Origin of the sequence: Pseudomonas sp. GM_Psu_1, from assembly GCF_026544185.1 — a bacterium.
Lineage (GTDB): Bacteria > Pseudomonadota > Gammaproteobacteria > Pseudomonadales > Pseudomonadaceae > Chryseomonas > Chryseomonas oryzihabitans.
Genome location: NZ_JALNUX010000001.1, coordinates 167988 through 221545, shown reverse-complemented (window position 1 = coordinate 221545; position 53558 = coordinate 167988). Strand labels below are relative to the sequence as shown.

60 protein-coding genes (2 of these 60 cut by a window edge) are annotated in these 53558 nt (G+C 67.7%); 32 read left to right on the top strand and 28 right to left on the bottom strand.

What is annotated here, in order from left to right:
* From OXS31_RS01070 to OXS31_RS01055, 4 genes are all read left to right on the top strand, one after another.
* Positions 1-466 carry the 3' portion of a CsgG/HfaB family protein gene (locus OXS31_RS01070; protein WP_017641598.1) on the top strand. It extends 374 nt beyond the left edge of the window, so the window shows 466 of its 840 coding nt (coding positions 375-840); its start codon lies off the left edge, out of view; the stop codon is at positions 464-466.
* 108 nt (positions 467-574) lie between these two features.
* Complete coding sequence (locus OXS31_RS01065; protein WP_144954597.1) at positions 575-1021, top strand: curli fiber surface-exposed nucleator CsgB; 447 nt, start codon at positions 575-577, stop codon at positions 1019-1021.
* A 23-nt stretch (positions 1022-1044) separates the two neighbouring features.
* Positions 1045-1965, top strand: a complete 921-nt coding sequence (locus OXS31_RS01060; protein WP_223855395.1) for a hypothetical protein — start codon at positions 1045-1047, stop codon at positions 1963-1965.
* Positions 1962-2294: a hypothetical protein gene (locus tag OXS31_RS01055; protein WP_267397238.1), complete on the top strand. Its 333-nt coding sequence runs from the start codon at positions 1962-1964 to the stop codon at positions 2292-2294. The genes OXS31_RS01060 and OXS31_RS01055 overlap by 4 nt, the downstream gene beginning before the upstream one ends.
* 32 nt (positions 2295-2326) lie before the next feature.
* On the opposite strand, the gene OXS31_RS01050 is transcribed toward OXS31_RS01055, so the two are convergent.
* Together OXS31_RS01050 and OXS31_RS01045 are read right to left on the bottom strand one after the other, a co-directional pair.
* On the bottom strand, positions 2327-3280 hold the full coding sequence (locus tag OXS31_RS01050; protein WP_144945364.1) for a homoserine kinase: 954 nt from the start codon (positions 3278-3280) through the stop codon (positions 2327-2329).
* A 62-nt stretch (positions 3281-3342) separates the two neighbouring features.
* Positions 3343-3633 (bottom strand): DUF2782 domain-containing protein, encoded by a 291-nt coding sequence (locus OXS31_RS01045; protein ID WP_027597317.1) that lies wholly within the window; start codon positions 3631-3633, stop codon positions 3343-3345.
* Between the two features lie 111 nt (positions 3634-3744).
* Here OXS31_RS01045 and polA point away from each other — a divergent pair, with 111 nt between their 5' ends.
* Positions 3745-6492 (top strand): DNA polymerase I, encoded by a 2748-nt coding sequence (gene polA / locus OXS31_RS01040; RefSeq protein ID WP_267397230.1) that lies wholly within the window; start codon positions 3745-3747, stop codon positions 6490-6492.
* Positions 6493-6942: 450 nt separating this feature from the next.
* On the opposite strand, the gene OXS31_RS01035 is transcribed toward polA, so the two are convergent.
* The 7 genes from OXS31_RS01035 to OXS31_RS01005 all read right to left on the bottom strand — a co-directional run bounded on the left by OXS31_RS01035 (position 6943) and on the right by OXS31_RS01005 (position 16349).
* A complete protein-coding gene (locus tag OXS31_RS01035; RefSeq protein ID WP_169742421.1) occupies positions 6943-7716 on the bottom strand; it encodes an electron transfer flavoprotein subunit beta in 774 nt (257 codons plus the stop codon).
* A gap of 16 nt (positions 7717-7732) precedes the next feature.
* Positions 7733-8977 carry an electron transfer flavoprotein subunit alpha/FixB family protein gene (locus OXS31_RS01030; protein ID WP_267397228.1) on the bottom strand — a complete coding sequence of 415 codons (1245 nt, stop codon included), beginning with the start codon at positions 8975-8977 and terminating at the stop codon, positions 7733-7735.
* A gap of 217 nt (positions 8978-9194) precedes the next feature.
* A complete protein-coding gene (gene dgcB / locus OXS31_RS01025; RefSeq protein WP_108582255.1) occupies positions 9195-11186 on the bottom strand; it encodes a dimethylglycine demethylation protein DgcB in 1992 nt (663 codons plus the stop codon).
* 183 nt (positions 11187-11369) lie between these two features.
* Entirely contained in the window at positions 11370-13430 is a 2061-nt protein-coding gene (gene dgcA / locus OXS31_RS01020) for a dimethylglycine demethylation protein DgcA (protein ID WP_027597312.1), read from the bottom strand.
* A gap of 104 nt (positions 13431-13534) precedes the next feature.
* Positions 13535-14065 (bottom strand): DUF5943 domain-containing protein, encoded by a 531-nt coding sequence (locus OXS31_RS01015; RefSeq protein ID WP_027597311.1) that lies wholly within the window; start codon positions 14063-14065, stop codon positions 13535-13537.
* A gap of 188 nt (positions 14066-14253) precedes the next feature.
* Positions 14254-15231: a dipeptidase gene (locus OXS31_RS01010; RefSeq protein ID WP_027597310.1), complete on the bottom strand. Its 978-nt coding sequence runs from the start codon at positions 15229-15231 to the stop codon at positions 14254-14256.
* Positions 15232-15362: 131 nt separating this feature from the next.
* Positions 15363-16349: a GlxA family transcriptional regulator gene (locus tag OXS31_RS01005; protein WP_042135111.1), complete on the bottom strand. Its 987-nt coding sequence runs from the start codon at positions 16347-16349 to the stop codon at positions 15363-15365.
* Between the two features lie 155 nt (positions 16350-16504).
* On the opposite strand from OXS31_RS01005, the gene choX reads away from it, so the two are divergent.
* The 7 genes from choX to OXS31_RS00970 all read left to right on the top strand — a co-directional run bounded on the left by choX (position 16505) and on the right by OXS31_RS00970 (position 22462).
* Positions 16505-17437, top strand: coding sequence for a choline ABC transporter substrate-binding protein (choX, locus tag OXS31_RS01000; protein ID WP_144945374.1), 933 nt, complete (start codon positions 16505-16507; stop codon positions 17435-17437).
* Between the two features lie 19 nt (positions 17438-17456).
* A complete protein-coding gene (locus OXS31_RS00995; protein ID WP_144954609.1) occupies positions 17457-18344 on the top strand; it encodes a 3-keto-5-aminohexanoate cleavage protein in 888 nt (295 codons plus the stop codon).
* Positions 18341-19285 (top strand): L-carnitine dehydrogenase, encoded by a 945-nt coding sequence (locus tag OXS31_RS00990; RefSeq protein ID WP_027597307.1) that lies wholly within the window; start codon positions 18341-18343, stop codon positions 19283-19285. Before OXS31_RS00995 ends, OXS31_RS00990 begins: the two co-directional genes overlap by 4 nt.
* A gap of 10 nt (positions 19286-19295) precedes the next feature.
* Positions 19296-19766, top strand: a complete 471-nt coding sequence (locus tag OXS31_RS00985; RefSeq protein ID WP_144954611.1) for a thioesterase family protein — start codon at positions 19296-19298, stop codon at positions 19764-19766.
* A 36-nt stretch (positions 19767-19802) separates the two neighbouring features.
* A complete protein-coding gene (locus OXS31_RS00980) occupies positions 19803-20957 on the top strand; it encodes a gamma-butyrobetaine dioxygenase (protein ID WP_267397204.1) in 1155 nt (384 codons plus the stop codon).
* Positions 20954-21943 (top strand): alpha/beta hydrolase, encoded by a 990-nt coding sequence (locus OXS31_RS00975; protein ID WP_260984937.1) that lies wholly within the window; start codon positions 20954-20956, stop codon positions 21941-21943. The genes OXS31_RS00980 and OXS31_RS00975 overlap by 4 nt, the downstream gene beginning before the upstream one ends.
* A 267-nt stretch (positions 21944-22210) precedes the next feature.
* Positions 22211-22462, top strand: a complete 252-nt coding sequence (locus tag OXS31_RS00970) for a hypothetical protein (RefSeq protein ID WP_007160239.1) — start codon at positions 22211-22213, stop codon at positions 22460-22462.
* A gap of 6 nt (positions 22463-22468) precedes the next feature.
* Here the strand turns inward: OXS31_RS00970 and OXS31_RS00965 are convergent, their stop codons facing one another.
* From OXS31_RS00965 to OXS31_RS00955, 3 genes are all read right to left on the bottom strand, one after another.
* Positions 22469-23260: a phosphatase PAP2 family protein gene (locus OXS31_RS00965; protein WP_042135101.1), complete on the bottom strand. Its 792-nt coding sequence runs from the start codon at positions 23258-23260 to the stop codon at positions 22469-22471.
* Positions 23261-23364: 104 nt separating this feature from the next.
* Positions 23365-24243 carry an alpha/beta hydrolase gene (locus OXS31_RS00960; protein WP_027597302.1) on the bottom strand — a complete coding sequence of 293 codons (879 nt, stop codon included), beginning with the start codon at positions 24241-24243 and terminating at the stop codon, positions 23365-23367.
* Position 24244: 1 nt separating this feature from the next.
* Entirely contained in the window at positions 24245-25330 is a 1086-nt protein-coding gene (locus OXS31_RS00955) for a tartrate dehydrogenase (RefSeq protein ID WP_144954617.1), read from the bottom strand.
* A 105-nt stretch (positions 25331-25435) separates the two neighbouring features.
* On the opposite strand from OXS31_RS00955, the gene OXS31_RS00950 reads away from it, so the two are divergent.
* From OXS31_RS00950 to OXS31_RS00940, 3 genes are all read left to right on the top strand, one after another.
* Entirely contained in the window at positions 25436-26332 is an 897-nt protein-coding gene (locus OXS31_RS00950; RefSeq protein ID WP_074583259.1) for a LysR family transcriptional regulator, read from the top strand.
* Between the two features lie 74 nt (positions 26333-26406).
* Positions 26407-27246 (top strand): AraC family transcriptional regulator, encoded by an 840-nt coding sequence (locus tag OXS31_RS00945; protein ID WP_027600567.1) that lies wholly within the window; start codon positions 26407-26409, stop codon positions 27244-27246.
* Positions 27247-27293: 47 nt separating this feature from the next.
* Positions 27294-27878 carry a LysE family translocator gene (locus tag OXS31_RS00940; RefSeq protein WP_027597298.1) on the top strand — a complete coding sequence of 195 codons (585 nt, stop codon included), beginning with the start codon at positions 27294-27296 and terminating at the stop codon, positions 27876-27878.
* Here OXS31_RS00940 and OXS31_RS00935 read toward each other — a convergent pair.
* The 3 genes from OXS31_RS00935 to OXS31_RS00925 form a co-directional block, all read right to left on the bottom strand.
* Entirely contained in the window at positions 27875-28210 is a 336-nt protein-coding gene (locus tag OXS31_RS00935) for a type II toxin-antitoxin system RelE/ParE family toxin (RefSeq protein ID WP_108582247.1), read from the bottom strand. The genes OXS31_RS00940 and OXS31_RS00935 overlap by 4 nt on opposite strands.
* Positions 28211-28459 (bottom strand): type II toxin-antitoxin system Phd/YefM family antitoxin, encoded by a 249-nt coding sequence (locus OXS31_RS00930; protein ID WP_027597296.1) that lies wholly within the window; start codon positions 28457-28459, stop codon positions 28211-28213.
* Between the two features lie 133 nt (positions 28460-28592).
* On the bottom strand, positions 28593-29501 hold the full coding sequence (locus OXS31_RS00925) for a LysR substrate-binding domain-containing protein (protein ID WP_074583265.1): 909 nt from the start codon (positions 29499-29501) through the stop codon (positions 28593-28595).
* Between the two features lie 111 nt (positions 29502-29612).
* On the opposite strand from OXS31_RS00925, the gene OXS31_RS00920 reads away from it, so the two are divergent.
* On the top strand, positions 29613-30215 hold the full coding sequence (locus OXS31_RS00920) for an NAD(P)H-dependent oxidoreductase (protein ID WP_181084783.1): 603 nt from the start codon (positions 29613-29615) through the stop codon (positions 30213-30215).
* Positions 30216-30477: 262 nt separating this feature from the next.
* Here OXS31_RS00920 and OXS31_RS00915 read toward each other — a convergent pair whose 3' ends face one another.
* Positions 30478-31458 carry an aldo/keto reductase gene (locus tag OXS31_RS00915; RefSeq protein ID WP_007160230.1) on the bottom strand — a complete coding sequence of 327 codons (981 nt, stop codon included), beginning with the start codon at positions 31456-31458 and terminating at the stop codon, positions 30478-30480.
* A 118-nt stretch (positions 31459-31576) separates the two neighbouring features.
* Between OXS31_RS00915 and OXS31_RS00910 the strand changes: the two genes are divergently transcribed.
* Together OXS31_RS00910 and OXS31_RS00905 are read left to right on the top strand one after the other, a co-directional pair.
* Positions 31577-32005 (top strand): OsmC family protein, encoded by a 429-nt coding sequence (locus OXS31_RS00910; protein ID WP_007160229.1) that lies wholly within the window; start codon positions 31577-31579, stop codon positions 32003-32005.
* Positions 32006-32119: 114 nt separating this feature from the next.
* On the top strand, positions 32120-32248 hold the full coding sequence (locus OXS31_RS00905; protein WP_007160228.1) for a hypothetical protein: 129 nt from the start codon (positions 32120-32122) through the stop codon (positions 32246-32248).
* Here OXS31_RS00905 and OXS31_RS00900 read toward each other — a convergent pair.
* The 3 genes from OXS31_RS00900 to OXS31_RS00890 all read right to left on the bottom strand — a co-directional run bounded on the left by OXS31_RS00900 (position 32245) and on the right by OXS31_RS00890 (position 33397).
* Positions 32245-32517 carry a hypothetical protein gene (locus tag OXS31_RS00900; RefSeq protein WP_027597293.1) on the bottom strand — a complete coding sequence of 91 codons (273 nt, stop codon included), beginning with the start codon at positions 32515-32517 and terminating at the stop codon, positions 32245-32247. The genes OXS31_RS00905 and OXS31_RS00900 overlap by 4 nt on opposite strands.
* 164 nt (positions 32518-32681) lie before the next feature.
* Positions 32682-32915 (bottom strand): hypothetical protein, encoded by a 234-nt coding sequence (locus tag OXS31_RS00895; protein ID WP_037007495.1) that lies wholly within the window; start codon positions 32913-32915, stop codon positions 32682-32684.
* 65 nt (positions 32916-32980) lie between these two features.
* On the bottom strand, positions 32981-33397 hold the full coding sequence (locus OXS31_RS00890; protein WP_027597291.1) for a MarR family transcriptional regulator: 417 nt from the start codon (positions 33395-33397) through the stop codon (positions 32981-32983).
* 54 nt (positions 33398-33451) lie between these two features.
* Between OXS31_RS00890 and OXS31_RS00885 the strand changes: the two genes are divergently transcribed.
* Entirely contained in the window at positions 33452-34246 is a 795-nt protein-coding gene (locus OXS31_RS00885) for a siderophore-interacting protein (protein ID WP_144945405.1), read from the top strand.
* Positions 34243-35589 (top strand): MFS transporter, encoded by a 1347-nt coding sequence (locus OXS31_RS00880; RefSeq protein ID WP_144954626.1) that lies wholly within the window; start codon positions 34243-34245, stop codon positions 35587-35589. Before OXS31_RS00885 ends, OXS31_RS00880 begins: the two co-directional genes overlap by 4 nt.
* Here the strand turns inward: OXS31_RS00880 and OXS31_RS00875 are convergent.
* The gene (locus tag OXS31_RS00875; RefSeq protein ID WP_144954629.1) at positions 35586-36710 is read right to left on the bottom strand and encodes an aminopeptidase; all 1125 of its coding nucleotides are present in this window, start codon (positions 36708-36710) and stop codon (positions 35586-35588) included. The two genes, OXS31_RS00880 and OXS31_RS00875, sit on opposite strands and share 4 nt — an antisense overlap.
* On the opposite strand from OXS31_RS00875, the gene OXS31_RS00870 reads away from it, so the two are divergent.
* Both OXS31_RS00870 and OXS31_RS00865 read left to right on the top strand, forming a co-directional pair.
* The gene (locus OXS31_RS00870; RefSeq protein WP_007160221.1) at positions 36709-37131 is read left to right on the top strand and encodes a hypothetical protein; all 423 of its coding nucleotides are present in this window, start codon (positions 36709-36711) and stop codon (positions 37129-37131) included. The two genes, OXS31_RS00875 and OXS31_RS00870, sit on opposite strands and share 2 nt — an antisense overlap.
* 34 nt (positions 37132-37165) lie before the next feature.
* Complete coding sequence (locus OXS31_RS00865) at positions 37166-37600, top strand: hypothetical protein (RefSeq protein ID WP_007160220.1); 435 nt, start codon at positions 37166-37168, stop codon at positions 37598-37600.
* Positions 37601-37642: 42 nt separating this feature from the next.
* Here OXS31_RS00865 and OXS31_RS00860 read toward each other — a convergent pair whose 3' ends face one another.
* The gene (locus tag OXS31_RS00860; protein WP_007160219.1) at positions 37643-37819 is read right to left on the bottom strand and encodes a hypothetical protein; all 177 of its coding nucleotides are present in this window, start codon (positions 37817-37819) and stop codon (positions 37643-37645) included.
* 104 nt (positions 37820-37923) lie between these two features.
* Positions 37924-38154, bottom strand: coding sequence for a DUF1161 domain-containing protein (locus tag OXS31_RS00855; RefSeq protein WP_027597286.1), 231 nt, complete (start codon positions 38152-38154; stop codon positions 37924-37926).
* Between the two features lie 147 nt (positions 38155-38301).
* Here OXS31_RS00855 and OXS31_RS00850 point away from each other — a divergent pair, with 147 nt between their 5' ends.
* Positions 38302-38970, top strand: coding sequence for a hypothetical protein (locus tag OXS31_RS00850; protein ID WP_007160217.1), 669 nt, complete (start codon positions 38302-38304; stop codon positions 38968-38970).
* On the opposite strand, the gene OXS31_RS00845 is transcribed toward OXS31_RS00850, so the two are convergent.
* Entirely contained in the window at positions 38952-40181 is a 1230-nt protein-coding gene (locus OXS31_RS00845; RefSeq protein ID WP_007160216.1) for a spore maturation protein, read from the bottom strand. The genes OXS31_RS00850 and OXS31_RS00845 overlap by 19 nt on opposite strands.
* 127 nt (positions 40182-40308) lie before the next feature.
* On the opposite strand from OXS31_RS00845, the gene OXS31_RS00840 reads away from it, so the two are divergent.
* From OXS31_RS00840 to ubiA, 3 genes are read left to right on the top strand one after another with little or no spacing between them, the layout of a single operon-like run.
* Entirely contained in the window at positions 40309-40878 is a 570-nt protein-coding gene (locus OXS31_RS00840) for a DUF2780 domain-containing protein (RefSeq protein ID WP_267397145.1), read from the top strand.
* Positions 40862-41464: a chorismate lyase gene (locus OXS31_RS00835; protein ID WP_027597284.1), complete on the top strand. Its 603-nt coding sequence runs from the start codon at positions 40862-40864 to the stop codon at positions 41462-41464. The genes OXS31_RS00840 and OXS31_RS00835 overlap by 17 nt, the downstream gene beginning before the upstream one ends.
* Positions 41465-41494: 30 nt before the next feature.
* On the top strand, positions 41495-42442 hold the full coding sequence (gene ubiA, locus OXS31_RS00830) for a 4-hydroxybenzoate octaprenyltransferase (protein WP_267397126.1): 948 nt from the start codon (positions 41495-41497) through the stop codon (positions 42440-42442).
* Here ubiA and OXS31_RS00825 read toward each other — a convergent pair.
* Positions 42427-43416 carry a DMT family transporter gene (locus OXS31_RS00825; protein ID WP_027597282.1) on the bottom strand — a complete coding sequence of 330 codons (990 nt, stop codon included), beginning with the start codon at positions 43414-43416 and terminating at the stop codon, positions 42427-42429. The genes ubiA and OXS31_RS00825 overlap by 16 nt on opposite strands.
* A 386-nt stretch (positions 43417-43802) precedes the next feature.
* Positions 43803-44756, bottom strand: coding sequence for a LysR family transcriptional regulator (locus tag OXS31_RS00820; RefSeq protein ID WP_027597281.1), 954 nt, complete (start codon positions 44754-44756; stop codon positions 43803-43805).
* Between the two features lie 255 nt (positions 44757-45011).
* On the opposite strand from OXS31_RS00820, the gene OXS31_RS00815 reads away from it, so the two are divergent.
* Genes OXS31_RS00815 through OXS31_RS00800 form a run of 4 tightly spaced genes read left to right on the top strand, consistent with a single transcriptional unit; the run spans position 45012 to position 49767 of the window.
* Positions 45012-46514: an efflux transporter outer membrane subunit gene (locus tag OXS31_RS00815; protein ID WP_244898745.1), complete on the top strand. Its 1503-nt coding sequence runs from the start codon at positions 45012-45014 to the stop codon at positions 46512-46514.
* Entirely contained in the window at positions 46511-48667 is a 2157-nt protein-coding gene (locus tag OXS31_RS00810) for an FUSC family protein (RefSeq protein WP_267397106.1), read from the top strand. Before OXS31_RS00815 ends, OXS31_RS00810 begins: the two co-directional genes overlap by 4 nt.
* The gene (locus OXS31_RS00805) at positions 48657-48857 is read left to right on the top strand and encodes a DUF1656 domain-containing protein (RefSeq protein ID WP_007160208.1); all 201 of its coding nucleotides are present in this window, start codon (positions 48657-48659) and stop codon (positions 48855-48857) included. The genes OXS31_RS00810 and OXS31_RS00805 overlap by 11 nt, the downstream gene beginning before the upstream one ends.
* A 10-nt stretch (positions 48858-48867) precedes the next feature.
* The gene (locus OXS31_RS00800) at positions 48868-49767 is read left to right on the top strand and encodes an HlyD family secretion protein (protein ID WP_267397101.1); all 900 of its coding nucleotides are present in this window, start codon (positions 48868-48870) and stop codon (positions 49765-49767) included.
* Positions 49768-50083: 316 nt separating this feature from the next.
* On the opposite strand, the gene OXS31_RS00795 is transcribed toward OXS31_RS00800, so the two are convergent.
* From OXS31_RS00795 to OXS31_RS00785, 3 genes are read right to left on the bottom strand one after another with little or no spacing between them, the layout of a single operon-like run.
* Positions 50084-50245, bottom strand: a complete 162-nt coding sequence (locus tag OXS31_RS00795; RefSeq protein ID WP_007160206.1) for a DUF1328 domain-containing protein — start codon at positions 50243-50245, stop codon at positions 50084-50086.
* 29 nt (positions 50246-50274) lie between these two features.
* Complete coding sequence (locus OXS31_RS00790; protein WP_186381122.1) at positions 50275-50496, bottom strand: hypothetical protein; 222 nt, start codon at positions 50494-50496, stop codon at positions 50275-50277.
* 10 nt (positions 50497-50506) lie between these two features.
* Positions 50507-50761, bottom strand: a complete 255-nt coding sequence (locus OXS31_RS00785) for a hypothetical protein (protein WP_144954638.1) — start codon at positions 50759-50761, stop codon at positions 50507-50509.
* A gap of 443 nt (positions 50762-51204) precedes the next feature.
* Between OXS31_RS00785 and algB the strand changes: the two genes are divergently transcribed.
* Together algB and OXS31_RS00775 are read left to right on the top strand one after the other, a co-directional pair.
* On the top strand, positions 51205-52554 hold the full coding sequence (gene algB, locus OXS31_RS00780; protein WP_027597276.1) for a sigma-54-dependent response regulator transcription factor AlgB: 1350 nt from the start codon (positions 51205-51207) through the stop codon (positions 52552-52554).
* Positions 52551-53558: the 5' portion of an ATP-binding protein gene (locus OXS31_RS00775; protein WP_144954641.1), read on the top strand. It continues 783 nt past the right edge of the window; only the first 1008 of its 1791 coding nucleotides appear in the window; it begins with the start codon at positions 52551-52553; its stop codon lies off the right edge, out of view. The genes algB and OXS31_RS00775 overlap by 4 nt, the downstream gene beginning before the upstream one ends.

The following is a 53558-nucleotide window of genomic DNA, read 5'->3' as shown; positions in this document are numbered from 1 at the left end:
GCCGGAAAATCTGCAGCAGGCGCTGCCCTCGCTGCAGGCGGCCAACCTGCTGCTGGAAGGCGGCGTGGTGGCCTACGACACCAACGTGCGCAGCGGCGGCGAAGGGGCGCGCTATCTGGGCATCGGCCTGTCCGAGGAGTACCGGGTGGATCAGGTGACGGTCAATCTGCGCGCCATCGACACCCGCAGCGGCCGGGTGCTGGCCAATGTGATGACCTCCAAGACCATCTATTCCATCGGCCGCCAGGCCGGGGTCTTCAAGTTCATCGAATTCAAGAAGCTGCTCGAAGCCGAGTCCGGCTACACCACCAATGAGCCGGCGCAGCTGTGCGTGCTCTCGGCCATCGAGGCGGCGGTCGCCCATCTGGTCGCCCAGGGCGTGGAGCGGCGGCTGTGGCTGGTGGCCGACGGTCGCGATCCGCGGGATCCGGCGCTGACCAAGTACCTGGAGCCGACCCGGCGCTAGGGATTAAGCCGCCAGCCCCGCGGGATTCGCTCCCTGGAGCGATAGCGATGGGCCAGGCGGCTCCGGACAATGCCAGGCGGAGAATCCAAGGCAACGATGGTGACAGAGATGCGCAGCCCAACCCGTGGCCTGATCGTGGTCCTTGCCCTGGTACTCGGCCTGGACGCCCTGGCGTCGGCCGCCGATCTCATGGAGACCGGCGACCTGGGGCAGGCGCCCGCAGCCGGGCGCGAAGCCGCCATCCGCCAGGTCGGCGTAGGCAACCAGGCGCTCATCGACCAGCGTGGCACCGCGCTGCGCGCCCAGATCGCCCAGAGCGGCGCCGCCCAGGAAGCCCGCATCCTGCAGGATGGCACGGAACTGAGCGCGGTCATCCTCCAGGGCGGCTACGGCAACGTCGCGCGCATCGAGCAGGTCGGCAGCGGCAACCAGGCCGACATCCTGCAACTCGGCGTCCAGGGCAACGCCCGCATCGAACAGCACGGCTCGGGCCTGTCCAGCCGCATCGTCCAGTACGGAAGCAACCAGAACACGGTGGTACGTCAGTACCGCTGATGGCACTCATGGAGATCAGACAGATGTTTCTACTCAGGCCCCTGGCCGCCCTGACGCTGGCCCTCGTGGCGGCCAACGCCCTCGCCCAGAACAGCACCGCCACCGTCCAGCAGGATGGCAACAGCGGCACCATCACCCTGGACCAGAGCGGCCCCGGCAACAGCGCGTCGCTCTATCAGCTGCAGGGCGAAGGCAACACGATCAGCGTGGTCCAGACCGGCGCCAGCAGCGCCACCATCACCCAGGGCGGCGATGTCTACGGCTACGCCCAGGGCAACGTGGCGAACCTGCGCCAGGAAGGCGGCAGCAACGTCCATACCCTGGCCCAGGACGGCTTCGGCAACCAGGCCAGCATCACCTCCGTAGGCAGCAACAGCGGCGCCCTGGTCCAGTCCGCCTCCAGCGCCCAGCTGACCCTGGAGCAGAATGGCGACAACAACCAGGTGCGGGTCGACCAGAGCGGCGATGCCGTGACGGCCACCCTCAGTCAGACCGGCACCGACAACCGCATCGACCTGACCCAGCAGGGCTACTCGGTCGACACCGTGGAGCTGACCCAGCGCGGCCAGGCCAACGTCGCCACGGTGCTCTCCTCCGGCAAGTTCAACGAACTGAGCTTTACCCAGGACGGCAATCGCAACACCCTGAACGTCAACCAGGCCGGTCGCGGCAATCGCTTCAGCGGCAGCTCCACCGGCGACGACAACCTGGCCAGCGTCACGGTCCAGGGTGACAGCAACCAGACCAGCATCGTCCAGACCGGCAACGGCAACGAAGCGCGTCTCGACGTCACCAGTGCCATCAGCACGGCCAGCGTCAGCCAGGTCGGCGACAGCAACCGCGCGAGCATCCTGCAGACCTCGGCCAACTTCAACGGCTTCAACGACAGCGCGCAGATCTCGCAGAGCGGCTTCGGCAACAGCGCCACCATCAACCAGCGGTGAAACCCGTCGCCTGGCTAATCGCGGCCCTCCTGCCCCTGGCGGGCGGCGCCGCGGCCAGCGCCCGTCTGGAGCTGCAGCCGCAACCGGCGGGCGCTCAGGTGGAGCTGTGCTTCGCCGGCGAAGACACGCCCCTGCGCTACGAACTCATCGTCGAATTGCACGGCCCGGGGGGCGTCGCCCGCACGCGCCAGGCCGGCGAGGCCAGAGGTGACGGCTGCCCGGTGATCACGCGCCTGGGCGCGGCGCCAGGCAGCCTGATCGAGGCCAGGCTTAGTTGGCAGCGGCAGGGCCAGGCGCAGCCCGCCATCGAGCGACGCCTGCAGCTGTAGCTCGGCACAGAGGTTTCACGTGGAACCCCGGGCTACAGGGTCAGCGGCAATTCCAGCGGGGTCTGCTGCCGCGCCGCCAGGCGCTGCTGGAATTCGGCCGGATCATGGATCAGCACGTCTTGACCGGCAAAGGCCTGGGCAGCGATCAGGCGTGACAGCCAGAAGCGTACGCAGGCGACCCGCAGCAGCACCGGCCACAATTCGGCTTCGCGCGGCGTGAAGTGGCGGTCGGCGGCATAGGCCGCCAGCAGCGCCCGGGCGCGTGGCAGGTCCAGCGCGCCGCTCTCGGTGGAGCACCAGTCGTTCACCGTGATGGCGAGGTCATAGAGCATCCAGCCGGAACTGGCGTTGTAGAAGTCGATGACGCCCGACAGCCGGGGGCCGTCGAACATCACGTTGTCGCGGAACAGGTCGCCGTGCAGATTGGCCTCGGGCAGCGGCGGCTGCTCGCTCAGCAACTCGCGGATCTCCGCCAGGGTGCGCTCCAGCAATGGCCGGGCGGTCGCGTCCAGGGTCGGCGCCAAGCGCTCGCCTTCGGTCAGCATCCAGGCCAGGCCGCGATCACTGGCGCGTTCGATGCGTTTTTCACCCGCAGTAGCTCGGTGCAGATGGCCCAGCAGGTGGCCGACTTCGCTGCAGTGATGGGGATTGGGCACACGCTCGTGGCGACCGGCCAGGCGCGGTTGCAGCAGCGCCGGCTTGCCGGCCAGTTCGCGCAGGGCCTGGCCATCCTGGGTGCGCACCGCATAGGGCACCGGCAGGTCGGCGTCGTGGAGGACGTCGAGCAGTTCGATGAAGAACGGCATCTCCGCCACCGGGCCGCGCTCCACCAGGGTCAGGACGAATTCGCCGCCTTCCAGGCTGATGAAGTAGTTGGTGTTTTCCGAGCCCTCGGCGATGCCCCGGAAATCCCGCAGCCGGCCCAGGCCATAGGGCGCGAGAAAGGCTTCGAGGGTGGGACGATCGAGGGGCGTGAAAACGGACATGACGGGGCCTGGCGGAGGAATGTGCGAGCGGCGCGCAGTTTACCGGTCCAGGCGCCTTGCGCCTACCAGCTGAACAGGCGCCAGCTGGGGACGTGCAGGGTCGGCTTGTCGTTGGCGGCGGTGCTGCTGCCATCGGCGGGCACCAGTTCGTAGGGCGCACCATGCTTGGGGATGACCCGGGTGGACTGCAGCACGCCGCGGATGCGCGTCTCCTCGATGGTCTGGTCGCCGGCCTGATAGCGGATCACCTTGATCTCGTCAGGCAGGGGCTTTTCGCCCGGTGGCAGCGGTTCCGCGGCCTGGACCAGCGGCGCCAGCAGCAACGCGGCGAAGAGGAAGCGACGAGCACCCATGGTAACCTTTGACCTTTTGAACGGAGCGAGTGGTCGATTCTAGAACCCGGCCTTGCAGTCGTCGAGACTGGCCGGACAGACGCCGCACACGCCACGACAAAGGTCTAGACCATGAGCCACGCCCCTCTCGTCCTGGTGGACGGTTCCTCCTATCTCTATCGCGCCTTCCACGCCCTGCCGCCGCTGATGACCTCCACCGGCAAGCCGACCGGCGCGGTGAAGGGCGTGCTCAACATGTTGCTCTCGCTGCGCCGCCAGTATCCGGACAGCCTCTTCGCGGTGGTCTTCGACGCCAAGGGCCCGACCTTCCGCGACGAACTCTTCGCCGACTACAAGGCCCAGCGACCGGCCATGCCCGATGACCTGCGCGGCCAGGTCGAGCCGCTGCACGCCTGCATCCGTGCCCTGGGCCTGCCGCTGCTGGCCGTCGAAGGGGTGGAAGCCGATGACGTCATCGGCACCCTCGCCCGCCACTGCGCCAGCGCCGAGCGCCCGGTGGTGATCTCCACCGGCGACAAGGACATGGCCCAGCTAGTCTGCCCCTACGTCACCCTGGTCAACACCATGAGCGGCAGCGTGCTGGACGTGGAAGGGGTCAGGACCAAGTTCGGCGTGGGTCCGGAGCTGATCATCGACTACCTGGCGCTGATGGGCGACAAGATCGACAACATCCCCGGGGTGCCCGGGGTGGGCGAGAAGACCGCCGCCGGACTGCTCAATGGCATCGGCGGTGGCCTGGATACCCTCTACGCCAACCTCGACGCGGTGGCCGCCCTGCCCCTGCGAGGCGCCAAGTCGCTGGCCGCCAAGCTGGACCAGCATCGCGAGCAGGCCTATCTGTCCTACCAGCTGGCGACCATCAAGCTGGACGTGCCGCTGGACCTCACCTTCGAGGAGCTCACCGTCGGCGAGCCCCATGTGGAAGCCCTGATGGCGCTCTACCAGGAGCTGGAATTCAAGTCCTGGCTGGATGAGCTGATCCGCGACACCAAGCGCCAGGGCGCGCCCCTGCCGCTGGCCGAGGATGCCGCCACCACCCAGGTGGAAACCCATTATGACACCGTGCTGGAGCAGGCCGACTTCGACGCCTGGCTGGCGCGGCTGCAGGCCGCCGACTGCTTCGCCTTCGACACCGAGACCACCAGCATCGATGCCCAGCGCGCCGAGCTGGTGGGCCTGTCCTTCGCCGTGGCGCCGGGCCAGGCCGCCTATGCGCCCCTGGCCCACAGCTACATGGGCGCGCCGACCCAGCTCGGTCTGGAGCCGGTATTGGCGGCGCTCAAGCCGCTGCTGGAAGACCCGGCCAAGCTCAAGGTCATGCAGCACGGCAAGTACGACCTCAATGTGCTGACCCGCTACGGCATCACGATCCAGGGCATCGCCTTCGACACCATGCTCGAATCCTATGTGCTGGACGCCACCGGCACCCGTCACGACATGGACAGCCTGGCGCTCAAGTACCTGGGCCACAGCACCATCCGTTTCGAGGACATCGCCGGCAAGGGCGCCAAGCAGCTGACCTTCGACCAGATCGCCATCGAGCAGGCCGGGCCCTATGCCGCCGAGGATGCCGACGTCACCCTGCGCCTGCACGAGACCCTCTGGCCCAGGCTGGAGGCCGTGCCAGGCCTGGCCGCGGTGCTGCGCGACATCGAGATGCCGCTGGTGCCGGCGCTGGCGCGCATCGAGCGCAACGGCGCCCTGGTGGATTCGGCGCTGCTCGGGGTGCAGAGCCGCGAGCTGGGCGAGAAGATGATCGCCCTGGAAAAGGAGGCCTATGAGCTGGCCGGCCAGGAATTCAACCTGGGGTCGCCCAAGCAGCTGGGCGAGATCCTCTTCGTCAAGCTGGGCCTGCCGGTAGTCAGCAAGACCGCCTCCGGCCAGCCCTCCACCGCCGAGGCGGTGCTGCAGGAACTGGCCGACCAGGACTTCCCGCTGCCCAAGGTGCTGATGCAGTACCGGCAGATGAGCAAGCTCAAGAGCACCTACACCGACAAGCTGCCGCAGCAGATCAATCCGCGCACCGGGCGCATCCACACCAGCTACCACCAGGCGGTGACGGCGACCGGCCGGCTGTCGTCCAGCGACCCGAATCTGCAGAACATTCCGATCCGCACCGCCGAGGGCCGGCGCATCCGCCAGGCCTTCGTCGCGCCCCAGGGCTATCGCCTGCTGGCGGCGGACTATTCGCAGATCGAATTGCGCATCATGGCCCACCTGGCCCAGGACGAAGGCCTGCTGCACGCCTTCCAGAACGATCTGGACGTGCACCGCGCCACCGCCGCCGAGGTGATGGGCGTGCCCCTGGAAGAGGTCAGCAACGAGGACCGTCGCCGCGCCAAGGCCATCAACTTCGGCCTGATCTACGGCATGAGCGCCTTCGGCCTGGCCAAGCAGATCGGCGTCGGCCGCGCCGAGGCCCAGGCCTACATCGATCGCTATTTCCAGCGCTATCCGGGCGTGCTGGCCTACATGGAGCGCACCCGCGCCCAGGTGGTGGACCAGGGCTACGTGGAGACCCTCTATGGCCGCCGGCTGTACCTGCCGGACATCCACTCCAAGAACCAGGGCCTGCGTCGCGCGGCCGAACGGGCGGCGATCAACGCGCCCATGCAGGGCACCGCGGCGGACATCATCAAGCGCGCCATGATCGCCGTGGACGGCTGGCTGCAATCGACCACGGAGCTGGATGCCCGGGTGATCCTGCAGGTGCACGACGAACTGGTGCTGGAGGTGCGCGAGGACCAAGTGGAGCAACTGCGCGAAGGCCTGCTGCCGCTGATGAGCGGCGCCGGCGAGCTGGACGTGCCGCTGCTGGTGGAGTCGGGGGTGGGTGGTAATTGGGATGAGGCGCACTGATAGATGCGCCTGCCTGGGTTTGATCGCGGCCATGGCGGTCCGCCGATGCGGCCGCTCCTACAGGTTTAGATCTCACTGTAGGAGCGGCCCATGGCCGCGATTCAGACACCGTAGCTTGGAAACGGAACAGCCATTTCCATCTGAGGCCTGGGTGCCGCGCCTCCCCTCACCCCAGCCCTCTCCCAGAGGGAGAGGGGGTGATTCGGAGCGCGGCCTCGACACCGTGGCTCTGTAGCGTGGAAAACGGCGTAGCCTTTTCCACCTGAAACTCAGGTGCCAAGGGCGCCCTCACCCCAGCCCTCTCCCAAGAGGAGAGGGGGCGGTTTGGAGCGTGGCTTCGACACCGTGGCACCGTAGCGTGGAAAGCGGCGCAGCCTTTTCCACTTGAGGCTCAGGTGCCAAGGGTGCCCTCACCCCGGCCCTCTCCCTGAGGGAGAGGGGGTTACAACTTCAGCGTACTACCCCTTCCTCGCGCAATACCTTGAAGATGGCGGCCGCGGCCGCTTCCGGGGTCAGGTCCTTGAGGACCTGGCCGCCGTCGCCGGAAGCCTTGGCCGTGGCGGCCTTGAAGCGGTCGGCGGCGGTCTTGGCCTTGATCACCTTGAGGCGCTTGGGGCGGGCCTTGGCGGGCTGCAATTCGCCGCTGTCGAACAGACTGTCCTGCACGATCTCGGTGGTCTCCACCTGCAACTCGCCCCGCCGGGCCGGGCCAAAGGCGCTTTGTCGCGGCGCCGGGGCGGCGCTGTCGACGCTGGCGACGAAGGGCAGCCGTACCCGCAGCCGACGGCGCTGACCACGCGGCAGGGCCTGGAGTACGGTCGCCTGGCCACCTTCCACGACTTCCACCGCGGCGAGGCCGACCACCAGCGGCCAGCCAAGGGTCTCGGCCAGCAGATAGGGCAGCAGGCCCGAGCCCTCGCCGGTTTCCGCCTGGCTGCCGGTCAGCACCAGGCCGGCGCCAACGTCGCGCAGGGTATCGCCGAGGGCTGGCAGGGCATCGGCGCCTGGCGGTTGTTCCAGTACGTGCAGGGCCGGCACGCCCATGCCCAGATAGCCGCGCAGGGCCTCTTCGGCGGGATCGCCGGCGTGCAGCACGCGCAGCTTGTCGCCCACCAGGCGCAGGCCGAGTTCTACCGCGCGGGCATCCTGTTCCGCCCGCCGGGCCCGCCCGGAGGTGGGGTGGGCGCCAACGGAGACCAGGGCCACGACCTTGACGCCGTCCAGCGACGGCAGCTTCTGCTCAGGCGACATCCTGCAACTCCCCTGCCCGCTGTTGTTCGACCAGCCGCGCCAGGGCGGCCAGGATGGCGTCACCATTGCCGATCACCGAAAGATCGGCGCGCTTGACCATGTCGCAACCCGGATTGGTATTGATGGCGATGACCTTGTCGCAACTGGCGATGCCCTGCAGATGCTGCACGGCGCCGGAGATGCCCACGGCCAGATAGACCCGGGCGGTGACCCAGGTCCCGGTCGCACCAACCTGACGATTGCGCGGCATATGGCCGTCGTCCACCGCCACCCGCGAGGCGCCTTCGGTGGCACCGAGGATGGCGGCGGTGCTGTGGAACAGACTCCAGTCGCGGATACCGTTGCCGCCGGAGAGGATGAATTCCGCTTCGCCCAGGGGAATCTGCATGGGATCGACCGCCACTGGGCCGAGGTCCTCGATGCGTGGCAGGTGGCGGGCGATGTTGCCGCCGAGGGTGACCGGCAGGACCTCGTGACGGGTCTCGCCGACCGGCTCCGCGCACTCCGGCAGGGCCAGCACCAGGCGCGGCAGCGGCTGCTGCAGATCCTGGCGACCGGCACCGGCGCGGCCGGTGGCCAGACCGTCCTTGACCTGCCAGACGCGGGTCGCAGGGCGCTCGTGCAGGGCCGCGCCCAGGCGCCGACCCAGTTCGCCGCCACCGCTGCGGCTGTCGGGCAGCAGCCAGTGACGCGGCTGCAGTTCATTGTCTACCGCGCGCAGCGCCAGCACCCGCTGCTCGGGGGCATAGCCCTGGAATTGCTCGCCGTCCAGATGCAGCAGGCGATCCACGCCGGCGGTATCGAAGGCGGTTTCCTTGACCTCGCCGAAGACCACCGCCAGCACGGCGCCCTCGGCGCCGGCCAGTTGCCGGGCCAGGCCCAGCAGGTCGCGGTCATGGGCGGTCAGGCGACCGCTGACCAGGTCCGGAACCACGGCGATGTGGAAGGCCGGTTCGGCGATCCGGTGCAGCGGCAGCTGTTCTTCCACCGCCTGAGCGGCGCCACGGCGGCCGCCGCCCTGCTGGGCGCCGCTGCGATCGATCCGCTTGACGCCCTGGGGGCCGACGAAACCGGCCGCCGCGGCATGGGGATTCTTGCGGACCAGGCCATTGGGGCCCATCCAGCGGACTTCGGCCTCGGCGCTGCTGGCGATACTGGCGATACTGGCGTGCAGCGGATGCAGACGGTTGCGCGCGATCCACTCGCGGCGCGGATCGCGACGGATGATGCTCATGCTGGGCGCTCCGTTTGGAAATGGCCGGTGAGGTGCGCGGTGGGCCCCTCACCCCAGCCCTCTCCCCTGAGGGGAGCGGGGGTAAAAGAAAAAAGCGGCAGGCCTGCCAGATGGCTTTTCCCGGTGCTACAGGCGAACGCCAGAACTGGCCGGACACCGGTAGCCATCCCCTCTCCCCTCGGGGAGAGGGCCAGGGTGAGGGGGCTACCAAACCCACTCACGACAGCGCCTCCGCCACCGGCCGCCGCGCAGCCGCAGGCTTGCTGTCCACCGGCGCCTCGACGATGGCCTCGGCCACCAGTTCGGCGATGTCCTTGATCTCCGGACGCGGGGCGACCACGCCTTCCAGCATCAGGGTGCACTGGGGGCAGCCCACGGCCACCAGCTCGGCGCCGGTTTCCTTGATGTCGGCCATGCGCATGTCGGGGATCCGCTGCTTGCCGGGGATGTCGGTGATGGGGGCGCCACCGCCACCGCCGCAGCAGCGCGAACGGAAGCCGGAACGTTCCATCTCCTTGACCGCGATGCCCAGCGCCTTGAGCACCGCGCGCGGCGCCTCGTACTCGCCGTTGTAGCGGCCCAGATAGCAGGGATCGTGATAGGTGATGGTGGCGCCCTGCTCGGCCAGGGCGTGCTGCCCGAGGTGCAGGGTGCCGCGGCTGAGCAGGGTCTCGATGAAGGTGCTGTGGTGCTGCACCTGGTAGTTGCCGCCCAGGGCGCCGTATTCGTTCTTGAGCACATGGAAGCTGTGCGGATCGCAGGAGACGATGGTCTGGAAGCGATACTTGCCCAGGGTCTCGATGTTGCGTCTGGCCAGTTGCTGGAAGGTCGCCTCGTCGCCCAGGCGACGGGCCACGTCGCCGCTGTCGCGCTCTTCCAGCCCGAGCACGGCGAAGTCCACCTTGGCTGCCTTGAGCACCTTGACGAAGGCGCGCAAGGTGCGCTGGTTGCGCATGTCGAAGGCACCGTCGCCGACCCAGAACAGCACCTCGGCCTGGCCCTTGTCCTTCATCAGCGGCAGGTCCAGGTCGGCGGCCCAGTTCAGGCGGCCACCGGGGGCGAAGCCGCCGGGGTTGTCGGTGGCGATGAGGTTTTCCAGCACCTCGGCGCCCTTGTTCGGCGTCTCGCCGCGTTCCAGGGTCAGGTGCCGGCGCATGTCGACGATGGCATCGACGTGCTCGATCATCATCGGGCATTCCTCGACGCAGGCGCGGCAGGTGGTGCAGGACCAGAGGGTCTCGGCATCCACCAGGGCCTTGCCCTGGCGCGCCACGATCGGCAGGTGCGGACCGCCGGCGTGCTCGCCGACCGGCTTGCCGGGATAGGGCGAGCCGAAGTAGCGGGCATCGCTGCCGCCCTTGAGGCCGACGACCATGTCCTGGATCAACTTCTTGGGATTGAGCGGCTGGCCGGCGGCGAAGGCCGGGCACATGGCTTCGCAGCGACCGCACTGGACGCAGGCGTCGAAGCCGAGCAGCTGGTTCCAGGTGAAGTCGGCGGGTTTTTCCACCCCCAGCGGCGCCTTGGGATCGTGCAGGTCCAGCGCCTTGAGACCGCTGGAGCGGGCGGCGCTGGCGTTGTGCGGGGTGCTGAAGCGCTCGGCGCGACGGTGCCAGGCCAGGTGCAGGGCACCGGCGAAGGCGTGCTTGATGGGACCGCCCCAGGTCATGCCGAGGAACAGTTCGGACACGCCCCAGGCCACGCCCACCGCCAGCACCGCGGCCAGCAGCCAGCCGCCGAAGTCCGGCGGCAGGATGCCGGCGACCGGCAGGGTGGCGATGAAGAAGCTCGCGGCAAAGGCCAGCAGACTCTTCGGCAGGCGCATCCAGGGGCCCTTGGACAGCCGCGCCGGCGGATTGCGGCGGCGCTTGGCGACGAACAGGGCGCCGGTGAACATGCAGGCGGTGGCCGCCAGCAGCGCCCAGCCGAGGATGCGGCTGTGCAGGCCGAAGCCATGCACCAGGATGGCCAAGAGCGCCGCCAGGACGAAGCCGCCGGCGGTGGCCACGTGGGTCTTGGAGATGTACTTGTCGCGGTCGACCACGTGGTGCAGATCTACCAGGTAGCGCCGCGGCATCTTCAGCAGCCCGCCCAGCCAGTCGACCTCGGCCGGACGCCCCTGTCGCCAGAGACTGAAGCGGCGCACGGCACCGATCACGGTGAGGGCCAGGGCGGCGAAGAGCAGGATGGGGAGGATGGTACTGAGCATTGCGGGTCTCCCTACGGGACCTCGGGTGGCGGCGGATCACCTCCTCTCCCTGGGGAGAAAGCCGAGATGGAGAGCCCGCTTTGACGCCAAGGCGTCAGCTGGGCCCCTCACCCCCGCCCTCTCCCTCAGGGAGAGGAGGCTGTCCGTGCCGACCGGACGTTGCGAACCCTCACGGGGCGTGTCTTAGAAGTCCTTGCACAGGCGCAGGGCGTCGTAGATGGCGGCGTGGGTGTTGCGCTGGGCCACGCAGTCGCCGATCCGGTAGAGCAGGTAACCGTTGCCGGTCTCGCCCAGCGCCGGCTGCGGCTCGATGGCGAACAGCGCCTCGATGTCCATCTGGCCCTTGTTGCGCGAGTCTTCCTTGAGGGCGTAGTAGAGCCCCTCGTCCGGGCGCACGCCGTTCTCGATGACGATCTGGTCGACCACGCGCTCTTCGCGGGCGCCGGTGTATTCGTTCTCCAGCACCGCGACCTTCTTGTCGCCCTCGGCATAGACCTTTTCCAGCATCAGGTCGCCGGTCATGATCACTTCCTTGGGATAGAGGCTGCGGTAGTAGGTCGGGAAGGTGGTCCCGCCGATGGCCACGCCCGGCTTGATGTCGTCGGTGACGATCTCGACCTGGGCGCCCTTGTCGGCCAGGTAGTCGGCCACCGACATGCCGGTGAATTCACAGATGGTGTCGTACACCAGCACGTTCTTGCCCGGTTCGACCTTGCCCGAAAGGATGTCCCAGCTGCTGACGACCAGGCCGTCGGCGGCGTGCCAGTGATCGACCTGTTCCAGGAAGGGATGGCCACCGTTGGCAAGGATGACGATGTCCGGGCGCAGGTCGAGGATGGTCGCCGGATCGGCGGCGGTGCCCAGGCGCAGGTCGATGCCCAGGCGCGCCAGTTCCAGCTGGTACCAGCGGGTGATGCCGGCGATCTGGTCGCGCTGCGGGGCACGGGATGCCAGGGTGATCTGGCCGCCGAGTTGCTCCTGCTTCTCGAACAGGGTGACGTCATGGCCGCGCTCGGCCGAGACGCGCGCGGCCTCCATGCCGGCCGGGCCGCCGCCGACGATGACCACCTTGCGCTTGGGCCCGGTGGACTTCTCGATGATGTGCGGCAGGCCCATGTATTCGCGGCTGGTGGCGGCGTTCTGGATGCACAGCACGTCCAGGCCGTTGTACTGGCGGTCGATGCAGTAGTTGGCGCCGACGCACTGACGGATCTGGTCGATCTGTCCCATCTTGATCTTGGTGATCAGGTGCGGATCGGCGATGTGGGCGCGGGTCATGCCGACCATGTCGACATAGCCGCCCTCGAGAATACGGGTGGCCTGGTTCGGGTCCTTGATGTTCTGGGCGTGCAGCACCGGTACGTTGACCACTTCCTTGATGCCCGCCGCCAGGTGCAGGAAGGGCTCCGGCGGATAGGTCATGTTGGGGATGACGTTGGCCAGGGTGTTGTGGGTGTCGCACCCCGAGCCGACCACGCCGATGAAGTCGAGCATGCCGGTGTCGCTGTAGTACTTGGCGATCTGCTTCATGTCGTCGTGGGACAGACCGTCCGGGTGGAATTCGTCGCCGGTGATGCGCATGCCGACGCAGAAGTCGTCACCGACCTCGGCACGCACGGCCTTGAGCACCTCCATGCCGAATCTCATGCGGTTCTCGAAGCTGCCGCCCCATTCGTCGGTGCGCTTGTTGACCCGCGGCGACCAGAACTGGTCGATCATGTGCTGGTGCACGGCGGACAGCTCGACGCCGTCCAGGCCGCCGGCCTTGGCGCGGCGGGCCGCCTGGGCGAAGTTGCCGATTACCCGCCAGATCTCTTCCGGCTCGATGGTCTTGCAGGTGGCGCGGTGTACGGGCTCGCGGATGCCCGACGGCGACATCAGGGTCGGCCAGTGGCCGCCGTCCCAGCGCGAACGGCGCCCCATGTGGGTGATCTGGATCATGATCTTGGCGCCGTGCTTGTGCATGGCGTCGGCCAGATTCTGGAAGTGCGGAATGATGCGGTCGGTGGACAGGTTGACCGAACTCCACCAGTGCTGCGGGCTGTCGATGGCGACCACCGAGGAGCCCCCGCAGATGGCCAGGCCGATGCCGCCCTTGGCCTTCTCTTCGTAATACTTGACGTAGCGCTCGGTGGTCATGCCGCCGTCGGTGGCATAGACCTCGGCGTGGGCCGTGGAGAGTACGCGGTTGCGGATGGTGAGCTTGCCGATCTGGATCGGCTGGAACATTGCTTCGAAGGCCATGACCTTCTCCTCGATCGGCTGGTGCGCGGTCTTGAGCCGCGCTCTTGCTCTGGGGTGTCGCTGGGTGGCGGCAAGCGGGTCGGCGGCCACCCGGGGGCGGGACGTTACTTCGGCCGGGTGACGAACAGGCCGTCGTCATGGCCTTCTTCGGAACCGCTGTATTCCTGGACGGTGACGGTGCGGATGGCACTGCCCTTGGCGGCCAGGATCTGGTCGATGGCGCCGGAGAACCAGCCGGTGAACATGTAGTCGACCTTGCGATTGACCTTGCCGTAGACGTAGACGAAGGCGGAGTGCTTGAGCTTGACCTCGGCATGGCCGGTGTCCAGGTCCAGCTTCTGAGTCTCGAACAGGCCCCAGCCGCGCTGCGACAGGCGCTTCATGTAGTGCTCGAACACCGCGGCGCCGTGGATGCCATGGCACTCGGCTTCCTTCTCGCACCAGTGCCAGGCGGACTTGTAGCCGGCCTTGTAGAGGATCTCGGCGTATTTGTCGGCGCCCAGGACTTCTTCGATGCCCATGTGGTTGTTGACGAAGAAGTGCCGGGGTACGTACAGCATCGGCAAGGCGTCGGTGGTCCAGACGCCGGTTTCGTCGTCGACCTGGATGGGCATTTCGGGGGCGTGGCTGGCCATGTGTGGAGCTCCGATTCGCTAATACGTATCTAAAAAAAGGTGTGGGTGAATGCCTGTGGAGCCGTAGCGAGCGCGCCGCTGGCAAGGAGTCCCGCAGCGCCAGGTGAGAGCAGTACCGAGGTACGGCGAACCTGGCGCGAGGACGCGACGCCGCTAGCGGTGTGCGCAGTAGGCTCCAGAGGTATTCACTACTCGCCCCAGACTTCGCCGAGGATGCGCATCCAGTTCTCGCCCATGACCTTGCGCACGGTGCGCTCGGGCATGCCGCGCTTGAGCAGGGTCTCGGTCAGGTTGGGGAATTCGCCCACGGTGCGGATGCCCAGCGGGTTGACGATCTTGCCGAAGTTGGTCAGGCGACGGGCGTAGCCCTTGTCATGGGTCAGCCACTCGAAGAAGTCATGGCCGTGGCCCTGGGTGAAGTCGGTACCGATGCCGATGGAGTCTTCACCCACCAGGTTCATCACGTACTCGATGGCCTCGGCGTAGTCGTCGATGGTCGAGTCGATGCCCTTGGCCAGGAAGGGGGCGAACATGGTCACGCCGACGAAGCCGCCGTGGTCGGCGATGAACTTGAGTTCCGCGTCCGACTTGTTGCGCGGATGCTCCTTCAGGCCGGACGGCAGGCAGTGGGAGTAGCAGACCGGCTTCTTGGATTCGAGGATGACTTCCTCGCTGGTCTTGGAGCCGACGTGGGAGAGGTCGCACATGATGCCGACGCGGTTCATCTCGGCGACGATCTCGCGACCGAAGCCGGACAGGCCGCCGTCACGCTCGTAGCAGCCGGTGCCCACCAGGTTCTGGGTGTTGTAGCACATCTGCACGATGCCCACGCCGAGCTGCTTGAAGATCTCGACGTAGCCGATCTGGTCTTCGAAGGCATGGGCGTTCTGGAAGCCGAACAGGATGCCGGTCTTGCCCTGGGCCTTGGCCTGGCGGATCTCGGCGGTGGTGCGCACCTGGACCACCAGGTCGCTGCACTCGCGGATCAGCTTCTGGCTCGCGGCGATGTTGTTGACCGTGGCCTGGAAGCCCTCCCATACCGAGACGGTGCAGTTGGCGGCGGTCAGGCCACCCTTGCGCATGTCTTCGAAGAGTTCGCGGTTCCACTTGGCGATGATCAGCCCGTCGATGACGATGCTGTCGGCGTGGAGTTCGGTGGCATTCATGACGGGCTCCGGCGTTGGTCTCGCGCCGGAACGGGTGCCGGCGATTCGAGGCCAGCATAGCCCCGGGGTCCTGGCCGACCGGATGCAAAAACGACAGGGGTATCACCAGAAGCGTCAGTGAGCGGGTCGGCCTACCCCGGCGGCAGGCCGGCAGCCGCCGCCGCAAGCTCCGGCGCCGACGACCGGTGCGGTCGGTCTTCCCGCGGACTCAGGCCGAAGCGCTGGCGGTAGCAGCGGGAGAAATAGGACGCGGACTCGAAGCCGCAGGCCAGGGCGACGTCCAGCACGCTGGCCTCCCCCTGCTGCAGCAGCTGGCGGGCCCGGTCCAGGCGCAACTGCAGATAGAAGGTGGAGGGGGTCGTCTGCAGGTGGAGGCGGAACAGCCGCTCCAGCTGGCGGCGGGTCACCTGGATGCCGGCGGCCAGTTCCAGGGTGCCCAGGGGCGTCTCGGTGTGGCGCTCCATGCGCTCCACCACGCGGATCAGCTTGCGATTGGCGATACCGTAGCGCTGCGCCACCTGCAGCCGCTGGTGCTCGCGCGGCGGGCGAATGCGCCCGAGCACGAATTGCTCGGAGACCTGCACCGCCAGTTCGCTGCCGTGGCTGCGGCCGATCAGTTCCAGCAGCAGGTCGAGGCTGGCCGTGCCGCCGGCGCAGGTGATGCGGCCGCGGTCGATCTCGAACAGCTCGCCGGTCACCTCGAGCTGCGGCCAGGCTTCGCGAAAGGCCGCCACCGCCTCCCAGTGCAGGGTGATCCTATGGCCGTCCAGCAGCCCGGCACGCGCCAGCACCAGGGCACCCGTGTCGATCCCGCCCAGGGGATGGCCGTGGCGGGCGACCTGGCGCAGCCAGCTGGCGAGGCCGTCGTCGTAATGGGCCAGGGGCTCAAAACCGGCCACCACGAACAGGGTGGTGCCCGCTTCCAGGGCATCGAGGCCACTGTCGACATTGACCGACATGCCGTTGCTGGCGGTCACCGCCGCGCCCTCGCGACCGAGGATGCGCCAGCGGTAGCTGCCCGGGCGAAAGCGGTTGGCCACCCGCAGGGGTTCCAGGGTGGCGATGAAGCCCAGGGCGGAAAAGCCGGGCAGCAGGAGAAAGGCAAAGGACTGCGGCATGGGTGGGGCGTCCTCGGTAACGGTTGGCTTGGGCAAGCAAGAAGGTCGCCAGGGTGCAAATTCCGGTCGTCGGGCTGCACATGGCGGCGGGGCGAGGCGCCTAGGGTAGAAGGCAACCGGCAGTCATCCCCGCCCGCCGCCCCAGGGAGTTCGTCATGCCCAACAAGACCCTCAGTGCCACCCTCCTCGCCTGCGGCCTGCTGGCCGCCACCCTTGGCAGCGCCCGCGCCGCCGATCCCGACAGCTGCCAGACGGTACGGATGGGCATCGTCGGCTGGACCGACGTGGTCGCCACCAGCGCCCTGGCCGAGGTCATGCTCGAAGGCCTCGGCTACGGCGTGAAGCCGACCACCGCCTCCCAGCAGATCATCATGGCGGCCATGGGCGACAAGAATCTCGATGTGTTCCTCGGCTACTGGCAACCGACCATGCAGCCGGTGGTGCAGCCCTTCGTCGACAAGGGCCAGGTCAAGGTGCTGAATCCGCCGCTGCTGGCCGATGCCCAGTCCACCTATGCGGTGCCCGAGTACGTCTACGAGGGGGGCCTGAAGACCTTTGCCGACATCGCCCGCTTCAAGGACAAGCTCGGCGGCAAGATCTACGGCATCGAGCCAGGCAGCGGCGCCAACCGCGGCACCGCCGAGATGATCAAGACCGACCGTTTCGGCCTCAAGGACTTCCAGCTGGTGGAGTCCAGCGAGGCGGGCATGCTCACCGCCGTGCGCCGCGCCGAGAAGCGCAAGGAATGGATCGTCTTCTTCGGCTGGAAGCCGCATCCGATGAACCTGCAGATCAAGATGCGCTACCTGACCGGCAGCGAAGACGTCTTCGGCCCCAACGAAGGCCAGGCCACGGTCTCGGTGGTGACCACCGCCGACTATCCGCAGCGCTGCGCCAACGTCCAGCGCCTGCTCAGCAATCTGCACATGGACAGTGCCGAGGTCAGTGCCGTGATGGCGCCCATCCTGGAGCGCACCGCGCCCAAGGACGCCGCCCGCGCCTGGCTCAAGGACAACCCGCAACGCCTCGACGCCTTTCTCCAGGGCGTGACCACCCGTACCGGCCAGCCCGCCGCTCTCAAGCTCTGATCGCCCAAGGACAGACCCCATGAACACCGATGTCATCGTCACCTGCGCCCTGACCGGCGCCGGTGATACCGTAGGCCGCAATCCCCATGTCCCCGTTACCCCGGCGCAGATCGCCGCCGCCGCCCTGGAGGCGGCCCGCGCCGGCGCCACCGTGGTGCACGCCCATGTGCGCGATCCCGCCACCGGCAAGCCGAGTCGCGACGTGGCGCTCTATCGCGAGGTGGTCGAGCGCATCCGCGAGGCGGACACCGAGATCGTCATCAACCTCACCGCCGGCATGGGCGGCGACCTGGAGATCGGCCCGGGCGAGACGCCCACCGACTTCGGCCCCGGCTCGGACCTGGTCGGTCCCCTCACCCGCCTGCTGCACGTCGAGGAATTGCGTCCGGACATCTGCACCCTGGATTGCGGCACCCTCAACTTCGGCGATGGCGACTTCATCTATGTCTCCACCCCCGCGCAACTGCGCGCCGGGGCCAGGCGCATCACCGAACTGGGGGTGAAGGCCGAGCTGGAGATCTTCGACACCGGCCACCTCTGGTTCGCCAAGCAGTTGCTCAAGGAGGGCCTGCTGAAGGATCCGCTGTTCCAGCTGTGCCTGGGCATTCCCTGGGGCGCCCCGGCCGACACCACCACCATGAAGGCCATGGTCGACAACCTGCCGGCGGGCGCCTGCTGGGCCGGCTTCGGCATCGGCCGGATGCAGATGCCCATGGCCACCCAGGCCATGCTGCTGGGCGGCAACGTCCGCGTCGGCCTGGAGGACAATCTCTGGCTGGACCGGGGCGTCCACGCCACCAACGGCAGCCTGGTGGAGCGGGTCATCCAGATCATCGAACGGCTGGGCGGACGCGCTCTGAGCCCGGCCGAAGGGCGTGACCGCATGCAGCTGGGAGGTGCCCGATGAGCGCCGTCTTCGCCGCCCTGGGCACCGGCGTGATCGGCGCCGGCTGGATCGCCCGGGCCCTGGCCCGCGGCCTGGACGTCCGCGCCTGGGACCCGGCGCCCGGCGCCGAGGCCGCCCTGCGCACCCGCCTGGCCAATGCCTGGCCGGCCCTGGAAGCCCAGGGCCTGGCGCCCGGCGCCAGCCTGGAGCGCCTGAGCTTCCATACCGACCTGGAAGCCGCGGTGGCCACTGCCGACGTCATCCAGGAAAGTGCACCCGAGCGTCTGGAGCTCAAGCGCGACCTCCATGCCCGGGTCAGCCGGGCAGCGCGGCCCGACGCCCTGATCTGCTCCAGCACCTCGGGTCTGCTGCCCAGTGACTTCTATGCCGACGCCCAGCACCCCGAGCGCTGCCTGGTGGGCCATCCCTTCAACCCCGTCTACCTGCTGCCGCTGGTGGAGGTGGTGGGTGGCAGCCAGACCTCGACGGCCAACCTGGAGCGCGCCGAGGCCTTCTATCGCGAGCTGGGCATGCGGCCGCTGCGGGTGCGCAAGGAGGTGCCCGGCTTCATTGCCGACCGCCTGCTCGAAGCCCTGTGGCGCGAGGCGCTGCACCTGGTCAACGACGGCGTCGCCACCACCGGCGAGATCGACGACGCCATCCGCTATGGCGCCGGCCTGCGCTGGTCGTTCATGGGCACCTTCCTCACCTACACCCTGGCTGGCGGCCCGGCGGGCATGCGCCACTTCATGCAGCAATTCGGCCCGGCCCTGAAACTGCCCTGGACCTACCTGGAAGCCCCGGAGCTGACCGACGGCCTGATCGACGCCGTGGTCGAGGGCACCCAGGCCCAGCAGGGCGACCTGGAACTGGCGGCGCTGGAGCGCTATCGCGACGACTGCCTGCTGGCGGTGCAGGCGGCCATCGCCGACTGCAAGACACGCCACGGGATTCGGGACTAGGAGAAGGGTCATGCTGATCCACAGCACCACCGTCGCCCCCGAGTGGGTCGACTACAACGGCCATCTGCGCGACGCCTACTACCTGCTGATCTTCAGCCACGCCACCGACGCCCTGATGGACGCCATGGGCCTGGACGCCGCCGGCCGCGCCGCCAGCGGGCACTCGCTATTCACCCTGGAGTGCCATCTCAACTTCCTCCATGAGGTGAAGGCGGACGCCCAGCTGGAGGTGCGGGCGAGATTCCTGGCGCTGGATGCCAAGCGCCTGCACCTGCACTTCGGGCTCCATCACCAGGGGCAGACCGAGCTGCTGGCCGCCTCCGAACAACTACTCCTGCACGTCCATCTGGACGGCCCCCGCTCCGCGCCCTTCGCGCCGCGGGTACACGACTGGCTGGCGACCCGGCTGGCGGCGCAGCGGGACGCGCCCTGGCCGGAGCACGTTGGGCGGGTCATCGGCCTGCCGCCCGCGAGAAAATGACCAACGACCCCAAGGATCCAGCGGAGTCACCCTGACATGAGCGCCATCGCCGACTTCAGTACCTACAAGGTCATCAGCCCGATACGCAGCGCCCTGGAGGATGACACTCAGGTCACGGTGCTTTGGCTGGACGGCCGAACCAGTCCCTACCACCTGCTCTGGCTCAGGGACAACTGCCCCTGCTCGCGCTGTGTCTATTCCGTTACCCGCGAGCAGGTCGTCGAGATCCTGGATATTCCCGAAGACATTCAGGCCGCCCGGGTGACCCTCACGGACGACGGCAATCTGGACATCCTCTGGCAAGACGGGCATGCCAGTACCTACGACGCGGGTTGGTTGCGCGCCCACGCCTATGACGAGGAATCCCTCGCTGAACGGGAACGGCTGAAGCCGAAGAAAAGGCTCTGGGACAGCAGCCTGGCTGTTCCAGCCTTCCATTACACCGACGTAATGGCCGACGACGCCGCGCTGCTGGCCTGGCTGCTGGCAGTGAGAGATACCGGCCTGTCCCTGATCCACGGCGTGCCTACCGAAAGCGGCGCGCTCGTCCCCGTGGCGAAACGCATTTCCTTCATCCGGGAAAGCAATTTCGGCACGCTCTTCGATGTCCAGTCCAAGGTCGATGCGGACAGCAACGCCTATACCGCCTTCAACCTCCCGCTGCATACCGATCTGCCGACCCGCGAGTTGCAACCCGGTCTGCAATTCCTGCACTGCCTGGTCAACGACGCACGCGGCGGCAGCAGCACCTTCGTTGATGGATTCAAACTGGCGGAAGTGCTCAGGGAAGAAGACCCGCAGTCCTTCGAGATCCTCACCACCCTGCCCATCGAATTCCGCAATCGGGGCAGGTCTTCTGACTATCGCTACCAGGCGCCCATCATTGCCCTGGGCGAAAACCAGGAGGTGACGGAAATCCGCATGGCGAATTTCCTGCGTGGCCCCTTCAGCACCCTGCCCGCCACCATGCCGCTGCTCTACCGCGCCTACCGTCGCTTCATCACCCTGACGCGCGACGTTCGCTTCCGCTATCGACACCGACTCGAAGCGGGTCAGCTGTGGTGTTTCGACAACAGACGCGCCCTGCATGCCAGGGATGAATTCGACCCTGCCAGCGGCGCGCGTCACTTCCAGGGCTGCTATGTCGACAGAGACGAATTGCATTCCCGGATTCGCGTGCTGCAACGATGAGCCAGCCACCGCTGTCGGCGGACATGGCCGCCTTCGTCGCGGCCAGCCAGGCCTTCGCCACGGCCGACCCGGACTTTCAGGCTCAGCGCCAGGCCTACGCCCGACTCTGCGCCGCCTTGGCGCCGGCTGACTATCAGGGCCTGGCGGTCAGCGATCACCGCGCCAGCGACGTGCCATTGCGGTTGGTGGCGCCGCGGGAGCCCACCGCTGACCGTCCCGCCCTGCTCTATCTGCATGGCGGCGGCTGGATGCTCGGCGATCTGGATTCCCACGGTTTTCTCGCGGCGCGGCTGGCGCGGCGACTGGGGCTGGCGGTTCTGCTGGTGGACTATCGCCTGGCGCCGGAGCATCCCTATCCCGCCGCTCTGAACGATGCCCGCCAGGCCTGGGACTGGCTGCAGCAGCACGCCCCGACACTGGGGCTGGACCCGACCCGGCTGGCGGTGGCCGGCGACAGTGCCGGCGGCAATCTCGCCGCCGCCCTATGCCTGGCGTTGCGGCAGCAAGGGCGTGCCCAGCCCCGGGCCCAGGCGCTGATCTATCCGGCGCTGACCGCGCGGGTGCTGCCCAGCGAACGCCGGCAGGCCGCGGCGCCGTTGCTGAGCACGGCCGACTGGCGGGCGTGTCTGGAGGTCTATCTGCCTCGCCAGGCGCAGCGCCGGGAATCTCTCGCCCTGCCCCTGGAGGCTAGCGATTGCAGTGGACTGGCGCCGGCCTTTGTCGCCGTGGCCCGGCGCGATCCCCTGGCCGACCATGGCCGCGCCTATATCGCCGCCCTGCGTGCCGGCGGAACGCCCGGTCGCCTGTGGCAAGGCGCCGGTCTGCTGCACGGCGCCCTGCGCGCCCAGGGTCGGCGGGCCGAGGCGCTGCGCGAGGCCCTGGAGCGCTTTCTCGCGGGCGAACTGGGCGCCCTGCCCCCTGCTGACCTGGCAAAAGACAAAAAAAAACCTCAACCGCTGGAGACGGAAGAGGTTCAAACGCCCTGATGGGCCTCAGTGTGTAACCGGGGGTTGCTCGACTCTGGTGGCGAACAACCGGAAAATGTCGTTGATAGGCGCCATTCTAACCGCGAACGTCGCTCTTGACCCTGCGGCAGATTGTCCGGGCATGACGTCGTAATAAACCTACATTGCCTGGCTGGCGGGCGCGACGCTTTCCAAAAACGACATCCGGCTATGCGGCGACGCCAGCCCGGCTTGCCGTCTGCGACGCCGATGGGAGAATCCAGGCATTCCACCGGAGAGGGCAGCACCATGATGATCGCCGACTTGATCGACCAGGACGACTTCCGCGACCGCCTGCGTGCGCTGGGTTTCAACGTAACGCCCGCGGCCACCGCGGACGAGGCCTGCCGCCAGGCGGTGACGGGACTCAACCAGGAGCGCGCCCAGGCCTTGCGGCAGTTGATCCAGGAATTGCTGTCCGGCAGCGCGGCGCTGCTGCCGGCGGTGCGCCAGGCCATCGACCAGCAATTGCTGCCAGCCCTGGCCCAGCCACGCGGCTAGCAGGCGCTAGGGCCGCAGCAGACTCAGCCGACCCAGCAGCGGCAACCGGCCCAGACTCCGCAACGGCGGCGTCAGCAGGCGCTCACCCTGGCGGGCGAAGACGGCCGCCAGCGGCGTATGCAGGCCCAGGCTAATGACGGCCAGGGCTAGCGCCAGACCGCCGATATAGTCATCCGAGCCCCAGTGGGCGCCGGCCACCAGGCGCGGCAGCATGAACAGCACGGCCAGCGCGGCCACCATCAACCGGCGTCCGCCGCGGGTGAAATGCGCCATGAACAGCGCCCAGAGCAGCAGCACCGAGGCATGGTCGCCGGGAAAGCTGGCGCCGGATCTGTCCTTCAATTCCCAGCCGTGCTCCAGTCCGGGAAAGCGATCGCTGAGCAGATAGGCGCCCGAGAGCACATCGGACGGACTGGAATGCTGCAAACCCCAGGCTTCGATGCCCTTGGTCAACAGCGTTCGCACGATCAGCAGGATCACCAGCAGGCCGATGAAGGCCGCCAGCGCCGGGCGCACCTGCCGGGCCGGATAGGCCCAGCCGCCACGGACCAGGAGCGCCAGCAGCACCAGGCCAACGAGGGCATCCACCGGTCTCAGGCTGAAGAAGGTCCAGAGGTAGAGCCAGGCGGTGGACTGGGCCAGGGGCGCGTTGAGGGCATGGAACAACCCGGCGTCGAAGGCCAGCAGCTGGCTGCGCACACCCGGAATCAGCCAGAGCAGCAACAGGCCCAGAGCCAGTCCCTGGCACAGCGCCAGGCGGCGCCACTGCCAGGTGGAAGCGAAGAGTGGAGCGTTCATCGAGGTCTCTTTTCACGAAAATTTCACGAATAGACCCGCTCGACCTCGATAACGTCACACTTTGTTACAGCCAGATGATGCAACACTCCTTTGCAGTCACCGCGTCAACCAAAGAAGGCCAGGGCCTCCTCTACCACCAGATCCGGTAGCTCTTCCGCCAGGTAATGCCCGCCCGGCAAGGCGCGGCCGCTGACCTGGGTGGCCACCTGGCGCCATTCGGCGAGGGGATCGAAGCAGCGCCCCACGGTGCCTTCCGCACCCCAGAGTATGCGCAGCGGCAATTCCAGCCGGCGCCCGGCATCCAGATCGGCCTGGTCATGCGCCAGGTCGATCCCGGCGCTGGCGCGATAGTCCTCGCAGATACCACGGGCAGTGCCGGGCAGGCTCAGGCAGCGCAGGTATTCGGCCAGCACCTCCGGCGGAAAGGGCGCCAGGCCAGCGCTGCGGGTACCCATCACGCCCTTGAGATAGCCTTCCGGATCGGCTTCGATCAACCGCTCCGGCAGCGGCGCCGGGCGGATCAGAAAGAACCAGTGCCAGTAGGCGCGGGCGAAGGCCTCGTCGGTCTGCCGATACATGGCCAGGGTCGGCGCGATGTCCAGCAGCAGCAGCCGCTCCACCGCCGCGGGATGATCCAGCGCCAGGCGATGGGCGACCCGGGCGCCGCGGTCGTGGGCCAGCACGGCGAAGCGCTCATGGCCCAGCCGGCGCATCAGCTCGACGTTGTCCCGCGCCAGGGTACGCTTGCTGTACGCCTCGGCACCCGCCTCCGGCTTGGCGCTGTCGCCATAGCCGCGTAGATCGGCGGCCACCAGGGTGAAGCGCTCGGCCAACCGCGGCGCTACCTTGTGCCACATGACAAGTGTCTGCGGATGACCGTGGAGCAGCAGCAGCGCCGGGCCCTGACCGCCGACGCGGCAATTGAGCTCGACGCCGTTGACGCTCAGCCGCCGCTGTTCGAATCCCGCGAAGAGACCGTCCATCTCAGGTCAAGGCCGCGGCGATGGCCTGCCCCAGGCTTTCGGTGGTGCCCTGACCGCCGAGGTCGCGGGTCAGGGGTGCCTGCTCGGGACCCTGGCGCAGCACCGCCTCGATGGCCGCCACCACGGCAGCGCCGGCCTCGGCATGGCCGAGGTGTTCCAGCATCATGGCGCCGCACCAGATCTGGCCGATGGGATTGGCGATGCCCCGCCCGGCGATGTCCGGCGCCGAGCCGTGCACCGGCTCGAACAGGCTGGGAAAGGTGCGTTCCGGATTGATGTTGGCCGAGGGCGCGATGCCGATGGTGCCGGTGCAGGCCGGACCCAGGTCGGAGAGGATGTCGCCGAACAGATTGCTGGCCACCACCACGTCGAACCAGTCCGGGTGCAGGACGAAGTTGGCAGTGAGGATGTCGATGTGGAACTTGTCCACCGCCACCTCCGGATAGGCCTTGCCCATCTCTTCCACGCGCTTGTCCCACCAGGGCATGGTGATGGCGATGCCGTTGGACTTGGTGGCCGAGGTCAGCTTCTTGCGCGGCCGCTGCTGGGCCAGGTCGAAGGCGAACTTGAGGATGCGGTCGGTGCCGTGACGGGTCATCACCGTTTCCTGGATCACCACCTCGCGTTCGGTGCCCTCGAACATGATGCCGCCGACGCTGGAATACTCCCCTTCGGTGTTCTCGCGCACCACATAGAAGTCGATGTCGCCCGGCTGACGATTGGCCAGGGGCGCCTTGACCCCAGGCATCAGCCGGCAAGGCCGCAGGTTGACGTACTGGTCGAAGCGGCGGCGAAATTGCAGCAGCGAGCCCCAGAGGGAGATGTGGTCGGGTACCACGTCCGGCCAACCGACGGCGCCGAAGTAGAGGGCGTCGTAGTCCTTGAGCGTCTCGAACCAGTCGTCCGGCAGCATCTTGCCATGGGCCTGGTAGTACTCGGCGCTGGCGAAGTCGAAGTGGTCCCACTGCAGCGAGAGTCCGAAGCGGCGGGCGGCGGCGTCCAGCACGCGGATGCCTTCGGGCATGACTTCCTTGCCGATGCCGTCTCCGGCGATGACCGCGATCTTGTGGAGCTTGGACGCTTGCATGGAGGTTCTCCGGCAGTCTGGGTGAGATGGACCCAGTGTAGTCCTGCGCCAGGGGCGTACAATCCCGCCACAGGGAAAGCCATTCTTAACCTGGGATCAAGAATCTTGTCCGCCGATGACCTCGCCTTCTTTGTCCGCCTGGCTGGCCACCCCAGCCTGACCGCCGCCGCCCGGGAACTGGGCCTGTCGCTGGCGGCCGTCAGCAAGAGACTCACCGCCCTAGAGCGCCGGCTGGGCGTGCAGCTGATCCGCCGCACCACGCGACGCCTGGACCTGACCCCGGAAGGCCTGCGCTATCTGGAAGGCGCCCGTCCGCTGCTGACTCAGCTGGAGGATCTCGAGGCCGCGGTTGGCCGACCCGATGCGCCCCTGAGTGGCACGCTCAATCTCAACGCCACCTTTGGCTTTGGCCGCCGCCACCTGGCGCCGTTGCTGTCGGACTTCGCCCGCCGTCATCCCGAGCTGGAGCTCAACCTGCACCTTTCCAGTCATCCGGTGAATCTGCTGGACGGCCCCTTCGACCTGGACATCCGCGTCGGCGAGCCGCCGGACGCCCGGGTCATCGCCCATCGCCTGCTGGACAACCGCCGCCTGCTCTGCGCCGCCCCCAGCTACCTGGCCCGGGCCGGCGTGCCGGAAAGCGTGGCCGACCTGGCGCACCACAACTGCCTGGTGCTGCGCCAGGACGCCGGCGACTACGCCGTCTGGCGCTTCACCAAGGGCGGCCAGCATTTCGCCCAGAAGGTCCGCGGCAGCCTGAGCAGCAACGATGGCGAGGTGGTGGTGCGTCTGGCGCTGGAGGGCCACGGGCTGATCCTGAGATCGGAATGGGACGTGGCCGAGCTGATCGTCAGCGGCGCCCTGGTGCCGCTGCTGACCGATCACGAGGCATCGGCGGCGGCCATCTATGCGGTGCACCGCCAGCAGCGCCACGTGCCGCGCCGATTGTCGGAACTGATCCGCCACCTGGCACGGGAGCTGCCCGCGCGGTTGGGACGCTAGGGCTGCACGAATCTTCCAGACCGACATCAGGTCAGTAACTAGACTGAAAGGCCCGAAAGCCCCCTTCTCTCGCCATGGCCGACGATCACTGGATCCAGCTGCAGCAGGACGCCGAGACCGGCATCGAGACCCTGCGCGCCCATTTCGAGGGCCATGCCTATGACCCGCACTGGCACGACGCCTATCTGGTGGGCTACACCGAGCAGGGCCTGCAGCAATTCCACTGCCGCGGCCAGCGCCACCTGAGCACCCCCGGCCAGGTCTTTCTGCTGGAGCCCGGCGAACTACACGACGGCCAGGCGCCGGAAGCCGAGGGCTTCACCTATTCCATGCTCTATCTCGATCCCCAGTGGCTGGCGCGCGAGCTGCAGGGCTTGCATGGCGACGGCCGACCCCTGGGCGAACCCGGCTTTGCCCGGACCCTGGTGGCGCAGGCCGAGCTGCATCGCGCCGTGGCCTGGGCCCATGAGGTCCTGAGTCGTCCGGAATTGCGCATCGTCCGCCAGAGCGCGCTGGACGCCCTGCTACTGCGCCTCCTGCCGCAACTGCAATGGCGCGCGCCCCAGGCCGGCGATCCGCGGCTGCCCCAGGTGGCCCTGCGCGCTCGCGACTTCCTGCATGCCCATCACCATGAAGACATCGGCCTTGAGGAGCTGGCCAGGGCCGCCGGGGTGGACAGATTCCGCCTGACCCGCGCCTTCAAGGCCGCCTTCGGCCTGGCGCCCCATGCCTATCTGGTACAGCTGCGCCTGTCGCGTGCACGCCGCCTGCTGGCCGATGGTCTGTCGCCGGCGGAGACCGCGGCCGCCCTGGGCTTCGCCGACCAGAGTCACCTGGGGCGCTGGTTCCGCCGCGCCTATGGCCTGACCCCGGCGGCCTATCGCGCGCGCTGCTCGAATCTTCCAGACCGCTAGCGGCAAGGCTTGCGACCCTGGTGGCTCAGTCCTCTCGGGAGTCCCCCATGTCCCTGCTGCCCTTTCTGCTGTTCGCCCTGGTCGCCTCCATCACCCCGGGGCCGACCAATGTGCTCATCCTCGGCCACAGCGCGCGCCATGGCGCCCGAGCCAGCCTGCCGCTGGTGCTGGGCGGCAGCCTGGGCGCGGTGGCCCTGGTGCTGGTGGTGGGTTTCGGACTCGGCCAAACCCTGGCGCAACACCCCGACTGGCAGCGCGCCCTGGCCTGGGCCGGGGTGCTCTGGCTGAGCTGGCTGGCCTGGCAACTGGCCCGCGCCGGGGCGCCCGCGGTGGCGGACGACAGTGCCCGCCTCGGTTTCGGCGGCACAGCCGGATTGCAGGTGCTCAACCCCAAGAGCTGGAGCATGGCGCTGGCGGTGGTGACCGTCTATGCCGAACCCGGTGCCGATCTCTGGCACCAGGTGCTGGTGCTGGCCCTGGTGTTCCTGCTGGTGTCCGTACCCTGCCTGGGCCTCTGGGCCCTGCTCGGCCGGGTCGCGGCGCATGGTCTGAAATCGACCCGCGCCTGGCGCGGCTTCAACCTGGGGATGGCGGCGCTGCTGCTCGCCTCGGCCTGGGCGACGGTGGTCTAGCGCAACAGGCAGTAGCGGATCAGCGCCTTTTCCACGCTCTGCTTCTGCCTGAGTACCAGCAGCACGACCACCGCCTGTTCCGCAGCCTTGATCTCGTAGAAGACCCGGAAACCGTCATGACTGAATTCACGGTAATGCAGTACGCCCAATTCACTGGCCTGGCGGCTGACGGGAAAAGCCATGGGCGCTGCTGGCAGCTGGCTCTCGACGGCTTCGATCAGCCCGATAACCCTGGCGAGCGCCTTCTGCTGGCTGGTGTGATCGGCCAGATGATGGATCTGATCTTCCAGACTCAGGGTGGCGCACTCGGTAAACCGTAGCGTCACGCTCATTCACGCTCCTGAGAAACGCCCAGCCAGGCGATCCTTGATCTGCGCAGCGGTTTGATGCTGTCCCTCGTCATCCTCACGCGAGCTCATGGCCAGCAACTTGACCAGGGCAATGGCCTCGTCGCGGCGCTGGCGCTCCGCATAGGACTCGACGACATAGGCCGGTACCCCGTTCTGAGTAACGATCATGGGCTCGTCGAGATCCAGATTGGCCGCATGGCGCTTCAAGTAGCTGATGGTTTCGGTTTTCATCGGATGTCCTCTGGGGCCGAATGCCTGGGTTTCCCGACGGAGATGACCCAGGCAGTAATAGATCGCCCATCAGACTACCAGTGGCACACCAGAGAACCAAATACAGACCGAATAAGGACTGGACAGTCCTAAGCTAGACCGGCGCCCCGTCGTGCGTCTGGAGACTGGCCTCCAGATGCTCCAGCCAGGCTCGCACGGCCGGCAGTTGGCCGCGACGGTGGGCGTAGGCGGCCTGCAGATGGCCACCGGGGATGGACCAGTCCGGCAACAGGCGCTGCAGGCGGCCTTCGGCCAGCTCGGCCTGGCAGTAGATCAGCGGCAGCACCGTGTAGCCGAGACCGGCCAGGGCGGCGGTCTTGCGGACACCGAAGTCGTCGATGCCCAACCGGGCCTCCAGGACCAGTTCGCGCCGTTCGCCCTGGGGGCCCACCAGACGCAGATGCACCTTGCGATCCACTTCGAGCGCGCCGAGCAGCGGCAGGCCCAGCAGGGCTTCCGGTGTATCCAGGGACCGGCCGGCGAGCAATTCGGGAGTCGCCACCAGCACCACCGCGGCCTGACGCAACCGCCGCACCACCAGCCCCGGCTCCTCGTCGGCGAGGTCCCGCACGCGCAGGGCGACGTCCACCCCTTCGTTGATGATGTCCACCCGCCGATTGACCAGCAGCATGTCCAGCTGCACCTGGGGATAACGCGCGAGGAACTGCGTCACCACCTCCGGCAGGTACTGCTGCGCCAGGGCCACCGGGCAAGACACGCGCAGCGGGCCGCGCGGTTCGCTGGACAGGCTGGCCGCCGTCTCGGCGGCGCTCTCCGCCTCGCGCAGCAGCGCCTGGCAGTGCACCAGGTAGCGCTCGCCAAGGGTGGTCAGGGTCAGGGTACGGGTGGTGCGCTGCAGCAGCCGCGCGCCCAGGCGCGTCTCCAGCTCGGCGATGCGCCGGGACAGCCGCGACTTGGGAATGCCCAGCAGCCGCCCGGCGGCGGCGAAGCCACCGGCTTCCACCACCTTGGCGAAGTAGGCGAGATCATTGAGGTCTTGCATGGACGATTGTCCTATCCATGGGACGAAGCATCGCATTCTAGGCGACTAATCAGCCGATCGTCTTATCGGTAGTCTGGGCTCATCGCGTCGAACCCTACAGGACTACCGCACATGAAACTCTTGCACATCGATTCCAGCATCCTCGGTGATCACTCCGCCTCCCGTGCCCTGACCGCCAAGGTGGTCGCCGCCCTCAAGGCCGCTACCCCCGGACTGGAGGTCAGCTACCATGACCTCGCCCACGACGCCCTGGGGCACTTCTCCGCCGCCAGCCTGGCCGCCGGTGCCACCCCCGGCGAGCAGCGCAGCGCCGAACAGCGCGACGAAGCCGAGCGCAATGCCCGCGCCCTGCAGGAATTCCTCGCCGCCGATGTCCTGGTGCTGGGCGCCCCCATGTACAACTTCACCATCCCGACCCAGCTCAAGGCCTGGATCGACCGCATCACCGTGGCCGGCACCACCTTCCGCTACAGCGAAGCCGGTCCGGTGGGTCTCTGTGAAGGCAAGAAGGCGATCATCGTCGCTACCGCGGGCGGCATCCATGCCGGCAAGCCCACCGGCATCGCCCACGAAGACTATCTGAAGCTGCTGCTGGGCTTCCTCGGCATCACCGATGTCCAGATCGTCCGCGCTGAAGGCCTGGCCTATGGCGACGAAGCCAAGAACGCGGCCCTGGCCAGCGCTGAACGCCAGATCGCCGACCAGTACGCCTGAGTCCGGACGCCCTCACCCCAGGCCCCTCTCCCTCAGGGAGAGGGGAGCTAGCGACTCCTCGCGCATGGGCAGGGGCAGTCTGAAAAGTCGAGGTCGGAGTGAAGGGGCCCTCACCCCCGGCCCCTCTCCTTGAGGGAGAGGGGAGCTAGAGCCCAGAGATCAAGCTTCGTGACGGCCTGAGCGCCGGAACTCATTCCTCGCGCCATCCCGCTCTTCCCCCTCTCCCTCCGGGAGAGGGCCGGGGTGAGGGCTGCTCGCGTATTTAGCTGAACCCCACCACCGGATGCGGCACATAGGGCGCTTCCAGGGCACCGATCTCTTCTTCGCTCAGGCGCAGCTCCAGCGCCGCCACCGCATCCTCCAGATGCTGCGGCTTGGACGCCCCGACGATGGGTGCGTCGATCCCTGGCTTCTGCAGCAGCCAGGCCAGGGCCACCTGGGCACGGGGTACGCCACGGGCTTCGGCGATGCGCGCCACGGCGGCGACGATCTGCCGATCGGATTCCTCACTGGCGGTATAGAGCGTCTTGCCGAAGGCGTCGCTTTCGGTGCGCGCGGTGCTGGCGTCCCAGTCGCGGGTCAGGCGGCCGCGGGCCAGCGGACTCCAGGGGATCACGCCGATGCCGGCGTCGCGGCACAGCGGCAGCATCTCCCGCTCCTCTTCGCGATTGAGCAGATTGAGGTGGTTCTGCATGGTGGCGAATTTTGTCCAGCCATGGCGTTCCGCCGTGTGCAGCGCCTTGGCGAATTGCCAGGCATACATGCTGCTCGCACCGATGTGCAGCGCCTTGCCCGCCTTGACCACGTCGTGCAGGGCTTCGAGGGTCTCCTCGATGGGGGTGTGATAGTCCCAGCGGTGGATCTGGTAGAGGTCGACATAGTCGGTGCCCAGCCGCTGCAGGCTGGCGTCGATGGCGGCGAAGATCGCCTTGCGCGACAGGCCGCCGACATTGGGCTTGTCGCGCAGCGGGAAGTACACCTTGGTCGCCAGCACGATCTCCTCGCGCACGGCGTTGGCCTTGAGAAAGCGGCCGACGATCTCTTCGCTGGTGCCGTCGGAGTAGCTGTTGGCGGTGTCGAAGAAGTTGATGCCGAGGTCCAGCGCCTTCTTCAGCAGCGGCTGGCTCTGGTCTTCCGGCAGGGTCCAGGGGTGATTGCCGCGCTCGGGGACGCCATAGGTCATGCAGCCGAGGCAGAGGGGCGAGATCTTCAGACCGGTGCGGCCTAGATTGCGATAGTTCATGGGGGCCTCCAGGGATGGTCGAAAAGGGTTGACCACGTGGGTCCCGGATCGACTGCAACGAACTTACCGGCTGCCGTCTGGTTCTAGATGAATTCTCATCCACAACCGGAGACGCTCCATGAAAAAATATGCTTCCGCGGTCTGGCAAGGCGGTCTGAAGGATGGCAAGGGCCATATCTCCACCGAGAGCGGCGCGCTCAAGGACAATGCCTACGGCTTCAACACCCGTTTCGAAGACACCCCGGGTACCAATCCCGAGGAACTGATCGGCGCGGCCCATGCCGGTTGCTTCTCCATGGCCTTTTCCATGCTGCTGGGCCAGAACGGTCTGACCCCCGAGCGCATCGAGACCAAAGCCGACGTGACCCTGGACAAGGTCGGCGACGGCTTCGAGATCACCACCATCGATCTGACCATGAAGGCCAAGATCCCCGGTGCCACCCAGGAGCAGTTCACCACCATCGCTAACCAGGCGAAGGAAGGCTGCCCGGTGTCCAAGGTGCTCAAGGGCGCCAAGATCAACCTGAACGCCACGCTCGAAGGCTAAGGGTCTGAGGTGCCTGCCGGTGCCGCCTGGCATCGGCAACACCGCGTCATAAAGGCCGTTCGCAGCGACAGGCCGAATCGCTAGACTGCTCCGACCTCGCTTTCGGAGAGCACGATGAACGACTCCCTCTTCATGACCCTTTTTTCCATCCTCGCCGTGTTGCTGCTGGGCGGCGGCATCTACGGCTGCGTGATCCTCAATCGCCAGCGCAAGGACATCGAGAAGAACGACAGCGAAGGCTAGGCCAGGCGCCGACCTGCCAGATAGCGCACGCCCTCGGCACCGAAGCGCTCCGAATGCGGCTCCTGGGCGGCCAGGTGGAAGACCTCGCCAACGCCATAGTGGCGCTCGCCCGTGGCCGTGCGGATGTGCAAGTCGCCTTGGACGACCAGCGCCTTGGCTTCGAAGGGATGAGCATGGGAGTCCAGGCGGCCCAGGGCCTCGCGCTCGACCAGTACCGGCGGCTGGAAGCCCTCGCGGGCGAGTTGCTCGATGAAGGTGATCTGGTCCAAGAGTGCTCCTCACGCTGAAGGGAGATGATCCGCGTCCAGGCTAAAGCGCCCACCTGCTTTTGACCCGTTCAAAATCGCTATGGCGGGCCCTGGTACGGACTATGACCGGCCAGGGCCGCTGGCGCGTGGCAGCCCCCGGCTGGCCCGAGGTTCCACGTGGAGCATCAGCGTTCCAGCTTGCGCTCGACCTCGGCGGTCTTACGGCTGATCTCCTCGGCTTCCTGCTCCTTGGTCTTGATATCGGTGGGCGTGATGACCTTGTCGATGCCATCGGTCGGCGTCGATTCCGGCTGTTCCATGTCCTTTTTCACCACGTCTACCGGCCGTCCCGCCTCGTCGAGCGCGGGTTCGTTGGGTGGGGTCTTGCCCAGATGGGCATCGGAACGCTGGTCGCTCATGAAGGGCTCTCCTCGGTAGGGTCCTTCTTTCGAGCGCGACGACCGCTGCGGAGTTCGCCCGCCGCTCAATTGCGGATCCGCACCCGCTCCAGATAGGCCAGCAACTGCGCCTGCTCGGTGGCGTCCAGCGGCGCGAAGACCGCTTCCAGGGCCTGGGTGCGCGGCACCTGGGCCTGATCCAGCGCCTGGCGACCCTGCTCCGTGAGATGGACCAGCAGCGCCCGGCGATCCTGGGGATGGGGCTCGCGCCGGACCAGGCCGTCGCGTTCCAGGGCATCGAAGGCATCGGTCAGGGTGCGCGGCGCATGGCGCAGCTGTTCGGCGACCTCGCCCGGACGACAGGGGCCCAGGCGTTCCAGCACCTTGAGCACCTTGTAGCGGGCAAAGGAAAGTCCGGAGGCCTTGAGGGTCTCATCCAGTTGTTGGCGCATCTGCCGTTTCAGATCCATCAGGGCTTCGGCAATAGCGGCGGCGGTTGACATGAAAGCTGCTTACCTCGAATATAGTGAGGAACCTCAATGAATGGTACCTCCGCAATGGCGACATCTTTTCACAGCCGCGAGGGCGATGCCAGTGCCCCTCACCTTTTCCAGCGCGTGCGCTTCGACCTCAAGCGTCGCTGGGCAACCGTCGTCCGCCGCGAAGAACTCGGTGGCGACCTGCTGCGCCTGACCTTTGGCGGCAGCGACCTGGCCGATTTCCAGAGCGCGGCCTTCGACGAGCACGTGAAACTCTTCGTCCCCGCCGACACCACGCCGATTCGCGCCGCCAGCCCCGAACAGCTGGTGGGCCGTCACTACACGCCGCGCCACTACGATGCCGCCCGTGGCGAACTGGCCATCGACTTCTACCTGCATGAAGCCGGGGTGCTGACCACCTGGGCGCGCCAGGCGCAGCCGGGTGCCGAGCTGATCATCGGTGGACCCAAGGGCGCTCTGGTGCCGCCCGAGGATTTCGACTGGTACCTGCTGGCCGGCGACGAGACCGCCCTGCCCGCCATCGCTCGCCGCCTGGAGCAGCTGGCAGCCGGCGTCCGGGTAGTAGTCGTTGCCGAAGTGGCCCGTCCGGGCCTGGAAATCGCCCTGCCGACGGCCGCGGCCGCCGAGATCCGCTGGGTCTATCGCGAGACCGCGGCCGAGGCCCTGGTGCAGGCCCTGGAGCAGCTGGAGCTGCCGGCAGGCGAAGGCTATGCCTGGATCGCCGGCGAGGCCACCCAAGCCCGCGCCGCGCGCCAGGCGCTGTTGGCCAAGGGACTGCCGCGGGACTGGGTCAAGGCGGCCGGCTACTGGAAGCTCGGCGAGAGCGACCAGCATGTGAAGGTCGAGGATTGAGCACCGCCACCGCCGTCACCGACGGCCTGCCCCTGCCCCGCCGCTATCGCGCCGTGGCCGCCCTGCTGCTGGCCATCAGCATGACGGTGCTGGACAGCGGCATCGCCAACCTGGCGCTGCCCAGCATCGCCGAGGCCCTGGACGTCTCGGCGGCGGCGGCGGTCTGGATCGTCAGCGCCTATCAGCTGAGTCTGGTGGCGCTGCTGTTTCCCCTGGCCGCGGTGGCCGAGCGTCACGGTCTGCGGCCGGTCTTCGCCGCCGGGGTCGGGATCTTCGGCCTGGCCTCCCTGGGCTGCGCCCTGGCGCCGGATCTCGCCAGCCTGGTGGCTGCGCGGGCGCTACAGGGGGTGGGTGCCGCCGCCATCATGTGCGTCAGCGCCGGTATCGTCCGCCTCTCCTATCCCCGCGACCGCCTCGGGCGTGGCATCGCCATCAATGCCCTCTGCGTGGCTCTGGGGTCGGCTGCCGCCCCCAGCCTGGGCGCCGCCATCCTGGCCCTGGGTGGCTGGCCCTGGCTGTTCGCCGTCAATGTGCCCGTGGCGGTGCTGATCGCGCTGCTGGTGCACAACCTACCCGACAGCCCCCGCGCGCAGCGCCGCCTCGACCCGCTCAGCGTGCTGCTCAACGCCCTGCTGTTCTGCGCCGGCATCGGCGGTCTGGAGCGCCTCGGCGCCGCGCCGGTGCAGGGCTTGGGTCTGCTGCTGCTGGCCGCTGCCAGCCTGGTGCTGCTGGTGCGCCGCGAGCGCGGTCTGCCGGCGCCGCTGTTGCCGGTCGATCTGCTGGGGCTGCCGGCCATGCGCCACTCGGTGCTGGCCTCGGTCTGCTCCTTTGCCGCGCAGATGCTCTGCTTTCTCGCCCTGCCTTTCTATCTGCAGCACCAGCTCGGACTAGTGCCGTTGCAGGTGGCCCTGCTGATGCTGGCCTGGCCGCTCACCGTGGCCGTCTCGGCGCAGGTGGCCGGGCGCCTGGCCGACCGCCACCCGCCGCAGCGCCTTTGCATGCTTGGTGGCCTGGGCATCGCCCTGGGGCTGGCCGCGGCGGCGATCATGCCGTTGGAGCGCTCGACCGCCCTGCTGATCCCCTGCCTGATTCTCGGCGGCATCGGCTTCGGCTTCTTTCAGGTGCCCAACAACAGGATCATGCTGACCGCCGCCCCGGCCGGTCGCAATGGCGCCACCGGCGGTGTCCAGGCCACGGCGCGGCAGACCGGCATGGCCCTGGGCGCCGCGGCCCTGGCGCTGCTGCTGCATCTGGATGGCAGCCTGGCCCCGCGGCTGGGACTGGCTCTGGCGGCGGCTCTGGGTCTGGTCGCCGCCTGGTCCAACTGGCGGGCACCGCGCTAGGACTGGGGGCCTGCCTCCGGCCCGAGCAGCGCCCTGAGCGCCTGCTCGCGCTCGGCCGCCGGGCGCTCGCCCAGCAGCCGGACCCGATGGAAGAAGGCCGGCCAGTTGCCCGGGTGCTGTCGATAAAGGGCGGCAAAGGCCGGCACCCACTGTTCGTACAGGCCATAGGGCACCAGCCGCGCATTGTTGAGCGGCTGCTGCATCCAGCCATCGAAGCGGCGGTCGTCCCGCCAGGCCGGGGTGGCGCGCAGCCGCTGGTAATCGCTGCGCAACTGCGCGAAGCGGCAGGCCTTGGCCGCGCGCTTGGCCTCGGCCGTCAATGGCTGGGCATAGAGCCGGGCCAGGTCGGCGCGGGTGGTCAGCAGCAGGGCGCGGAATTGCTGGTAGCGGGCTTCGCGCCCCGCATCCGGCGGGGGTAGACCGCGACTGGCGCGCCATTGCCGCAGGCCTTCGCCCTCGACGAAGGTGGCATAGGACTCGTTGAAGGCGGTATCGCCGGGCAGATAGAAGCGCTGGTGCGCCAGTTCGTGGAAGATCGTCGCCGCCACCTGATCGTCGTCCCAGCGCAGCATGCTGCTGAGCAGCGGATCGCTGAACCAGCCCAGCGTCGAATAGGCCGGCACGCCACCGACATAGGTGTCCTGGCCCTCGGCCTGCAGCCGCTGCGCCTCGCCTCGCGCCCGGGCTTCCTGGTAGTAGCCGCGATAGGCCACGCAACCGGCGATGGGAAAGCAGTGGGTGGTGGGCCGGGTGGAGAATTCGGCGGTGGCGAAGACGTTCCACAGCACGAAGGGCCGCTTGAGTTCGACGAAACTGCGATAGCTGGCGTTGTCGGGCAAGGCCAGCTCGGCGCTGGCGAAGCGGCGGGCCGCCGCCGCGACGGCCAGGCGTTCGCGCAGGGCGGCGGGTCGCGCGGGATCTGCGACGACCGTCGCAATGGGCTCGCGATCACGGATCAGCGCCCATTGGCCCTGTACCATCTGACCGTAGTACCCGACCGAGGTACAACCGCTCAGTCCGATCACGAGGGACAGCAGCGCCAGCCAGCGGCTCGTGCGTTGCGCAGGCAGGGTGCCTGGCTGGGTGGCGCGCCCTTCCCTGCCCGGAGTTGTAGCCGTCATGCGTAGACTGTGCCTGCTGTTGCCTGTGCTGTTCCTAGGTGGCTGTTCCCTGTGGCCGTTGCCCAAGCCGGATCCGGCGCAGGCCTGGATCGATCTGGACAGCGACGGCAAGGCCAAGCTGGAAGCCCTGCGCGCCGACCGCAAGGATCTCGAAGACAGGCGCTACTTCCAGGTCTGGCCGGGGAGCCACGATCTGCAGGTACGCTACCAGTTCGAGGTGCAGCCCACCAACATCGGCGCCCAGGTGGCCGATCCGCTGGCGCGCACCTGCCTGGTGACCCTCAACTACAAGGCCTTCGCCGCCGGCGAGCGCTATCGCCTGGAAGCCGGCCAGACCGGCTGGCGGCCCTGGGCGCGCCTCTATGACGAGCGCAACCAGGAAGTCGCGCGTAGCACTGCCAGTCGTTGCGGCGACGTGTAGACTCGGCTGATCTCCCTGTCGCGAGTCGCCGTCCATGCGCCTGCGCCTGCTGGTCCCCCTGCTGCTCCTGCTCGGCGGCTGCACCACGCCGCTGCCCCCCAAGGATCCCCACCAGGCGTGGGTCGATCTGGTGCTGCGCGAACCCGCGGTGGGCGCCTCGCTGCTGGCCGAGGCCCAGGACGGCAAGCGTCTCGATGACGGCCGCTACTTCCAGCTCACCCCCGGCAGCCACAGCCTCAAGGTGAGCTATCGCTACGAACTCTATGGCGGCGGTGGCTTCGGTTCGCGCTTCGGCTGGCGCGAACCGCTGCAGATCCAGTGCTATCTGGAACTGGACTATCCGGACTTCCAGGCCGGCCGGCGTTATCGCCTGGAGGCCGAGAACACCTTTGGCCAGGGTCAGATCACCCTCTACGACGGCCCGCGCGAACTGGTGAGTTCCGAGCGCGGCATCTGCTCGCCCTTCTGACCACGGCTGGCAGAGCGGCCGGCACGGTCGGGTGAAGGGCTACTAGGCAGGCACGCTGAGCCAGTCGTCCTGGCTGCGATCCTGGGTGCGGACCGTCAGCGGGCGGCCCTTCTGCTCGCGCAGCTGGCGACTCATGCGCAGGAAATCCTCGCGTTCCATCCAGCGCGGCGCGGGCTGGGCAAGGGACAGAGCTTGGCGAATCCGGGCGAACGGCGACATGGCATTACCCTCTTGGCTAAATACTGTATGCGCAAACAGTACTAAGCCAGGCGGAACTGTACAAGCATCCAGCGGATGAACGGTCTGTCTCCCGGTCCGGGAGTTCAGTCGTTGCGCTGGTAGAGGATCTTGTAGGTCCCGTTGGCGCAGCTGCCCACCACCATGTTGGGATCGCGCACCTCGGCATTGGGGACCGCTTCGAGGGTATAGGCGGTCACCCCGGCCGACTGGATCTTGACCTCGATGTCGGCCTTGAGCTGATCGCAGGAAAGGGGTTCGGCCAGCACGGCGGTGCTCAGCAGGGTGGTGCAGCAGAGGAGCGATAGACGCAGCATGGCGGTTTTCCTTGGCGTGATGACCTCTCAGGCTTGGACGCCCGCGCTGTGGCGATGTTCTCAGCGCGGCCCTTTGGCCAGCGAAGCGGTGGAACCTGGAACCCGAACGGTATTTCCGATGGTCATTCCGTTCAGCGAAGTGCTCCCATGTTCCAGTGGTTGAAAGACAATTCCCAGGTCCTCACGCTCTTCGCCCAGTGCTGCACCCTGGGCGTCTGGGTGCTCTATGCGCAGCTCCTGCTCAACAACTACAAGCGCCAGCGTCAGCCGCGGCTGATCATCAACCGCGGCGCCGGCAAGGGCGTAGGCGCCCTCTGCCTGCTGTCCAACATGAGCGCCGAGCCGGTGTTCATCAACCAGCTCACGGTGATCCTCAAGACCAATCGCGAGACGCTCTACACGGATGTCACCGACATCCGCGAGAGCGGCCAGGATGACGTCGATCCCGATCTGGTGCTGGGCCAGGCTACCCACCAGGGACCGCTCAACACCGGCGACTTCACCCACATTGGCACCTTCCAGGGCCTGATTCGCCGCGCCGCCGAGTACAACGGCCTGACCCTGGAAGACCACCGGCCGCCCGAGGGCTGGGTGTTCGAGGGCCTGGAGATCCGCGCGGTGGCCTTCTACGGCTCGGATCACGACCCCATCGGGGTGCGCCGGCGCTTCCGCCTGGGCCAGCACGACGGCCACTACTGCGCGCTGATCGCCGAGGACTGGCAGACCCAGCAGCTGACCACGCGCCGCCAGCGGCGCATGGTGCAGGACGAGTGGATGGTCGAGCTGGAGCCCAAGGCTCAGCCAAAGAACCAGTAGCAGATCAGGATCGAGGCCGTGACCCCGGTGAATTCCGCCAGCAGGGCGCAACCCACCGCATGGCGGGCGCGCTGGATGCCCACCGCGCCGAAGTACACCGCCAGCACATAGAAGGTGGTTTCGGTACTGCCCTGGATGGTCGCCGCCACCAGCGCCGGAAAGCTGTCCACGCCATGGGTCTGCATGGTCTCGATCAGTAGCGCGCGGGCGGCGCTGCCGGAGAAGGGCTTGACCAGGGCGGTGGGCAGCGCCTCGACGAAGCGGGTGTCCCAGCCAAGGAAGGTCACCGCATGGCGGATGCCTTCGAGAACGGCCTCCAGGGCGCCGGAAGCCCGCAGCACCCCCACCGCGCACAGCATGGCGACCAGATAGGGCAACAGCGACTTGGCGACGTCGAAGCCTTCCTTGGCGCCTTCGACGAAGGCTTCGTAGACCGGCACCTTGCGCAGAGCGCCAAGGATCATGAACGCCAGGATGATGCCGAACAGCGTCAGGTTGCCGAGCAGCGACGACAACCCGGCCAGCGCCGTGGCGGTCAGGGTGAAGAGAAAGGCGACGAAGGCGCCGAAGGCCAGGGCGCCGCCGCCGATCCAGGCCAGCACCACCGGATCCCACAACTTCAGCCGCTGCATGAAGGCCACCGAGAACAACCCCACCAGATTGGCGCAGGTGTGGGCCAGCAGGATCGGCAGGAACACCAGGGTCGGATCGGTGGCGCCCTGCTGGGCGCGGTACATGAACACCGTCACCGGCAACAGCGTCAGCGAAGAGGCATTGAGCACCAGGAAGAGGATCTGCGCATTGCTCGCCGTGGTGCTGCTGGGATTGAGCTCCTGCAGGGCGCGCATGGCCTTGAGGCCGATGGGCGTGGCGGCGTTGTCCAGACCCAGGCCGTTGGCGGCGAAGTTGAGGGTGATCAGCCCCAGCGCCGGATGGCCGCGCGGCACCTCGGGCATCAGCCGGGCGAACAGCGGCCCGAGCAGCCGCGCCAGGGCGTCCACCAGCCCGGCCTTTTCGGCGATGCGCAGGATGCCGAGCCAGAGGGTCAGGGTGCCGAACAGGAGCACCATGACCTCCACCGACAGCTTGGCCATGGCGAACAGACTCTCCACCATGGCGGCGAAGACCCCGGCGTTGCCGGCGACCAGCCATTGGCCGAAGGCGCTGATCCCGGCAACGATGAAGAAGCCCAGCCACAACCCGTTGAGCATCGCGGTTCTCCCGGCAAAACGGCGATGATAACCGCAGCGTCCGCTCCCTGCAGGGACGCCGTTCAGTCTGTGGTCATCGCCGCCGGGTTATCCTCTGACCTTTCACGCAACCCGCTGGAGTCCGCCCATGCGTCTGTCCGTTCTCGCCCTGCCGCTGGTGCTCGCCGCCAGCCCGGTGTTCGCCTTCAACCTCAACGACGCCGTCAACGCCTACAACAGCGCCAATGGCAACAACAACGCCAAGGCCACCGCCGCCGCGGCGGCCACGCCCCAGGCCCAGGGCCTGCTGCAGGCGCTGACCAGACAGCTCAACGTCACCCCGCAACAGGCCGTGGGCGGCACCGGCGCCCTGCTCGGCCTGGCCAAGAATCAGCTGGTGGGCAACGACTATCGCCAGCTGGCCAAGGCCGTGCCGGGACTGGACCAGCTGGCCGGCGCCAATGCCACCGGCGGCCTGGCGCAACTGGGCGGCCTGGGCAGTCTGCTCGGCGGTGGTGGTCAGGACGCCAAGCAGAGTCCGCTGGGCAGTCTGCTGGGCAATGTCGACAGCCGTCAGGACGTCGACAAGACCTTCAACGCCCTGGGCATGAACAGCGGCATGACCAGCCAGTTCGCCCAGGTGATCCTTGGCTATCTCGGCAAGCAAGGTACCCAGCCCTCCCTGCTGAGCACCCTGGGCAATGTCTGGGGCCTGTGACGGCGCCCCGCGCTGGCGGACCCAGGCGGCGGCCGGCGCGGAGCCGGATCATTCCGAGGCGCCGTGCGGCTGGCTCTATGCCGACCGCGGCTCCCTCACCGAACGCCTGACCGCCCTCAGTGGCGGGCGCTTCGCCGTCGAGGTGATCGCCGAAGGCTGGCAAGCGCTGCGGCCGGACGAGTGCCAGGCGCTGGAGGTGCCGCCAGCCAGCCCTGGCTGGGTGCGCGAGGTCTGGCTGCGCGGTGCTGGCGAGGCCTGGGTCTTCGCCCGCAGCGTGGCGGCGCGCGAAGCCCTGGAAGCGGCGGATTTCGACCTGGCGGCGCTGGGCGAGCGCCCCCTCGGCCACTGGCTGTTCCAGGCGCCGGCCTTTGTCCGCGGACCACTGGAGGCCTGTCGCTATCCGCTGGCCTGGTTGCCCGCAGGAGCGGCCACCACGCCCTGCTGGGCCCGGCGCTCGGTGTTCCGGCGCGGTCCCCTGGCGATCCTGGTGGGCGAGGTCTTCCTGCCGGCCTTCTGGCCGCACGCGCGGCGCGAGGGCGGGTCGACTCATCACGACGGCAGCGGCGAAATCCCAGGGCCCCTATAATCGCCGGGCCCTTCGCCATGCAGCCGTCCGATGAAAAAGAACGCCTCCCGTCCCCGTGATCGCCGTCCCGCCGCGCCCCGCGGTCCCGAGCCCAGCGCCCGGGTGATCGCCACGCGCCCCCGCCGCGAGCGCATCCGCGACTTCGTCCAGCTGACCCGGCTGGACCGTCCCATCGGCATCTATCTGCTGCTCTGGCCCACCCTCTGGGCGCTGTGGATCGCCGCCGAGGGCGTGCCGAGTCTGAAGAATCTGCTGATCTTCGTGCTCGGCGTGGTGCTGATGAGATCGGCCGGCTGCGTGATCAACGACTTCGCCGACCGCAATTTCGACGGCCACGTCGCCCGCACCAAGAACCGCCCCCTGGCCACCGGGCGCATTTCGCCCAAGGAAGCCCTGCTGTTCTTTGCCGTGCTGGTGATGCTCAGCTTCGGCCTGGTGCTCTGCACCAATGCCGCCACCGTCTGGCTGTCCTTTGGCGCCCTGGGCGTGGCGGCGCTCTATCCCTTCATGAAGAGATACACCTACTACCCCCAGGCGGTGCTCGGCGCGGCCTTTTCCTGGGGCATGCCCATGGCCTTCACCGCCGAGACCGGCGAGTTGCCGGCGGCGGCCTGGCTGCTGTTCGTCGCCAATGTGATCTGGACGGTGGGCTACGACACCTACTACGCCATGGCCGACCGCGAAGACGATCTCAAGATCGGGGTGAAATCCACCGCCATCCTGTTCGGCGACGCCGACCGGGTGATCATCGCCACCCTGCAGGGCCTGACCCTGTTCTGCCTGGCGCTGGCCGGCGGCCGCTTCGGCCTGGGCTTGCCTTTCTACCTGGGCCTGGTGGTGGCGGCCGGCTGCTTCGCCTGGGAATTCCACGTCACCCGCGACCGTGATCCTCTGGTGTGCTTCAAGGCCTTCCTGCACAACCACTGGGCGGGGCTGGCGATCCTCGTCGGCATCATCGCCGATTACGGACTGCGCTGAGCCGGAGCGCCCGCGGCGGCATCGGCCACCACCTCCGGCAGCGCCTCGGGTTGCGTCGCCGGCACCGCCCGGGCCTTCTTGGCCTTGGACGCCTTGCGGCTCTGCTGCCAAGCCACCGCCAGGCCGCTGGCGCAGATGATGAGGATGCCGATCAGCGCGCCGCTGTCCGGCACATGACCGAAGACGAAATAGCCGATGATGCCGGCGGTGACGATCTGGCCGTAGCTGAAGGGCGCCAGCAGCGCCGGTGGCGCATAGCGGAAGGCCTGGGTCAGCAGCAGGTGGCCGGACATGCCGAAGAGGCCGAGCAGGGCCAGCATGAAGCCGTGGGTCAGGGTCGGGATCTCCCAGAAGAAGGGCACCACGCTGCTCAGCACCAGGGTGTTGATGATGCCGGTAAGGAAGTTGCTGGTGGTGGGGCTGTCGATGCCGCTGAGCAGGCGGGTCAGCAGCTGGTAGAGACCGAAGCACACCGCCGAGCAGACCGGTAGCAGCACCGCCGGGGTGAACAGCTGGCCGCCCGGCCGCACGATGATCAGCACCCCGATGAAGCCGGCCAGCACCGCCGCCCACTGGCTGCGGGTCACGGTTTCCTTGAGCAGCGGCACCGACAGCGCCGTCACCATCAGCGGGGCGAGAAAGTTGACCGCCGTGGCCTCGGCCATCGGCAGATAGCGCAGCCCGGTGGTGAAGAACAGGCTGCAACCGATCAGGCACAGCGCCCTGAGCACCTGCAGGCCGGGTCGCTTGGTGCGGATCACCGCCAGTCCCGAGCGCGGGATGAAGATGCCCATCATCAGCAGGGTGTGGGAGAGGTAGCGGGCCCAGACCACCATGACTACCGGATAGAAGCCGGACAGGTACTTGGAGAGGGCATCGTGGGAGGCGAACAGCCAGACCGCGAGGCAGATCAGGGCGATGCCCTTGAGCGGCTGGTCGGCGAATCTCAGAGTGGGTCCTGCTGGGGCGCTCATTGGACTCCCGTGGCGCTTGGAGCCTGTTCAAAGTCTGCTGCGCGTCGGCCAAACGTCGTTGAAAATGCCTTCGGAATGCTCATTTACCCTTTGTAAACTCCGCTTCCTCAGGCCTTTTCGCCTTGTTTGTCGCTAGCTCGCGAGACCTTGAACACGCTCTGACGGCGGTCCCTGACCGCCTGCGTGATCCGGCCGTCCTGCACGGCGGTCCGTCGGCGTGGGCACCGACTCGGGACATGGACCTCGACGATGGCGGAGTGTGCCGTCGAGCACCCATCCTGTCGCCCTCAGGACCGCAATACCGGGCGATATTTCAATAGCTTACTAACTATGGCCCGGCGCGCGGCCCGGTCTCTTCCGAGCTTAGTCCAAGGGGCCCGTCGATCTCAATGCGCTTGGCCGACGACTTCGCTGACGGCCCGCACAAACGCCTCGTCCGCTTCCAGCGCCCCGGGGATCTGTTCGCGCAGATAGGCCACCCAGGTGCGGATCTTGGCATCCAGGTACTGCCGCGAGGCATAGAGGGCATAGGCATTGAGCCGCTGCAGGCGATAGGCCGGCAGCACCCGCACTAGGCTGCCGTCGCGCAGGCCGTCCACCGCCGAATAGAGCGGCAGCACGCCGATGCCCAGGCCCTGGCGCAGGGCTTCGGTCATGGCGTCGCCGACGTTGACCTGGAAGGGGGTCTCGCCGATGCGATAGGTCTCAGGGCCGTTGGGGCCCTCGAAGTGCCAGCGGTCGAAGGACACCACCGGACTGATGAATCTCAGGCAGGCGTGGTCGGCCAGCTCCGCCGGCGTCTGTGGCTGACCATGCTCCGCCAGGTAGGCGGGCGAGGCGCAGAGGATGCTGTAGGTGTGGCCGATCTGCTGGGAGACGAAGCCGGAATCGGGTAGCTCGGCCGCCACCACGATGGCCAGGTCGAAACCCTCTTCGAGCAGATCGGGAATGCGGTTGGCCATGGTCAGGTCGAAGCGCACCTCGGGGTGCAGGGCGCGATAGCCGGCGATGGCGCGGATCACGTAGTGCTGACCGATGCCGGTCATGCTGTGCACCCGCAGCCGTCCCTCGGGGCGCGCCTGGGCGTGCCCGGCCTCGGCTTCGGCTTCCTCGACATAGGCAAGGATCTGCTCGCAGCGCGCCAGGTAGCGCTGGCCGGCCTCGGTCAGGGCGATGCGTCTCGTGGTCCGGTGCAGCAGGCGGGTGCGCAGATGGGTTTCCAGATGGGCCACCGCCCGGGAGACGTGGGCCGTGGTGGTCTGCAGCGTCTGGGCCGCCCCAGTGAAGCTGCCGCTCTCCACCACGGCGACGAAAACGCGCATGTTGTGCAGGGTGTCCATGCCGCCTCGACAGTCGGGAAAAGCGTCATTCTCCATATTATTTCAGTATGTGAAACAAAGATTCGCCGGTTCGCGCGCTAATCGGCCACCCTGGAATTTTATAGAATCGTTAGCAGCCTAATGGTAACGTCCGCTGACCGCTCGGTTCGCGGGCATCTCCTACCGGCGTCCTCTTCAGTTCCAGCTCATCTCGCCTACCGCGCTGCGCCCTCTCAGCCAGACGCCGGTATGGCCTTGTTGCCAACGGACCCCCACGTGTCGCCTTTCTCTAGCAGAGCCTGGCCTGCGCTCACGGTGGTCGCCCTCGCGACCCTGCTGGCCGGCTGTATCGGTACCGGTCACAACGCGCCCCAGGCGCAGCGTCTCGACGATCAGGCGCTGGCCACCGACGCCGCCATCCAGGCCGCCGCCGGCCAGGCCGCCTGGCCCGAGCGCCAGTGGTGGCGCGCCTATGGCGATCCCCAGCTGGATGCCTGGATCGGCAGTGCCCTGGCCGACAACCCGCGCCTGGCCACGGCCGCCGCCCGGGTGCGCCGCGCCGAGTCCCTGGCCGGCCTGGCCGAATCCCGCGAAGCCCTGCAGGTCGAGGGCAAGGGCGCCTTCAAGCGCTACAGCTGGCCCACGGACGGCTTCTATGGCCCGGGCGAGCTGGCCGATCGCACCACCTGGAACAACAATGCCGAACTGGGCCTGAGCTATGCCCTGGACTTCTGGGGCCGCGAGCGCGACGCCAGCGCCCAGGCCCTGGACCAGGCCCATCAGGCCGCCGCCGAGGTGCGCGCCGCCGAACTGGAGCTGACCGGCAACATCGTCCGCAGCTACATCGGCTTCGCCCTGCATCACGACCAGCGCGACATCCTCGCCGCCACCCTGGAGCAGCAGCGGCAACTGGCCGACCTGGCCCAGCGCCAGCTGGACGGTGGCCTCGGCACCCAGTTCGAGGTCAGCCAGGCGCGCGCTCTGCTGCCCGAGACCGAACGCCAGCTGGAAGCCCTGGACGAGACCCTGGCGCTGGATCGCAACCAGCTCGCCGCCCTGGCCGGCAAGGGCCCGGGTGCCGGCGCCCGCCTGCAGCGGCCGCGCCTGACCCTGGGCGCGGCGCCACGCCTGCCCAGCAGTCTGCCCCTGGAACTGGTCGGCAAGCGCCCTGACGTGGTGGCGCGCCGCTGGCAGATCGCCGCCGCGGCCAAGGGCGTGGACGTCGCCCGCGCCAGCTTCTATCCCAACATCGACCTGGTGGCCAACGTCGGCCAGTTCCTGACCCTGGGCCGCCTCAGCGAGATGCTGACCCACGCCAAGACCGGCTCCTTCATCGGCCCGGCGTTCTCCCTGCCGATCTATGACGGCGGCGCCCTGCGCAGTCGTCTCGGCGCGGAATCGGCGGCCTACGACATGGCGGTCAGTGCCTACAACCAGACCCTGGTGGACGCCCTCAAGGACATCTCCGATGCGCTGATCAAGGCCGACTCGGCGGCCCGGCAGGCCACCCTGGCCGACCAGGCCAGCCAGGAAGCCCAGCGCACCTACGACATCGCCCGCGAGGCCTTTCGCCGTGGCCTGACCGACTACCTGCACGTGCTCGATGCCCAGACCCGGTTGTTCGCCCAGCAGCGGGTCACCGCCCAGGTGCATGCCCTGCGCCTGGCCGCCCAGGCCGCTGCCCTGGTCGCCCTCGGCGGCGGCGCGGACCTCGAACGCGGCCCGGGCGACCACGACCTGGTGCCAGCGCGCGTGGCCGTCGAGCGAGCGCCCCGGTGAGTGCCGGCACCGCCGCCAGCGCGCCGCTGCGCCAGGCCCTCGGCGCCTGGGCGCGCAGCGACGGCAGCCTCTGGCTCTACCAGGCCAAGATGCTGCTCGCCGCCAGCCTGACCCTCTGGCTGGCCATGCGCCTGCAATTGCCGCACCCCAGTTCGGCGGTGATCACCGTGTTCATCGTCATGCAGCCGCAGAGCGGCCAGGTCCTGGCCAAGAGCTTCTACCGGGTCATGGGGACCCTGCTGGGACTGGCGGTGATGCTGGTGCTGATCGCCCTGTTCGCCCAGGAACGGGTGCCCTTCCTGATCTTTCTGGCGCTGTGGATCGGCCTCTGCGTGGCCGGCTCGGCGCGCTACCGGGACTTTCGCAGCTATGCCTGCATGCTGGCCGGCTATACCGCCGCGCTGATCGGCATCCCTGCCGCGCTCAATGCCGACACAGCCTTCATGTCGGCGGTGATGCGGGTGCTGGCCATCACCCTGGGCGTGCTCTGCAGCGGCGCGGTGAGTGCGGCGGTCTTTCCGCAGACCAGCGCCACGGCCATGCGCGCGACCCTCTATCGGCGCATGGGCGGCTTCGCCGGACTGGCCGCCGACGTCCTGCGCGGTCGGCTCGACCGGCCCACCCTGGAAGCCGCGGGCGTGCGCCTGGCCGCCGAAGCCGTGGGGCTGGAAAGCCTGCGCAGCGCCTCGGCCTTCGAAGACCCGCACATGCGCATGCGCAGCGGCCGCCTGGCCCGGCTGAACGCCGAATTCATGGGCCTGACCACCCGCCTGCATGCCCTCAGCCGCCTGCTGATGCGCCTGCGCGAACGCGACGCCCAGCTGCCACTGACGGCCCTCGAACGCCTCTGGGCGCCGCTGCTGGAACTGTTCGAGGAATGGCGCGGCCAGGCGCTCACCGACCGTGCGGCCCTGACGGCGGCGGCGCGTCTGGAACAGCTGCACCAGGGGCTGCGGCCGCGCATTCGTGCCCTGCGCGCCGAGTTGCCGCCCTTGAGCGAAACCGACCGGCGCGACTTCGAGACCGCCGTGGAGCTGCTCTTTCGCTTCACCGGCGAATGGCACGGCTATCTGCAGACCCACGCTTCCCTGGCCGCGCCGCGGCACAGTCGCGAGCAGTGGAAGCCGCGCTTCGTGGCCAAGGCCAATGCCCTGGGCGCGGCGGTCACGGGTATCCGCAGCGCCTTTCTGGTGCTGGTGCTGGGCGCCTTCTGGATCGCCAGTGCCTATCCCAGCGGCGGCATGCTGGCGCTCAACGCCGCAGCCGTCTCGGCGCTGGCCTCGGCCTCGCCGGATCCCAAGCGCACCGCGCTGCAGATGGCCGTCGGCGCCAGTGGCGGCGTGGTGCTGGGCTTCTTCCTGACCTTCTTCGTCTTTCCCTGGATCACCGGCCTGCCGCTGCTGCTGCTGACCCTGGCGCCAGTGTTCATGCTCGGCACCTGGATCTCCCTGCGCCCGGGCTGGATGGGCTATGGCCTGGGTTGCCTGGTGTTCTTCTGCTTCACCTCGATTCCCGACAATCCGCCGGTCTACGACGCCTACGCCTTCATCAACAACGGCATCGCCGTGGTCCTGTCGATGGTGATCACCGCGGCGGTCTCTGCGGTGCTGCTGCCGCCCAACAGCCCCTGGCTGTGGCGCCGGCTGGAACGGGACCTGCGCCAACAGCTGGTGCGGGCGGTGAGCGCGCCGCTGCCGCACCTGGCACCGGCCTTCGAGGGCCAGACCCGCGATCTGCTCAACCAGGCCTATGGCGTCAGCGCCGGGCGCGGCGAGGCGCAGCGGCGCCTGATCGGCTGGGCCTTCGCGGTGCTGGAAATCGGCCATGCGGTGATCGAGTTGCGCCAGCTGCAGGCGCGCCTGCCGAACGCGCCACGCTATGCCGAGGGCAGCGCCTGGCGCCAGGCCATCCGGGTGCTCGGACGCGCCCTGGTGCGTCTCTTCCTCAAGCCCGGCGCGGAAAATCTGCGCCGGGCGCTGGCGGCGGTGGATGCGGCCCTGGCCGCCGTGACGGTCGTGACCGAACCGCCGGAACTGCCCTATGACGAGTCGCCGCTGCGCCAGGTGCAAAGCGACCTGCACTTCATCCGCAGCGCCCTGCTCGATCCCCAGGGGCCGCTGGCCCGCTATCTCGAGATCCCCCATGCCACGTGAAATCGCCTTCCACGGCCTCTACCTGCCCACCGTGACGGTGCTGTTCCTGGTCGCCGCCCTGCTCGCCTGGGCGCTGGACCGGGTGCTCGCCGCGGTCGGTCTCTATCACGTCGTCTGGCATCCGGCGCTGCTGCGCCTGGCCCTGTTCATCTGCCTCTACTGCGCCCTGGCGCTGTGCGTCTATCGCTAGGACTCCTGCCATGATCCTCAAGAAACTCTTCGGCGTGCTCTTTACCCTGCTGGTGGTCTGCCTGGCGCTGATCCTCGGTCGGCTGCTCTGGGTGCACTACATGAACGATCCCTGGACCCGCGACGGCCGGGTGCGCGCGGAGGTCATCACCATTGCGCCCGACGTGGCGGGCCTGGTGACCGAGATCGCCGTGCGCGACAACCAGTGGGTCAACAAGGGCGACCTGCTGCTGCAGATCGATCCGGAACACTACGAGATCGCCGTGCATCAGGCCGAGGCTTCGGTCGCCGCGCGCAAGGCCACCCTGGCCATGCGTCAGCAGAACGCCCGCCGCCGCGCCGACATCGACAGCCTGGTGGTCTCTCGCGAGAATCGTGAAGACGCCAGCAGCGCGGCCCTGGCCGCCGAGGCCGATCTGCGCCAGGCCCAGGCCCAGCTGGAATCGGCGCGCCTGAACCTCAAGCGCACCCGGGTGCTGGCCCCCGTGGACGGCTACGTCACCAACCTCTCGGTGTTCAAGGGCGACTATGCCGCCGCGGGCGCGCCCAAGCTGGCCGTCATCGACGCCCATTCGTTCTGGGTCTATGGCTATTTCGAAGAGACCAAGCTGCCCCATGTGCGGGTGGGTGCGGCGGCGGAGATGCGCCTGATGAGCGGCCAGACGCTGCAGGGCCACGTGGAAAGCATCGCCCGCGGCATCTATGACCGGGACAACCCCCAGAGTCGTGAACTCACCGCCGATGTGAATCCCACCTTCAACTGGGTACGCCTGGCCCAGCGGGTGCCGGTGCGCATCGCCCTGGACCCGCTGCCTGAGGGCCCGCTGCTGGCGGCCGGCACCACCTGTACCGTGGTCCTGGAAGACGCTCGCGGCGAACGTTCCTGGTGGGACGCCTTCTGGCAGGGTTGAGTCCTGCCGAACGTCCGACTTTTGCCTCTCCCAAACGACAACACCCCTGACGTCGGCAGGTTTCGCTAGAGACGAAACCGGTCGAATTCAGGGGTGTGGTCGTAACCAGCCCAGTCCGCCGCGAGTGCGAAAGTACTCCCTGTACTCTTGGAACCCTCCCCTACTGCAGAGCGTCCCGACCATGTGGCCCTTGCGTCTCGGATCAGGAGACGACTTAGAGGTTGTCCATTGAATCGGCTTAAAGCTGCAATCCGATGACAGAGCCTCAGCAGCCGGTCATCACGACCGGCTGCTTGTGTTGCTCACAGACCAGCCGTCAGGGACGACGGCGACCCATGAAGAACGACACCACGAACAGCACCAGGAACAGCACGAACAGGATCTTGGCGATACTGGTGGCGGTACCGGCGATGCCACCGAAACCCAGGACGCCTGCGATGATCGCGATGATCAGGAAAGTGATAGCCCAGCTCAGCATGGTGTTTCTCCTATGTATTGCAAGTGCACTCAGCGGACGACAGCACCTGTCCAGCGAGCAGTGGTTTTATTAGCGAAATCCTGGGTATCCAGACTCGCCATCCGTGGTTCCACATCGGTCAGATCGAGATCCAGACCGTTGAGGTTGTGCGTCTGATTGAGCGCACGACCCATCATCAAAGCACTGAGCAACATCCCGAGTACGACCACCGCTGCAACGAACAGCACGATCATCAGCAGCATCCACATCATGGTCATGACCTCAGAATACCCAGCGGGTCTGCTTCACCAGACGGTCACCGTTGGACTGTGCCGGGATGGCTTTGAGTTCCCCACGGCCTTGACTTGCCAGCGGCTTGGCTGCAGGCACCATGGCCTGGGCAGCAGTGCGGGTGGATGCGATGAGTGCCTGTTCGCGGCTGACGTCCTGGCCCTGGGGGGCGGCGACGGCGGCGCTGGCGAAGCAAGCGAAGAGCGCAGTACCTACCAAGTGCTTGCGAAGGGTCTGGCTGATCATCGGGTATCTCCTGCAATCCGTTGGCCCTGGGGCCGGCTTGCCAAGGAGATTGCAGACTGCGTGCCAGCTTTTCGAAAACTATTTTTTCCTTTAAAAACAACAACTTATACTTTTTGGCAGAGGCGCCTGCACTTGCACCTTGCAAGGTGCAACGCCTGAACCATTGCGTTTTGCATGATGGCCAGTGGCTGATCTGGAGGCACCGGGCCAGTCCGCTCGACCGCGCAACGGGGAAAGGGAGCCCGAAACCTTCCATTGCCCACCAAAAAATCTGCTTTTTGCCACTTTCTCCCCGGCGGGTTGCGATCTGCACGATGCCCGTGACGGCCTGCCCGGATTGCCCGATGGTCCTGCGGATTGCAACTTGCACGATGTATGATGGACTAACTGCCAGCTCTGTCCTTTAGCGCGTTTCGGCCCCTGCGGCCTGGAGTTCTCCCGTCATGGAACAAACCAGCGGTCGTATCCTTCTTGTGGATGACGAAGCCGCCATCCTGCGGACCTTTCGTTTCTGCCTGGAAGACGCCGGCTACAGCGTGGCCACGGCCAACAGCGCGGCCCAGGCCGAGGCCCTGCTGCTGCGCCAGGTCTACGACCTCTGCTTTCTCGACCTGCGCCTGGGCGCGGACAACGGTCTGGACGTGCTGCAGCAGATGCGCATCCAGGCGCCCTGGATGCGGGTGGTGATTGTCACCGCCCACTCGGCCATCGACACCGCGGTGGACGCCATGCAGGCCGGCGCCGCCGACTACCTGGTGAAGCCCTGCAGTCCCGATCAGCTGCGCATGGCGGCGGCCAAGCAGCTAGAATTCCGCCAGCTCTCGGCGCGCCTGGAGGCCCTCGAGGGCGAAGTACGCAAGTCCAGCGCCGGTCTCGATTCGCGCAGCCCGGCGATGATGAGCATCCTGGAGACCGCCCGACAGGTCGCCACCACCGATGCCAACGTGCTGATCCTCGGCGAGTCCGGTTCCGGCAAGGGCGAACTGGCCCGCGCCATCCACGCCTGGAGTCGCCGCGCCAAGAAGACCTTCGTCACCATCAACTGCCCGTCGCTGTCGGCCGATCTGATGGAAAGCGAGATGTTCGGCCATACCCGCGGCGCCTTCACCGGGGCCAGCGAGAGCACCCTCGGCCGGGTCAGCCAGGCCGACGGCGGCACCCTCTTCCTCGACGAGATCGGCGACTTCCCCCTGGCCCTGCAGCCCAAGCTCTTGCGCTTCATCCAGGACAAGGAATACGAGCGCGTCGGCGATCCGGTGACCCGTCGCGCTGACGTGCGCATCCTCGCCGCCACCAACCGCAACCTGGAACAGATGGTGGCGGAAAACGAATTCCGCGAAGACCTGCTCTATCGCCTCAACGTCATCGTGCTCAACCTGCCGCCGCTGCGCGAGCGCAAGGAAGACATCGTCGATCTGGCCGAGCGCTTTCTCGCCCGCTTCGTCAAGGACTACAACAGACCCGCCCACGGCTTCAGCGAGGCGGCCCTGGAGGCCCTGCGCAACTATGGCTGGCCGGGCAACGTCCGCGAGCTGCGCAACGTCATCGAGCGGGCGAGCATCATCTGCGGCCAGGACCTGGTGGATGTCAACCACCTGGGCCTGGGTGACAGCCCGGCCAGCAGCGGCGCCGCCAGCGCACCGCGGGTCGGCGAGGCGCTGAGTCTGGAAGCCCTGGAGCGCGCCCACATCGCCGCGGTGATGGCCACCAGCGAGACCCTCGACCAGGCCGCCAAGACGCTGGGCATCGACGCCTCCACGCTCTATCGAAAACGCAAGCAGTACGGGCTATGAAGCTGCCGATCAAGTTGCACACCCGCCTCTTTCTCAGCATCTCCGCCCTGATCGCCGTGGCCCTCATCGGGCTGCTGGTGGGCCTGGTCAGCGTCCTGCACCTGGCCCGCGAGCAGAGCGTCCAGACCCGCAGCAACCTGGACTTCATCAACCTGACGCTGAACATGCGCCAGGAGTTGAGCAACAGCCTGTTCCAGATGCTCGACGGGGCACCCAACCCCCAGTCGCTGGCCGCGGCCCAGCAGCGTTTCCAGGAGTACCTGCAACAGGTCGAAGGCCAGATGCGCAATCCCGAGCAGCTGGCCATCCTGGAAGACGTCAAGCAGCGCTACCAGCGCTTTTCCGACTACCTGAGCTCACCCCCGGCGGGCTATGGCGAGTTGCGCGCCGATCGCGGCTTCCAGCAAACCCTCAACGCGCTGCGCACGCGCATCTACGATCTGCAGCGCAGCTATGTGGTGACCCTGGAGCGCATGCAGGACGAGGCCCATGACCGAGCGGTGATCATCGCCCTGCTGCTGGCGCTGATCGGCGTGGCCATCCTGGTCACCGGGGTGGTCACCGCCAACGGCATCGCCCGGCGCTTCACCGGGCCCATCGACGGCCTGGCCAAGGCCGCCGAACGCATCAGCCAGGGCAATTTCGACGTCCAGCTGCCCACCTCGCAGATCGCCGAATTCACCCTGCTCAGCCGCCGCTTCGGCAACATGGCCCAGGCCCTGCATCGCCTCAGCCAGACCAATGTCGAGGCCCTGGTGGCCGGCCAGCGGCGCTTGCAGGCGGTGCTCGACAGCATCGACTACGGCCTGGTGATCCTGGATCCCCAGGGCAACATCGAGCACGCCAATCCGGTGGCCTGCCGCCAGCTGGGCTGGAACGAGAATCACCTGGGCGAATCCCTGATCGCCGCCCTGGAACGCCCGGAAATCGAGACCAGCGTGCAACGGGTGCTGGCCGGCGGCGCCCTGGACGCGGCGCCTGAAGACCTGGAGATCCGCGTCGAT

Bases quoted from the DNA above. Each gene is read 5' to 3' on its own strand.
- OXS31_RS01065 (WP_144954597.1), top strand. From the start codon at position 575: ATGCGCAGCCCAACCCGTGGCCTGATCGTGGTCCTTGCCCTGGTACTC.
- OXS31_RS01060 (WP_223855395.1), top strand. From the start codon at position 1,045: ATGTTTCTACTCAGGCCCCTGGCCGCCCTGACGCTGGCCCTCGTGGCG.
- OXS31_RS01050 (WP_144945364.1), bottom strand. From the start codon at position 3,280: ATGTCCGTTTTCACGCCCCTCGATCGTCCCACCCTCGAAGCCTTTCTC.
- OXS31_RS01045 (WP_027597317.1), bottom strand. From the start codon at position 3,633: ATGGGTGCTCGTCGCTTCCTCTTCGCCGCGTTGCTGCTGGCGCCGCTG.
- polA (WP_267397230.1), top strand. From the start codon at position 3,745: ATGAGCCACGCCCCTCTCGTCCTGGTGGACGGTTCCTCCTATCTCTAT.
- OXS31_RS01030 (WP_267397228.1), bottom strand. From the start codon at position 8,977: ATGAGCATCATCCGTCGCGATCCGCGCCGCGAGTGGATCGCGCGCAAC.
- dgcB (WP_108582255.1), bottom strand. From the start codon at position 11,186: ATGCTCAGTACCATCCTCCCCATCCTGCTCTTCGCCGCCCTGGCCCTC.
- dgcA (WP_027597312.1), bottom strand. From the start codon at position 13,430: ATGGCCTTCGAAGCAATGTTCCAGCCGATCCAGATCGGCAAGCTCACC.
- OXS31_RS01015 (WP_027597311.1), bottom strand. From the start codon at position 14,065: ATGGCCAGCCACGCCCCCGAAATGCCCATCCAGGTCGACGACGAAACC.
- OXS31_RS01010 (WP_027597310.1), bottom strand. From the start codon at position 15,231: ATGAATGCCACCGAACTCCACGCCGACAGCATCGTCATCGACGGGCTG.
- OXS31_RS01005 (WP_042135111.1), bottom strand. From the start codon at position 16,349: ATGCCGCAGTCCTTTGCCTTTCTCCTGCTGCCCGGCTTTTCCGCCCTG.
- choX (WP_144945374.1), top strand. From the start codon at position 16,505: ATGCCCAACAAGACCCTCAGTGCCACCCTCCTCGCCTGCGGCCTGCTG.
- OXS31_RS00995 (WP_144954609.1), top strand. From the start codon at position 17,457: ATGAACACCGATGTCATCGTCACCTGCGCCCTGACCGGCGCCGGTGAT.
- OXS31_RS00990 (WP_027597307.1), top strand. From the start codon at position 18,341: ATGAGCGCCGTCTTCGCCGCCCTGGGCACCGGCGTGATCGGCGCCGGC.
- OXS31_RS00985 (WP_144954611.1), top strand. From the start codon at position 19,296: ATGCTGATCCACAGCACCACCGTCGCCCCCGAGTGGGTCGACTACAAC.
- OXS31_RS00980 (WP_267397204.1), top strand. From the start codon at position 19,803: ATGAGCGCCATCGCCGACTTCAGTACCTACAAGGTCATCAGCCCGATA.
- OXS31_RS00975 (WP_260984937.1), top strand. From the start codon at position 20,954: ATGAGCCAGCCACCGCTGTCGGCGGACATGGCCGCCTTCGTCGCGGCC.
- OXS31_RS00970 (WP_007160239.1), top strand. From the start codon at position 22,211: ATGATGATCGCCGACTTGATCGACCAGGACGACTTCCGCGACCGCCTG.
- OXS31_RS00965 (WP_042135101.1), bottom strand. From the start codon at position 23,260: ATGAACGCTCCACTCTTCGCTTCCACCTGGCAGTGGCGCCGCCTGGCG.
- OXS31_RS00960 (WP_027597302.1), bottom strand. From the start codon at position 24,243: ATGGACGGTCTCTTCGCGGGATTCGAACAGCGGCGGCTGAGCGTCAAC.
- OXS31_RS00955 (WP_144954617.1), bottom strand. From the start codon at position 25,330: ATGCAAGCGTCCAAGCTCCACAAGATCGCGGTCATCGCCGGAGACGGC.
- OXS31_RS00945 (WP_027600567.1), top strand. From the start codon at position 26,407: ATGGCCGACGATCACTGGATCCAGCTGCAGCAGGACGCCGAGACCGGC.
- OXS31_RS00940 (WP_027597298.1), top strand. From the start codon at position 27,294: ATGTCCCTGCTGCCCTTTCTGCTGTTCGCCCTGGTCGCCTCCATCACC.
- OXS31_RS00935 (WP_108582247.1), bottom strand. From the start codon at position 28,210: ATGAGCGTGACGCTACGGTTTACCGAGTGCGCCACCCTGAGTCTGGAA.
- OXS31_RS00930 (WP_027597296.1), bottom strand. From the start codon at position 28,459: ATGAAAACCGAAACCATCAGCTACTTGAAGCGCCATGCGGCCAATCTG.
- OXS31_RS00925 (WP_074583265.1), bottom strand. From the start codon at position 29,501: ATGCAAGACCTCAATGATCTCGCCTACTTCGCCAAGGTGGTGGAAGCC.
- OXS31_RS00920 (WP_181084783.1), top strand. From the start codon at position 29,613: ATGAAACTCTTGCACATCGATTCCAGCATCCTCGGTGATCACTCCGCC.
- OXS31_RS00915 (WP_007160230.1), bottom strand. From the start codon at position 31,458: ATGAACTATCGCAATCTAGGCCGCACCGGTCTGAAGATCTCGCCCCTC.
- OXS31_RS00910 (WP_007160229.1), top strand. From the start codon at position 31,577: ATGAAAAAATATGCTTCCGCGGTCTGGCAAGGCGGTCTGAAGGATGGC.
- OXS31_RS00905 (WP_007160228.1), top strand. From the start codon at position 32,120: ATGAACGACTCCCTCTTCATGACCCTTTTTTCCATCCTCGCCGTGTTG.
- OXS31_RS00895 (WP_037007495.1), bottom strand. From the start codon at position 32,915: ATGAGCGACCAGCGTTCCGATGCCCATCTGGGCAAGACCCCACCCAAC.
- OXS31_RS00890 (WP_027597291.1), bottom strand. From the start codon at position 33,397: ATGTCAACCGCCGCCGCTATTGCCGAAGCCCTGATGGATCTGAAACGG.
- OXS31_RS00885 (WP_144945405.1), top strand. From the start codon at position 33,452: ATGGCGACATCTTTTCACAGCCGCGAGGGCGATGCCAGTGCCCCTCAC.
- OXS31_RS00870 (WP_007160221.1), top strand. From the start codon at position 36,709: ATGCGTAGACTGTGCCTGCTGTTGCCTGTGCTGTTCCTAGGTGGCTGT.
- OXS31_RS00875 (WP_144954629.1), bottom strand. From the start codon at position 36,710: ATGACGGCTACAACTCCGGGCAGGGAAGGGCGCGCCACCCAGCCAGGC.
- OXS31_RS00865 (WP_007160220.1), top strand. From the start codon at position 37,166: ATGCGCCTGCGCCTGCTGGTCCCCCTGCTGCTCCTGCTCGGCGGCTGC.
- OXS31_RS00860 (WP_007160219.1), bottom strand. From the start codon at position 37,819: ATGTCGCCGTTCGCCCGGATTCGCCAAGCTCTGTCCCTTGCCCAGCCC.
- OXS31_RS00855 (WP_027597286.1), bottom strand. From the start codon at position 38,154: ATGCTGCGTCTATCGCTCCTCTGCTGCACCACCCTGCTGAGCACCGCC.
- OXS31_RS00850 (WP_007160217.1), top strand. From the start codon at position 38,302: ATGTTCCAGTGGTTGAAAGACAATTCCCAGGTCCTCACGCTCTTCGCC.
- OXS31_RS00845 (WP_007160216.1), bottom strand. From the start codon at position 40,181: ATGCTCAACGGGTTGTGGCTGGGCTTCTTCATCGTTGCCGGGATCAGC.
- OXS31_RS00840 (WP_267397145.1), top strand. From the start codon at position 40,309: ATGCGTCTGTCCGTTCTCGCCCTGCCGCTGGTGCTCGCCGCCAGCCCG.
- OXS31_RS00835 (WP_027597284.1), top strand. From the start codon at position 40,862: ATGTCTGGGGCCTGTGACGGCGCCCCGCGCTGGCGGACCCAGGCGGCG.
- ubiA (WP_267397126.1), top strand. From the start codon at position 41,495: ATGAAAAAGAACGCCTCCCGTCCCCGTGATCGCCGTCCCGCCGCGCCC.
- OXS31_RS00825 (WP_027597282.1), bottom strand. From the start codon at position 43,416: ATGAGCGCCCCAGCAGGACCCACTCTGAGATTCGCCGACCAGCCGCTC.
- OXS31_RS00820 (WP_027597281.1), bottom strand. From the start codon at position 44,756: ATGGACACCCTGCACAACATGCGCGTTTTCGTCGCCGTGGTGGAGAGC.
- OXS31_RS00805 (WP_007160208.1), top strand. From the start codon at position 48,657: ATGCCACGTGAAATCGCCTTCCACGGCCTCTACCTGCCCACCGTGACG.
- OXS31_RS00800 (WP_267397101.1), top strand. From the start codon at position 48,868: ATGATCCTCAAGAAACTCTTCGGCGTGCTCTTTACCCTGCTGGTGGTC.
- OXS31_RS00795 (WP_007160206.1), bottom strand. From the start codon at position 50,245: ATGCTGAGCTGGGCTATCACTTTCCTGATCATCGCGATCATCGCAGGC.
- OXS31_RS00790 (WP_186381122.1), bottom strand. From the start codon at position 50,496: ATGATGTGGATGCTGCTGATGATCGTGCTGTTCGTTGCAGCGGTGGTC.
- OXS31_RS00785 (WP_144954638.1), bottom strand. From the start codon at position 50,761: ATGATCAGCCAGACCCTTCGCAAGCACTTGGTAGGTACTGCGCTCTTC.
- algB (WP_027597276.1), top strand. From the start codon at position 51,205: ATGGAACAAACCAGCGGTCGTATCCTTCTTGTGGATGACGAAGCCGCC.